We start from the raw sequence: 57,671 nt of genomic DNA, 5'->3' as shown, positions 1-57,671 counted from the left end.
GTTGTTCAGTTTACTGGATAAAATGAATTTACGCAATTCAAAGGAGCAAAACATATGACATTACTTAAAAGCAATCGCGCTTTTCTCATCATGATCACCGCCCAACTATTTAATAATTTAGGCACTAGTCTGTTTAACATTGTTTTTCTCATGATCGCAGCATCGCGCCCTCATGCCACTTTAGCAGTCACTGCTGTCGCGTTCATCACCTTTTTACCTAATCTTTTTGCCATTTTACTAGGCAATTTAGCCGACAAAACGCACGATCATTTGCGCGCTTGGTCAATCACCAGACGTACCCAAGCCACTATTTTTCTGGTGATGTCCGGCTTACTGTTTGCCTATGAAACCCGTGCCATGACCTTCATTGTGTTGTTGTGCTTAATTTTTATCAATGATATTTTAGGGCTTTATAGCAATTTATTGATGAAGCCTATCTCACGCTATATTTTAGCTCAAAAGGACATGCAGACCGCCATGAGTCTCGAACAAGCCGTTAGTATTACCATGGCCATGATTGGTGGTTTTTTCGGTGCTGGCTTGTTTAGCCTCTTAAACAACAACGCGGCCGTATTCAGTTTCATTAATGCTTTACTGTTTATCATTGCATGGCTCGTGATGACCACCCACCAGTCGTATTTTACCGAGGCCCAGCACCAAATTAGCCAAAATCTCGCCCACCGTTCCCGAACCACACTGTTTTCTGATTTCAACATCACCTTTATGTCGGTCTACCGTGATCACCTCTTTTTCCAACTCATTGTACTTGCTGCCGCTGTTAACTTTGTGAGTACATCATTAGCTGGCCTGTTTAATTTAACTTTATTACAAATGCATCAGCTTATGATTGGTAATTTTGGCACTACCGTGGCCATATTTGGCGCTGTGGAAACCGTCAGCATGTTACTGGGTTCCATTGTGGTACATGATATTTTTCAGAATATGACCACTAAGCAATTAATTGGGACAGCTTGCGGCCTATTACTATTACTAGGCTTGGTACCAAGTATTTGGCCAAACCGTCTTGTCTGGTTGCTCCTAATCGCCGGTATCGGCTATGTTTCTGCTAAAATTAATCCACGGATTGGGGCTATTATGATGCAACGTGTCGCACCTGATCGTTTAGCCAGTGTTGGCGGTCTGATCAATACTTTAGTCCTCGCCACCGCACCATTGGGCCAACTCTTATTTCTCAGCTTAGCCAATGTCATCACACCCAGTTTTGCTTGGTTGACCATGTCAACCTTGTTATTCATTATCGTTGGCTATACGATTTACACCCGCCAGCGTGACCTTGAACGAGTTGAAAATTAGTGAAATTCAGCTATACTTATTAATATGAAACCACGTAAATTAAACATTAAAACAATTCCAGCAACTGATACGAACCGCGCCTACCGTTTTTGGCGCGATGTTTTTGATTTGCCCCAATCAGGCCATCAATCTGGTCGCCATTTAACACTAGATGGCGAAGATATTGTTTTCGTAACGGGTGAACCAACCGATCAACTCGAACTATTGGTCCGAGATCACCAAGCAGACTTGCAAAAGCATTTGAAAAATAACTTTGTGACGTTAGTTGGTGAACCTGAAGCGCGGTTTGGCAACAAGATCGCCATTAAAATCAAAGATTCTGAAGGTAATCTGATTACCATTGAAGCCAACCAGTAAAAAAGCCTGACACGATGTGTCAGGCTTTTTTACTGGTCTTAGGTTGTAACACGAGACGCGATACGGCAGTCGCAATCAAAATACCAATCGTTAATGGTAGAATCGCTGAACCATCTAGATGCGTGATTTCAATCAACATAAACATGGCCATCAGTGGTGCTTGTTGTGAAGCGGCCAGCAACGTACCAGCACCCAAAATCGCCCCTTGACCAATGTTAACGCCTGGGACCCAGTAAGACAGTACCCAACCAGCAACTGCGCCTAAAGCGCCACCAATTGAAATCGATGGCGTCAATGTACCACCGGATGCGCCTGACCGAATAGTCAAAACTGTCACAATAGCCTTTAAGCCCGCACCAACCAATAACACAATGATAATTTGCTGATAACGCGCACTACCGCCAATTGCTAACTGCGCTAGTGACCGACCATTACCCATAATTTCTGGGAAGAAATAAGCAATGCCACCCGTTAAGAGTGAGACAACAGGTAATTGCCATAAAATATGACGTGTCTTAGTCTGATTTTTTTCAGCCCACTGGAAGCATTTTCTAAACCAGCTCCCCGCAAAGCCGCACAGCGGTGCCAAAATAATCACAAACAAGACACTGCCAACCGGGAATTTCACATCATCCAGTAAATAGTAAGGGTTAAATCCCTTCACTAATGACCCAATCCCCATGGCGATGGTTGACATCGTCAAGCTCACGCCAATTGTTTTCAAATCATATTTTTTATACATGATTTCAACGGCAAACAACATCCCCGTAATGGGTGCAATATAGATACCGGCAAAACCGGCGCCAGCGGCTGAAGCAATTAATAGTCGGCGATCATCACTGGAAAGTGGTTCGATGTGATGACGGGACAAGAATGCTGTCCACCTTTCAGCCATTACGGCACCGACTTCACGAGGCGCCAATTCACGACCAACTGAACCACCCGTTCCAACATAAAAGATCTGGGTAAAGTCATGCAATATAGTTTGCCAAAAAGGCATCTTTTCCCCAGCAAGCGCTTTGTTGACACTGACCGTTGGGGTCATTTTCGTCCGTAAGAGCCACCAAAAAAAGGCAGCAATCATACCACCTATGACAACCGATAGTAGTCGCACTAAAGGCACTGTCGTTATCGGTGCTGGCATTTTAGCCGTTTCACCATAACCTAAAAATAGCTGCTCAACGCTTTCTAAAAAGAACGACAAAACGAGCGCCCCCACGCCCGACATTATCCCCAAAACAATGGTAGAGAGTACCAGTACACTCGTATTTTTTTTAAACCATGGTGTCTGATGAGGGTTTTTTGATGATAACTGAGTTTCCATAACATATCACCCCTAAGCTGATTGAATTTTTAGCCTTTTTCAAAAAAAGGCACAAGTTTTTATATTTTAACATAAACAAAAACGTATTTTTTCACAAATTCGATCTATTAATGCTAAATTAGACAACAACATCCCCCATTATAGCGCTTCCACTGATTGCGCTGGCTTTTTTTCGGCAAATTCTTAAAAAGTTTATTTTTTTCTATTACTTTTTTGATACTTCTTAAGCAATTGTTAATCGTTTGTAAAAAGATATACGTTTAACATTTACTTCGTTATAATTCTCTCTTGTTCGCTATAACACAAATCGTTAATGGGAGAAAAGAATATTGGAAAACGCAACACAAGTTAGAAAAAAACTTTATAAAGCCGGTAAAAACTGGGTCGTCGGTGGTGTCATCACAGCCGGTGCCGCCCTAGCCTTTGTCGCAGGGGCAACGACTGCTTCAGCTGATAGTAACCAAAACACGACTGGTTCACAGGTGACAGTGACGGTACCAGCACCAGAAGCCGTAGCGTCAGCGACAACGACAACGCCGACTACTGCTGCAGCGACAACAACAGCTGCTCAGGCAGACGCCAGCAGTACAACGACACAACAAACACCTGTCGCGCCTACTACACCTGTAGCACCAACACCGGCACAACCTGCCACAACCGCAACAACGACTGAGCAACCGCAACAACCAGCAACTGACACTACCCCAGCCCCACAAACCGGCTATGTGGAAAAAGCTGGTGCTTGGTACTATGTTAATGCTGATCAATCCTATGCTAAAGGCTTAACGACCATCGCGGGTCACTTGCAATACTTTGATACCACTGGCCGTCAAACCAAGGGCGCCTACGTCACAGAAAACGGCAAGACTTACTATTTTGACGCTAACACGGGTAACGCCTTGACTGGATTGCAACACGTTGCCGGCCAAACAGTGGCTTTCAACACCCAAGGTGAACAAATCTTCAGCGACTTCTACACGGCCGCTGACGGCCAAACTTATTACTTTGGCGCTAACGGTCAAGCTGCAATCGGCGTGACGAGTATCGCTGGTCACAATTATTATTTCGACGCTGCGGGTCAACTGAAGAAAGGCTATGCTGGCGAAATTGACGGCCAAATGCGGACATTTGATGCCACAACTGGTCAAGAAGTGTCAGCAACTACATCACAAATCACGGAAGGTTTGACTGCCCAAAATGACGACTACACGGCCCACAACGCCGTGCACAGCACTGCCAGTTCGGACTTTGATAATCTTGATGGTTATTTGACGGCATCATCTTGGTATCGTCCAACCGACATTTTGCGCGATGGTAACAAGTGGGAAGCTTCAACAGCCACGGACATGCGACCAATTTTGTCGGTTTGGTGGCCTGATAAGCAAACCCAAGTCAACTACTTGAACTACATGTCACAACTTGGGCTTGTCGAAAACCCAACCCCTTATACCCTTCAAGATGATCAAGTCGCCTTGAACAAGGCCAGTGAAACTTTGCAACAAGCCATCGAAACAAAGATTGGTTTGACAAATAGCACAGACTGGTTGAAAACGGCGATGGCAAACTTCATCACAACACAACCACAATGGAACCAAACCAGTGAAGATCCAAACAGCGATCATTTGCAAAAGGGTGCCTTGACGTTTGTGAACAGCCCCCTCACACCAGATACAAATTCTGATTTCCGCTTACTCAACCGCACCCCAACGAACCAAACCAATACACAAAATTATACGGTTGACAATTCAAAGGGTGGCTACGAATTGTTGTTAGCTAACGACGTAGACAACTCAAATCCCGTCGTGCAAGCCGAACAATTGAACTGGTTGCACTACTTGATGAACTTTGGCTCAATTACCGCCAACGATGCTGACGCGAACTTTGACGGTATTCGTGTCGACGCTGTCGATAACGTCGATGCTGACTTGCTACAAATTGCGGCTGATTACTTCAAAGCGGTTTATGGTGTGGACAAAAACGATGCGACAGCGAACCAACATTTATCAATCTTGGAAGATTGGAGTCACAATGATCCCCTTTACGTCAATGACTTTGGGGACAACCAGTTGACGATGGATGACTATGCCCATACGCAACTCATTTGGTCACTAACCAAGAACTCAGACATTCGTGGTACGATGCAACGTTTCATGGACTTTTACTTGGTTAACCGTAGCCACGATAGCACGGAAAACACCGCCACACCGAACTATAGTTTCGTGCGTGCCCATGATAGTGAAGTGCAAACGGTCATTGCCCAAATCGTTTCTGATTTGCATCCTGATGTTGAAAATAGCTTAGCCCCAACAACAGAACAGTTGCTTGAAGCCTTCAAAGTGTATAACGCCGACCAAAAGTTGGCCGACAAGAAGTATACCCAATACAACATGCCAAGTGCTTACGCCATGCTGTTGACTAATAAAGACACAGTCCCACGTGTTTACTATGGTGATCTTTACACGGATGACGGTCAATATATGGCCACGAAGTCCCCTTATTTCAATGCGATTGATACTTTGCTCAAGGCCCGTATTCAATATGTCGCCGGTGGGCAAGCCATGGCTGTGGATAACCACGACATTTTGACTTCTGTCCGTTACGGTAATGGTGCCATGACTGCCACTGATAAGGGCGACGCCGATACACGGACACAAGGTATCGGGGTTATCATCAGCAACAACAAAGATTTGGCTTTGCAAGCTGGAGAAACGGTCACGTTGCACATGGGTGCTGCCCACAAGAAGCAAGCCTTCCGTCTGTTGTTAGGCACAACGCAAGATGGCTTGGACTATTACAACACCGATGATGCACCAATTCGTTACACAGACAACAACGGCGATTTAATTTTTAACAGCCAAGATGTCTACGGTGTCCAAAATCCACAAGTGTCTGGCTTTTTAGCTGTTTGGGTACCCGTTGGGGCCACAGCTACCCAAGATGCACGCACAGCGTCAGATACAACTAGCCACACTGATGGTAAGACTTTCCATTCAAATGCCGCTTTGGATTCACAATTAATCTATGAAGGTTTCTCAAACTTCCAAGCCTTTGCGACAACCCCTGACGAATACACCAACGCTGTCATTGCCAAGAACGGGTCATTGTTTAAGGACTGGGGTGTCACAAGCTTCCAATTGGCCCCACAATACCGTTCAAGTACCGACACGAGTTTCTTAGATTCAATCATTCAAAACGGCTACGCCTTTACCGATCGTTATGATCTTGGTTTCGGTACACCAACTAAGTACGGCACAGTAGACCAATTACGCGATGCGATTAAAGCCTTGCATGCCAGTGGTATTCAAGCGATTGCCGACTGGGTCCCTGACCAAATTTACAACTTGCCTGGTCAAGAACTTGCCACAGTAACACGGACGAACTCATATGGTGACAAAGATCCTAATTCAGACATCGAAAATTCACTTTATGTGATTCAAAGTCGTGGTGGTGGGCAATACCAAGCCCAATATGGTGGCGCATTCTTGAGTGACTTGCAAGCGATGTACCCCTCATTGTTTGAAACTAAGCAAATTTCAACGAACTTACCAATGGATCCGTCAACACGTATCACAGAATGGTCTGGTAAGTATTTCAACGGCTCTAACATTCAAGGTAAGGGTGCTGGCTATGTCTTGAAAGATGCTGGCTCAAGCACTTACTATCACGTAGTCTCAAACAACAACGATGCCACCTACTTACCCAAGCAATTGACCAATGACTTATCAGAAACTGGCTTTACACACGATAACCAAGGTATTATTTACTACACGTTGAGCGGTACGCGTGCGCAAAACAGCTTTGTTCAAGACAATTCAGGGAACTATTACTACTTTGACAACACCGGTCATTTGGTCACTGGTGCCCAAACCATCAACACGCATCACTACTTCTTCTTGCCAAACGGCATTGAATTGATGCAAGCCTTCTTCCAAAATGCTGACGGCTCAACCATTTACTTCGATAAGCGCGGACAACAAGTCTGCAACCAATACATCGTTGACCAAACAGGCGCAGCCTACTACTTTGGGACTGATGGTCGGATGGCTATCAACGGCTTCACGGATGTTGATGGTCACCGCCAATACCTTGATCAAAGTGGTCATCAACTTAAGGATCAGTTCATGACTGATGCCAATGGTCACGTGTACTACTTTGAAGCGGGTAACGGTAACATGGCAACTTATCGCTACGCACAAAACGCCCAAGGTCAATGGTTCTACCTTGGTGGTGATGGGATGGCCGTGACTGGTTTGCAAAACATTAATGGCGCTAACCAATACTTCTATACCGATGGCCATCAAAGTAAGGGTGAATTCGTCGTCCTAACTGACAAGACAATTTACACCGATGCTGCAACTGGTAACCTAGTCGTTGGCGTGCAACAGCTTGATGGCAAGACTTACGTCTTTACCACTGCTGGTGCCATGCTCACAAACCAATACTACGAACTTGCTGCTGACCAATGGTTACACCTAAGTGCGCAAGGCCAAGCTGATACTGGTTTGACAACCGTTGGCGACCAATTGCAATACTTTGGGACTGACGGTGTCCAAGTGAAGGGTGCCTTTGTGACTGATCCAGCCACTCAAGCTACTTACTACTTTAACGCCACAACTGGGGATGCCGTTGCCAACCAATACTTCCACATCAAAGGCGATTGGTATTTGACAGACGCTAACGCACGTCTTGTGAAGGGCTTTAAAGTCGTGAACAACAAGGTGCAACATTTTGATGAAACAACTGGTGTGCAAACCAACTCAACCCATTTGACAAAAGCACAAAAACAATATATTTTCGATCACAACGGTGATCTCGTCAACATGTAATGAAAAAACCTACTCAATTGAGTAGGTTTTTTTACGTTATTTTAAAAGTAATGCCAATAATGCAATCGCTGCTGGCAAGCCTTGTACCAAAATAATCTTGCGGGCAGCTGTCAAGCTACCATAAATCGCCGCAATTAGAATGAAGCCCATTTCCAGTGCCAACATCAAAACTTGTTGCTGACCTGACAATAAAAACATCGTGGCAAAGATTAACACACCAAGCAAACCATTATACACCCCTTGGTTACCAAGCAATGTCTTGACTTCAGGAATATCGACAATTTCAGGCTTTAATTCAAACGCCTTTGCTTGTTGTGGTGTTGACCCAAAAACTTCAACAACCATAATGCCAATTGCTTCAATGGCGACTAGCGCCGTGATGACCAATGCTATCATTTATTCTCCCCCATTTTCTTCTGGTTTAATTTGTACCACAATTTTACCACGCGCGTGGTGCGTTTCACTACGTTCATGCGCTGCTCGAATGCCTGCCGTCGTCAATGGGTAAACAGAGTCCACGACAATTTTTAAGTCACCTGCGGCGATGTCGGCAGCTAAAACGGCCAAATCCCGGCCGTTTGGTTGCAGCCAACCTTCACGAACCGTCTTATCTGCTGTGGCCTTTTGCGCATCAGTTAATGATGCAGAAATTGTCACAAAGTGACCCCCTGGCTTTAAAATCGCTAATCCATTATCGACATCGCCAACCATATCAAAGACCGCATCATAATCTGATAGCACATCTTGAATGTTAGTGGTATGATAGTCAATCACTTCATCGGCACCTAGCTCCACCACAAAATCATGATTGGCTTGACTAGCCGTTGTGGCAACATAGGCCCCCATCTTTTTAGCCAGTTGAATGGCATAAATACCCACACCACCAGCACCGGCTTGAATGAGCACTTTTTTACCCGCACTCACTTGCAGTTGTTGCAACATTTGTAACGCCGTTAAGCCAGCCAAAGGCACCGCGGCTGCTTCAGCAAAACTTACGTTAACTGGCTTCAATGCCAATTTATCTGCTTTTACTGCCGTGTATTCAGCGTATGACCCATTACGTCCAATCGGGTCAATATCTGGCCGGGCAAAAACGGCGTCCCCAACTTTAGAGCCGGTCACTGCATCGCCAACGGCAACAATTTTCCCAGCGACATCCCAACCAAGCACCACGGGAAACTGCCATTGGAACATTCGCTGTAACAAGCCTTCACGAGCCTTATAGTCAATCGGATTAATGCTAGTCGCAATGTTTTCGACCAACACTTCATCCGCTTGAATAGTTGGCACAGCTGTGTCAACCACTGTTAATTCATTTCGATCACCATATTGGTTAATCACTGCTGCTTTCATATCATTATCTCCTATTAAGCTAAATAGTTCGCAATCATCGGCAAAATAATCCCCGTGTGGGTTGGAAAGGCAAAAATTTGGCCTTTAAGATCGTCACTCGTATAGTGTTTGTTAATCACTGGCACCAAAGCGTTAATGACTTCCGGTGCAAAATCACCAATTAAGGCAGCGCCGACCAATTGTTGCTTTTGGTTCAGCACAATTTTAATGGCGGCGTGGGTATCATTTAACGTTTGGAAACGCATCACTTGTCCATAAGGAATCTCGATAACTTGTAAGTCGTCACATTGAGCTGCTTCATCAGGCGTCACACCTACTTGGGCCACACGTGGCAACGTAAAGGCCACCGTTGGTACAACCGGATAAGTGATTGGTGTAGGATCTCCCAAGAGTACGCGGGCAATGTAGTGGGATTCAAAGGTTGCCGTTGGTGTCAATCGCGCAATTGGCTTTGAAATCACATCACCACTGGCGTAAATGTTAGGGACATTCGTTTGCAAATGATCATTCACCAAGACGCCTTGGCGGTCGTAGGCCACCCCAATAGTGTCTAAGCCAAGGCCATCAATATTAGCCACGCGCCCCGTGGTATCCATGACATATTCAGCTTCAAAGTGTTGCCCTTGTGCTGTTTCTACGGCATATTGCCCGTTGTCTAATACGGTCACGCTGGCGACAGCTTGACCAAAATTAAACTGAATCCCCTTGGCTGACATATCAGCCACAACTTTTTGCGCATAGTCCGCGTCAAAGCCATTCAACGCGCGGTCACCATATTCAATCAAAGTCACTTGGCTACCCGCTGCATGGGCGATTGACGCAAATTCCATCGCAATGTAACCCGCCCCAATAAAAATCATTGACTTTGGCATTTCTGGCAAATCCAAGAAATCGGTACTGTCATGCGTGAATTCAGCACCCGTAATTGGTAGCTTTGCGGGGCGTTGACCAGTCGCAATTACAAATTGATCAGCCTGATATTGGACCTCTCCCACCATAATCGTTTGTGCGTCGATAAATTGCGCATGACCAGCAATAATATCAATGCCGTCAACAGATAGCATTTTTGCCAAACCATCGGATAACGGATCAATCACTTGGTGCTTGTAAGCCATCAATTCTGGCCAAATAATATCAGGCGTGTCGTTAATGCCAATACCGTGATAGTGGTGCAAATGATGCATCATTTCTGCAGGGCCATCTAACAAAATCTTGGCATTGCAGCCAAAGTTCGTGCAAGTTCCCGCGACTTTATTGGCCTCAACTAAGGCAACCTTCTTGCCAGCACGCGCGAGTGTTTGCGCACCGTGCCATGCTGCATGGCCACTACCAATAAAAATAATATCGTACATGATTATCCTTCTTCCTTTTCGGTTAGCATCGTTTGTAAAATGTGATTTAACGCTTGGTTTTCACGCAAAACTTCTTCAAGTGGTCGGCCACTGCGCGCCAATAACTGGTCGCGAATAGCATCGACCTCGGCCAGTATTTGTGCAAATAAAGGTTGTTTGTCAGCTGGCATCGCTAAGACCTTGGCCCGCTTATCAGTTGGACTGGGTGCCTTGTGCAACCATGACTTTTTGACCAGTTTATCAATGACTGGTGTGAGCGTGTTACTCGATAAATCCAGCGCTGCACCAATATCCATTAACTTCAACGGGCCTTGTTGATGAATGATTAAAAGACTCATGTATTGTAAGTATGACAAATCATAAGGTTCTAATACGCGACTATAAAGTCGATGAAAATAACGGTTCGTGTTATAAACGGATAAACAAAGTTCATCATAAAGATAATCAGCTGGTATCATATCTGTTAACGCCCCTTTCTGTCATGTAATTATATCGCATACGATATAAATTGCAAGTAAAACAAAAAAAGGTTTGTCCTATTTATTAGGAAAACCCTTGTGTATTTGACTTATAAATTTTCACCGCGGCTGGCAATCACTTGTTGATACCAGTGGAAACTATCCTTCTTATACCGCTTGGCACTACCTTCACCAAAATCATCTAAATCAACATAAATGTAGCCGTAACGCTTCTTCATTTCGCCTGTACCGGCCGACACAATATCAATTGGTCCCCAAGACAAGTAGCCGATAACGGGAATGCCATCATTCACCACTGCTTTTTCAACTTCGGCAATGTGCGCCCCTAAATAAGCTATGCGGTAATCATCATGCACAGTTGGCTCATCGGTGGTCGTGTCAAGTTGATCATACGCCCCAAACCCATTTTCAACAATCATAATTGGCAACCCTGGATAAAGGTCGTTAATTTCATTGAGCGCATAGCGTAACCCTTGCGGATCAATTGCCCACCCCCAATCACTAGCTTTGATTTCAGTATTGGGGACAGTCTCCCATTGCGTGGCCGCATCTAATTCCGCATCCGCATCCGTTTTTGCCCGAATGACCGATGACGCATAGTAAGAAATGCTCAAATAATCCACCGTACCAGCAGCTAAATCTTCAAAATCTTGCGCCGTCACATCAGAACGCCAGCCTGTACGGGCAAATAATTGTTCCAATTCATGCGGATAAGCGCCGCGAATATGCACATCGCTAAACCAGTCACGTTGCTGTCTGGCTTTTTGCACCGCCAATTGATCAGCTGGTTTTGTCGATGCAGGATAAAGCGTCCCCACATTAAGCATTGCCCCAATTTTAAAGTTCGGATTGATGTCATGACCAATGCGCACGGCACGAGCACTTGCAACCAACTCGTTATGGGCCGCTTGATACATCGCGGCTTGCCGTTCATCAACCGTCATCTCTGGCGTGAATTTCAAACCAGAATTCGTCCACACAAGAAATTCTGATAGACTACTTTTTTCCGCTTGATTGGCCTGATTGGAGATTTCGTTATGCGTGATCCAGTACGTCACCTTGTCTTTGTAACGCTCAAACACGACCCGCACATATTTTTCAAAGTAATAAATCACTTGCCGATTTTCCCAACCACCATAGGCCGTCACCAGATGATAAGGCATCTCAAAGTGTTGTAACGTGATAACTGGCTCAATGCCAAGGGCATGCATTGTGTCAAACAAGTCATCGTAGAAGGCTAACCCTGCTTCATTGGGTTCAGCATCATCGCCATTAGGGAAAATCCGTGTCCAGGCAATCGATGTCCGAAAGGCTTTAAAGCCCATTTCGGCCATTAAGGCTAAATCTTCCTTGTATGTCTTATAAAAATAAATCCCGTGATAATTGGGATAATTTTTCCCTGGCACCACGCCGTCAGTAATTTCACGGGGTTGCTCATGCGAACCGGCCGTTAACACATCCGCAATCGAAACGCCCTTGCCATCTGCGTCCCAATACCCTTCGGCTTGATGCGCAGCAATCGCACCACCCCATAGAAAATCTTCTGGTAATTGTAATCCTTTTTTTGACATGTCATTGGCTCCTTTTGTCCTAATACTTTACTTGTAACCGCTTTCTTTTTTAGAAAATCCGCTTTTTGGTCAAAATTTCGGACATTTTGTGAACCTAAACTTCTTGATTAATCGTCATCAACAAATGATAAATTGCCCCATACAAATTAGCATCATTGCCAAACCGGCTCGATAAAATTGGGATCGGCGTGAGCACGTTGGCAATCACCGCATTCTGCGCTAATAACGCCCGATAAGCGGTTTGAATCTGGTCAGCAACAATGGGTTGCGCGCTGATGCCACCACCAATCACCACCCGTTCGACGTCAATCACCGTTTGCAAATTATAAATCAGGTGCGCGATGGTTTGTGTATAGGCCAAAAATTGTGGTAATGCGCGCCGATCACCTTGGTTAATCGCCTCAAAAACGGCGTAACCATCATGTGAGTCCGCTAAATCCAGGGCGGTGGCAACACGTTCAATCATCCGGACGGCACTCCCCTGACTCCCCATCCAATGGTTGGGATCTGACAAGTCAGTATCTAATGCCATAAAACTTAATTCCCCTGCTTGGAAATGACTCCCAGCATATAATTGGCCATTTAAAATTAACCCGCCACCAACACCGGTGCCTAATACCACGGCGGCACCATTTTGAACATTTTTAAGATTTCCCAGCCATAATTCTGCCAATGCTGCCGCTTTCCCATCGTTTTCAACACTGACTGGCACGGCTAACTGTAAGGCTGCTGGTAAATTTACTTGGTCTAAAAACTGTAAAGCCCCACCACCATAAATCGTTTCATCATGATGGTCAACCTTGCCTGGTACCGCAATGCCAACGCCTTTAATTTGGTCTTGATACGGCGCTACAATAGCCGTCAATTGCGCCATAAATGCCGGTAAATCCATCGTGACGGTCGGCGTGCTATGTTTTTCAATTAATTCACCCGCACGATTAACGATGCCATACTTTAAATTCGTCCCACCAATATCAATGGCCAAATAATTACGATCCATTTTATCACTCCTTTTTAACAGCAAACGCGACTGCTTCGCGTAACGCATCCTCGGCTTGTGCGAAATCTCCAACTTTATCCATAAACGCATGCTCATACCGTTGTAGCGTAGATATGCTGCTTGCCCGCCACTTGCTCGCACTTTTTGGATAAACGCCTCACCTTGAAAACGTAATGGATCATACTCCCCAATCACAGTCAGCGATGGCGGTAATTGCGCTAGCGCCACGGTATCCGCTAACAAAGGTGACAGGTAAACGCTCGTAGCATCACTTTGTCGAATATAAATTTTATCAATTAAGCCCTCGCCAGCAAAAAAGCCTTGTAAGTAGGGCAATAACAATGCCTCATCAGCCACAGCAATGGGATAGCGCCGCACATCACTCAGCCAAGCTGTCAATCTCGGATCATGCGCTTGATACGTCACCGGATAAAACGCAATCATTTTGCTAATAGCATTGACACCTAAAGCCCGATCCAACAAACCCAAACTATAAACAAAACCGCCACCAGCAGAGTCCCCTAACACGGAGACCCTTGTGGTATCAATCGGCCAACCACTTTGATTGAGTGTCCAAGTAATTGTTTGATAGGCTTCCAAAAAACCTTCTGGGTAAGGATGCTCTGGTGCTAGGGCCCAAGCCACCGAAACCACCCGTACATCGCCCAAATCAGCTAAGGCTCGTGCTGGCTTATCGACATTATCCAAAGATCCGCCAAAGAAGCCCCCACCATGATAGAAGAAAATAACAGGTAATGTTTGGTCGATCAAACGTGTCTTAACATACGTTCGCAGCGGTACGCCATAGGCCGTAGTCGTATCCACGACGGTTAACTCATGCGTGGCAATATCTTGGGCCGCTGGCCACCCCATCGCTGCACGCATCGTAGCAATATCTGGTGGTGTCATGTTTTGCTGATCTGCTGCTTGCGTTTGGGCCGCCATTAATTCAGCCCGTGCCTTTGGATCTAAGACCCCACCTGTTTGCGTATCTGGCACTAATTTAATGACGACGCCATTCGTCTGATCGATTTGTGTGTCAAATTGTGTCAAAGTCCCATCCTCCTATGATGCCTTATGGTTGGCCGCTTGTAGATTACCAACGCTAACTGAATCGCAGCCAACAAGAACATCATCAACGTGGCTACTAACAAGGTTGCTTTATTTGTTGTCTGGCCCGTTAATGGTGTGACCAAGGCTAAAATTTGTGGTGACAAGAAAACAGCCACATTAATACCGACCAACATCAGCGCCGACGATAAATTAGACGTTCCCACGGGTTGTACTTCTGCTACCCGTCCAAAGACGGCCGGCATGAAAATAGGTAATCCCAAACCCACAAAGCTCACACCAATCCAGACCATCCCCACCGTATTGGCTGAGACAATCGCCCACAGTCCCAGACCAGCAAAGATTAAACCAGTCGGAATCGTGAGTCGCCGTAAATGCTTATAGATTTTTCCATACAAGAGACTGGGCACCAAACCAAGCAAAGACATCACACTAAGTTGGGCAGCCGCCGTAGCAGCAGTCCCTAGTCCCTGTTCAACCAAGAAACCAGCTAATTTGAGCATTAAGCCAAAGTAAAAGGCGAAAAAAGTCGCAATTAGAACAACATAACCAAGAACCGCAACATTCGTTGTTGCTTTCTTTTTGACAGATGCTTGTGTATTGTCAGCCACTACCGCAACCTTAGTCAGTTGATCAATTTTCCCGGCAAATAAACCAAATAAGATTAGCGGTACAACAAACAGCCAGTTGACATTAAAGGCCATTTGCCAGCCACTCGTGACTAACAAACCAACAACAAATGCCGCTGCGGCATTGCCGACTGTACCGACAGCGGATTGAAAACCTAGCATCGTCTGCCGTTCTTCACCGTCATAAACTGCCATAATTAAACTATAGGCCAAATTATTAAACAGCCCTACGCCAACACCCAGCAAGAGACGGGAGATGAAAATCACCGAATATTGTGTCACAAAGACTGGTACCAAGCCCGCCAGCAGTGCCAATACTAGACCAATCAAGGTTGCGTGGCGCGCACCAATGTGTTTGACAATCCACGAACTGGCCAACACGGTAATAAGTAGTGAAATGGTTGGTAGCGTTGTGAGCATTTCCACTTGTGTCGGTGGATATTGTTTAAACGCCGCAATCATTGCCGGCAAGGCAGTTGAGACAGCAGTCGTCACCGTTAACACCAATGAAATTGAGAGAATCGCCAGTTTGAATAACCTAGCATTTTGAACCGATGAATCCATATCCGATAACCTCATTTCTATCATTTAAAAAGCGCTTCAATATCTTATATTGTAAGCGCTTTCTTTTTAGAAACGACGCAATTATCGTCTTTTTTTAAGTCAGTTTGTGAACTGTTGACGATATTTTTTGGGTGACATACCATACGTGTTTTTAAATAATCGTTCAAAGGATTTGACGTCACCAAAACCTGTCATGTCAGAAATCCAGCTAATTGATTTATTGGTATTCATGAGGTATTGATAGGCTTTATGCAACCGAATCGCCTGTAAATACTCAAGCGGTGTCATCTGTAACTTCATTTTAAAATATCGGGACAAATAACTTGTGGAGACGCCAAAATGCGCCGCCAGCGCTGAAACCGTCAGACCGTGTTGGACATTTGCTTTGATATACCACAAAATTTGATATAGTTTATCGTCCTTCGCCTGAATCAAATGCGGATTCACACCAAAATCATGGTTGGAAAAATGTAACACTAATTCATCTAAAATATCATAAGCTAAACGCGTAATCCGTAGATAGTTTGTTGGATCATTTTTCACCGTATGATGCATCGCATAAAAATAGTCAACCAACCCCGTACTTGTCACACTATCAATCCCATTAGGATGGGTGACAAAAACAAGTTCAGAAATGTTTGGTAAGGCCGTCCGCAAAAAGTCATTATTAAAAAATAAGGTCATCGCTTCACTACCAACTTTTTGCAACGGAATCGTATGGATACTGCCTGAATTAATCACTAACACATCCCCGGTCTGCGTATCAAAAGTCTGACCATCAATCGAAAATTGGTCAATATGCCCGCTCACCGTTAAATTCAATTCTAATTCTTTATGCCAATGCCGTGGTACTGCATGTTGCTGTTCTTTTGCATTATGAATAATCCAATACACTGGCAAGTTCAGCGCTACCGGTTTGACAATTTCATGTGTAAACGGTTCGCCCATATCACGATTAGCTTGCGACCTCATTTGCTGTCCTCTTTCGCACAATTTTACCTATCATATCATAATTTGAAAACGGTTACATAAAAACCGAGGTATCACCCTCGGTTCATTTTTTAATCAAATGCGGCCGCACCCCGCGTCGCAATCACGTGTTGATACCAATAAAAACTATCTTTGCGTAAGCGGTCAAATGTCCCCTGCCCTTGGTCATCCATGTCAACATAAACAAAACCATAGCGTTTAGAAAACTCCGATGTCCCAGCTGACACCAAATCTGTAATCCCCCAAGTTGTGTAACCCAAAAGTTCAACACCATCTTGAATGGCTTCATACATTTGTTGAATATGTTGCTTCACATAATCAATGCGATAATCATCATGAATCTGACCATCCGCTGTCACCGTATCAAGCGCTCCTAAACCATTTTCGACAACAAACAACGGTACTTGATAACGATCATACAAATAATTTAACGTGATGCGCAAGCCAACCGGATCAATCTGCCAGCCCCAATCTGAACTCTCTAAATACGGATTGGCCTCACCGTTAACAAAATTACCCGATGTTTTTTCAATATTTGCACCTGGTTCATGCCGTGCCACCGTGCTCATATAGTATGAAAACGACATAAAATCAACTGGATTAGCCGCCAATATCGCCTCATCGGAAGGTGCCATCTGCAAATTAATCCCATTTTCAGCAAAGAAACGCTTAGCATAGGCAGGATATTTACCACGTACCTGCACATCTGAATAAAATAGATTTTCGTGATCCAACTTTAAGGCTTGCAAAACATCTAACGGATTAGGTGTCGCCGGATAAGCTTGCATTCGCGCCAGCATCATCCCAATTTTTAAATCAGGGTTTAGCTCATGTGCAAATTGTGTCACTAAGCTAGAGGCGACAAACTGATGATGCGCTGCTTGAAAGCAGTCTTGTAGCGTATACGCGTCATCATCTGACAGTAAAGCACCGCCCACGTAACCAGACACGCCGATAACATTGATTTCATTAAAAGTTAACCAGTACTTCACTTTATCTTGATAACGCGTGATTACCGTTTTGGCATACTTAACAAATAAATCAATTACCGCCCGATTCTGCCAACCACCATAATTTAACGCAATCCCAATCGGCGTTTCATAGTGCGATAACGTCACCAGTGGTTCAATGTTATATTTGCGTAATTCATCAAACACTGCATCATAGAATTGTAGGCCAGCTTCATTTGGTTCCGCATCATCCCCGTTAGGAAAAATACGTGACCAAGCAATTGACAGTCGAAACGTCTTGAGTCCCATTTCTGCATATAACGCAATATCTTCTTTGTAGCGATGATAGAAGTCTGAACCCCAGCGCTTGGGATAACGTCCTTCTTCATCATTTAAAGCTGCCAAGACCTTTTCTTTGCTCATTGGTGCGGTAAAATCAAGTGCGGTCTTACGATCCTTGGGATCAATAGCTACCGCTGTATCCGACGTGGCCGGCCCACGCCCACCGTCTTGCCAACCACCTTCAAATTGATTTGCCGCAGTGGCCCCACCCCAGAGAAAGTCTGCCGGAAATTGTTTCGCTTGCATATTAATGCCTCCTTATTTTTTCAGGAAAATCAAGTCACTTGCTGTCGTGACAGTTGGTTCATTGGTCGTTTCAATCGCGACATATTGCGGCGAATTTGTCACAATCACTGGGGTTACCACCGGATAGCCCGCAGCTTGAATGGCCGCAACGTCAAATGATACTAACTTTTGACCTGCTTTCACGTGATCGCCCTGAGCAACGTGTGCGGTGAAATGTTGGCCATTTAATTCCACGGTATTCATGCCAATATGGATTAACAATTCAGCACCATTTTCCGTGACAAAGCCAATCGCATGCTTGGTTGGGAACAAAATCTTTACTTCACCTGCTGTTGGTGCCACAATTTCGCCTTGACTCGGATCAATAGCAATCCCTTGTCCCATTGCCCCCGAAGCAAAGACTTCATCGGCTACGTCTGCCAAAGCAACTGTCTTACCAGCCAACGGGCTCTTGATTGTTTCACTCTGTAGTTCGACCTGAGCTGATGTTCCTTGAGTACTTGACGTCGTACCAGCAGTGGCTGGGACTGACTTATCGTAAAGCTTTGGCACTTTGACAAACATCATTCCCACAAAGCTAAGGACAATCGCCAAAATCGTGCCAATAATCATGTGCATCACACCCGTCAAGCTACCATTTGGTCCGATATAAGATGGATACATAAAGATACCCAAACCACCGTTGATATAAGTTAAGACCTTAAAGTAACCTAGATAGGCGCCGACAATACCGGAAGAAATAATCGAGACAATAAACGGCGTTTTCATAGGTAATGAATAACCGTAAATCGCTGGTTCTGTTACACCAAAGATTGATGAAATAATGGCTGGGATAACCCCTGTCTTCACCTTTTTTTCCTTTGTCTTAACCCAAACACCAGTCAACGCACCCGTTTGAGTGAAGTTTGGCAAAGCGGCGGCTGCCATCAATGGTGAATAACCCATTGTGGCAATTTGTGTGATTATCAATGGGACAATTCCCCAATGTAGGCCAAACATGACCAGAATCTGCCAACCCGCACCCATGGCAAAGCCATACAAGATTGGGCTCATGTTATAAACGGCGATAAAGAAAGCGCCGACGGCGTTAGAAGCCGTATTGGCAATCGGTCCAACAACTAAGAACGTCAACCACAACGTGACAAAAATCGTCACCATTGGGACAAAGAACATCTTCACGTTATCATGCGTATGGCGCTTCATAAATCGTTCAATCTTTGAAGCCACATAGATTGCCAAAATAATCGGTAAAACCGTACTGTAATAACCACCCGCTGGTATTTGAATCGTCAAGCTCATAAATGGTTTAGCAGTGGCTAATAACTGGGGTAACCCTGGATAAACCAGCGCACCAGCAATAGCCAACGCTGTGTAAACATTCATTTTAAATTTATTAGCAGCAGTGACGGCTAATAGCATGGGGAGATACTGGAACAAACCATCCCCAATCGCGTTCATCACCACATAGACACTATCAGTTTTTGGCATGCCAGCAGCGGCTAAAATTGCCGTGATGCCTTTTAAAATACCGGCAGCGGCCAATGCGCCCAAAATAGGTTGAAACAAGTTTGACACGACATCAATAAAACGATCAAACCAATTCCCTTTTGATCCCGACGTATCTTCAGTGTCAGCTGCCGCCTCACCACCAACGGGGAGATGCCCCACTTTCACCACTTCATCATAAACATCCGGCACCTGATTACCAATCACAACTTGATATTGACCACCAGCTTTCACCACGGTCACAACGCCATCACGTTGTTGCAAATATTCGGTATCAGCCAAACTCTCGTCTTTGAGATTGAACCGTAAGCGCGTCACACAGTGTCGCAGACCGTTCACGTTTTCGCTACCGCCAACATGCGCTAAAATATCTTCAGCTAACTCTGTATATTTAGCCATCTTTCTTCCTCTTATTCCTAAAGCTTTTACTACCTACAATTGTAAGCGCTTTCAACAAAGAGAAACGTAACTTTTTGCGGCTAAAATCGTCAATTTGTGAACTAAATGCGTACTAACCCAACCACCAAGCCATATTTTTGACAAAAAAAATAACGACAAACGTCGTTATGTGAGATGAATCTGTCGCCAGTCAATTTTTTCAAAATTATCTGCGTTCACGTGGCGCAATAATTTAGCAATTGTATAATTCTGTAAGCGGTTTTTGAAATCTTGTTCTGCGTCGTTGAAGACACTCAACACGTCGTCAACCGCAACATCCAATGCTTGTTGCACAGCTACTGTCGGTTGCTCGGAAGCTTGACTCAAGAAAATACGATCCGCTAGTTGCGTTGAATGAATGAAACTACCATCGCCCTCAATCGCCTCATAAACATCAAGTAATGTAATATCAGCAATCGATCGCGCTAATTTAAAGCCACCCTCTTTACTCGCAATCGCTTCAACAATGCCTGCCACTACAAGCTTACGCATCGTCTTCTTCAAATAAGATTCCGACACTTCTAGGCGATTACTCAATAAGTAACTTTTCACCGGTAAGGCGTCCTTTTGCAAAGCTAACATGACTAATACCACTAAGCTTTGCTCCACTGCATATGACATTTTCATAATTCTCTCCGTCTCCCCCCAAAAATTCCGGCTCTCCACAACCGGTAACTATTAGTTTGTTGTTTCCGTTTGGTTTGGCCAAATCAGCGCATTGTGCTGTAACTTCCAATGGTAAACACCCCATGTGAGGACCATTGACACCACGCCAATAGTTAATAGCACGGCTAAGTCGCCACCAACATGACCGCCAATTGAAATGACTTCACGGAAGGCGTGCACTGAATAGGTCATTGGCATCCATGGATGAATAGCTTGAAAGAAGCCATTTGATAATTCAATTGGATATGAACCAGCACTCGCACTTAATTGCAGTACCAGCGCCACAATCATGAGGCCCGAACCTAATTTACCAAACATGATACTAAAGAGCAAGACAAATTGATTAAAGGCAAATGCAACGACTAATGCCACAATGTACAGCATGACCACATTTTCTGGATGTAAGCCATCTACTAACAACAATAACGTGGTAATAATGAGGGCTTGGGCAATCCAAACAGGTATATTCACTGTTTGCTTATCGGCCCACCAAGCAAAGCCACTACGTGGCTTTTTAGCGACTGTTACAAAGTCATAAATCGCACTAAACGTAATCATACCAACAAAGAGGCCAACTGACATCATATAAGGTGTCATCCCTGTCCCGTTATTGTCCACATTCGAGTAGTTCTTTTGGGTTTGCTTAACAGGTTGCGTCAAGGCCTTCACGTTACTTGGTTGACTATGAATCTGATCAAGTTGAATAGCACCATCCGCAAGCTTGGCTGCTAAGGTCATCGTGCCATCTTGCGCTTGTCCCAAAGCAGAAACCGCTTGGGCAGTACCCGTCGTCAGCTGTTGCGTACCTTGGTTCAATTGACCGGCCCCCGTCGTCAATTGCCCGTTTTTAGCTGTCAGTTGCCCAAGACCACGATTTAATTGTGCGGCCCCAGCTGAAAGTTGGCCATTTCCTTGTGCCAATTGACCAGCACCTGCTTGCAACTGTGCAGCTGCTGTCGTGACTTGTTGTTGACCAGCATTAACTTGACCAGCACCAGTTGCTAATTTTTGCGCTGCTGGCACAAATTGTTGTGATAATAATTGGCTCAATTGCGTTAAGCTACCGTTTAAGCCATCAATAGCAGCTTTATTACCGGCTTGTGCCTGCGCAACCCCAGCTTGTAATTGCGCTAATTTCGTTTTGAAACCATCAAGTTTTGGCAGCAACCCCTTTAATTGCGCCAAACTGTTTGCTAGACTTGCTGCAGCTTGGCCACTTTGCGTTAAATGACCTTTCAGGTCATTGGTTGTGGCACTAAATTGTTGGGCAATATCTGGATTAGCGGCTAGAAAAGCTTGAAACTTTGGATCGTTTGCTAACTTGCCTAGTTGCGCAGCATCTGTGCTTGCCCCCGTCAAGCCAGCCTGTAAGTCCTGTCCCGCTTGTGTCATTGCTTGGGTATCAGGTGTTTCAGGTAATTTAATGGCATTCACAGACTGAGTCAATGTTGTCAAACCATCTTCTAAGGCCTTTAATTGAGATGCCTTTGCCGATTGCCCTTGGACAATCCCATCGCTCAATTCTTGTAACTTAGTAGCTAATTGTTGTGCACCATCCGCAACTTGTTGACTTCCAACTGCTAACTTTGGGGCATTTTGGGCTAATTGCGACGTCCCTACTGCTAACTGATTAGCGCCATTAGCAGCTGTTGCCGCACCACTAGCGAGCTGCCCAGCACCACCATTAGCTTGGGCGACACCTTGTGTGTACTGTGCTAAACCTGTTGCCAAAGTTGAAGTGCCTTGTGATAAGGCTTGCGCCCCATTGTTGAGTTGGCGACTACCATCAGCTAATTGACCCAAGCCATTATTGAGCTGACGAGCGCCATCCGAACCAGCTAGAAAACCTTTTTGAGAAGCTGCTGTTGCTGACAAAATTGTCTTATTATAGACACTTTGCAGTGAGCGGTTGACACTATCTTGAATCTTAACCGCTGCTGAACTTGTCATTTTTTCTGCAATAAAACTCTGTCCGGCATTTTGGGCAATGGCAATTTTAGCATACTTTGGTTGATCACTCAGCAATGTTCCTGCATTACGTGTAAAGTTCTTAGGAATGGTAATAGTCATATAATAATGACCAGATGCTAAGCCATCCCGAGCCTGTTGCGAGGAAACTTCTCGTAATTTTAACGGTTGTTCTCGCAATAATTTATCGGTTAAGTCTTGTCCTAAATGTTGTGTCTTACCGTTAATCTTGGCCGGCTGATCATTGTTCACAATGGCCACCGGCAAATGGTCTAATCTACCGTAGGTATCCCACAATGATGACAAGAAAATTACAGCATAAATACTTGGAATCATGGCAATTCCAACTAATAATAATTTCAATCCACGCAGCTTACCAATTCGCTGCCATTCTTCACTTTGCCAAAACTTCATGCGCTGCCTCTTTTTTTCGTGTACTTTTTTTATCTATGGATATATTATATACACGGATAGGACGAATTGCAAACAAAAAAAGCAAAATTTCTTTTGCTTTTCTGTCATTGCTATTAAGTTTAAATCATGTCAATCAAAAGTTGCTTGATTTCAGCTAAGCTTGGTTGGCGTGGGTTACCAGGCGTGCACTGATCATTGTAGACAAGATCTGTCAATTGATCAACACTCTTCATCAAAGTAGCTTCAGTAACGCCGTTTTCTGACAATGTCAAGTCAACGTCGATTGACTTAGCCAAGTCCTTCACTGCGGCAATCAATGATTCTACCAATTCAGCATCTGTGTTACCCTTCAAGCCAAGGTAGCGGGCGATATCAGCGTAATCCTTTTGTGCTGTGTATGTTTCATAGCGAGGATATGGTGTGCGCTTAACGTTACCTGTCACAGCATTGAACTTAATCACATGTGGCATAGCAATCGCGATTGACAAACCGTGAGCCAAACCGAATTCACCACCAATCTTGTGTGCAAGTGAGTGGTTGATACCAAGGAAGGCGTTGGCAAATGACATACCAGCAAGTGTTGAAGCATAGTGCATCTTCGTACGTGCGTTTTGACCTTCCTTTGTTGGGTTCTTTGGATCGTAGTTGTATGATGTTGTCAAGTTTTCAAAAATCAACTTGATAGCTTCCAAAGCCCATGGGCGTGTGAATTCTGATGCCATCACTGAAACATATGATTCAAAGGCATGTGACAAAGCATCCAATCCTGAGAAGGCAACTGTACGCTTTGGCACAGTCATTACGAATTCTGGGTCGACAATAGCGACTTCTGGTGTCAATTCGTAATCGGCCAATGGATACTTCACGTGTGTTTCATCGTCTGTAATAACGGCGAATGGTGTCACTTCAGAACCAGTACCTGATGTTGTTGGAATGGCAACCATTTGTGTCAAACGTGCGTGGTAGAACTTCACGATACGCTTACGGATGTCCATGAACTTTTGTTGCAATTCCATGAACAATTCCTTGATACCTTCTTCGTCTGACAAAATACCTTCGTGACGTGTTGAGTATTCGTACAAGAAGCGACCAATCTTACCGGCATCAAGCGCTGAACCACCACCAAGCAAGATAACAGTATCAGGCTTGAAGTCAGCCATTTGACGTGCAATTTCAACCGCTTGTGACAATGTTGGGTCTGGTTGTACTGAGCCATAGATTGATGTTTCAACTTGTTCTTGACGCAATTCTAATTGGCTCAAAACCTTACCAACGAAGCCGAATTGTACCATACCTGGATCGGCCACGATGAAGGCACGCTTAACTGATGGCAAATCTTGCAAATAAGTGATTGCGTTAGCTTCGTAGTAAACTTCCTTTGGCAAACGAATCCACTGTGGACGGTTACGACGACGCGCCACTGTTTTAATATTAAGCAAATCGTATGTTGACAAGTTGTGAGACAATGAATTCTTCCCCCATGATCCGGTACCAAGCGTCAATGATGGGCGCATAGCATCTGTATAGATATCACCGACACCACCGATTGAATCTGGTTGGTTAACCAAGATACGTGATGCACCGATAGCATCAGCATATTCCTTAATAAATGGATCATCTTGTGATCCGATTTGAATAGCCGCGTTGTGTCCGGCACCTTGATAGTCTAAGAGTGCTTGTACAGTGTCGATAGCTTCTTCACGTGTGTCGACCTTATAAAGTGACAACAATGGTGATAGCTTTTCTGATGACAAGGCTTCACCGATGTTCTTGCGGTCTAATTCAAACAACAAGACATCCTTACCTTCAGGAATCTTAACACCAGCTTGTTCAGCAATCCAACGACCTGACATACCAGCAACTGGACCAGCAACACCAAAGCCTTCTGCATTTGGCTTGAAGACGAAGTCAGCAATCTTCTTGTAGTCCTTCTTAGGTACCAAGTAAGCACCTTGTTCTTGCAACTTTTGCAAAATTTCATCATAAACAGGAGCTTGGATAACCGCTGAGTTTTCAGTGGCACAGATCATACCGTTATCAAAACGCTTTGACAACAACAAGTCAGATACCGCACGGTCTGTGTCAACAGTTGCATCGATATAAACCGCACCGTTACCGGCACCAACACCCATTGAAGGGTTACCTGACTTCAAGGCTGCGTTAACCATTGATGGGCCACCAGTAGCCAAGATTGAGGCAATACCTGGGTTTTGGATCAAAGCTGTTGTTGCATAAATTGATGGTGTTTCAATCCATTGGATGAAGTTCTTAGGTGCGCCAGCCTTCACCGCTGCTTCATAAACAATTTGTGCAGCGTGGGCTGAAGCCTTTTGTGCTTGTGGATGGAAAGCAAAGATAATTGTGTTACGTGTCTTTGCTGTCAACATTGCCTTAAAGATTGTTGTTGACGTTGGATTAGTTGTTGGTACGATACCAGCCAATACACCAAGTGGTGCAGCTACTTCAACCTTTCCTTGGATTTTATCTTCACTAATGACACCAACTGTCTTATCAAACTTGATGGCGTTATAAACAGATTCTGAAGCAAAACGGTTCTTTGTATCCTTATCTTCAACAACTCCACGACCAGTTTCGTCGTGTGCTTCGTGCGCCAATAGCAATGAGTTTTCTGATCCAGCCAATGCCATTGCTGCAACAATCTTATCAACTTGTTCTTGTGTATATGTTGAGAATTCAGCCAAAGCCTTTTGAGACTTTTCAACCAATTCTGCTGTCATTTTTTCAGCTTGTGCTTGTAATTCCGCCTTTTCTTCTGGCGTCAAAGCCTTCTTTGCGGGCTTCTTTTCATTTGAGTCTACCATAATGACTACTCCTTTTATCGTTTGCTCATTTATTAACAATATAAGTATATAACAGCCTGGTTTAAAATGCAAGTTTTTCAGAAACATTTTTTAAAACGTTGATTAATCAGCATTTTAAAACAATTTTATCACTATTATATTTTTGTGCATTTATATACAATGTCAATTAAAAAGGCGAATTGATCACAAAAATCACTGTTAACAACCCGAATAAAACAACATATAAAGAGCGTAGCGCTAAATAGCGCTACGCTCTTTATATAGATATGCTTAATGGAATACCATGCCACCGTCAACAACAATTGTTTGCCCAGTCACATAGTTAGAATCTTCTCCAGCTAGGAAACTCACGACATTAGCAACATCTTCAGGTTCACTCAAACGACCAAGCGCAATCCCATCAGAGAATTGTGCCATCCCCCACTCATCATCTTTGCCAGCATTTTGCCCGACTTCGTGCGCAATGTCCCACATCATTGGTGTTTTAACAATTCCTGGCGCAAAGGCATTCACCGTGATACCAAATTCAGCTAATTCCTTAGCTGTGGTTTGAGTAATACCGCGAATCGCAAATTTCGTTGAACCATACGCCGTCAAATTAGGATTTCCTTGTACGCCCGCTTGAGATGTTGCGTTAATAATTTTACCGCCGTGTCCAAGTGACATAAAGGCATCCGCGGCTGCCTGTGTCCCCCAGACTACACCATTCACATTAATCCCCCAAGTCCAGTTCATATCTTCTTCAGTAACCGACATAATTGGCGTTGTTGGTGCCACGCCTGCGTTATTGACGATAACATTGAATTCACCAAATTTTTCTTTTGTTTCAGCAACTGCTGCAAAAACCTCCGCACGTTTTGCTACGTCTGCCTGAATCGCAATGGCTTCGCCACCGTTGTCGTTAATCTTATCCGCTACTTTCTGCACTTTGTCTAAATGACGGCCAACAACTGCTACCTTAAAGCCATCCTTAACCAATCGTTCCGCAATCGCTTGTCCAATACCTTGTCCAGCTCCTGTTACTAATGCTACTTTCGTCATCTTTTAATGCCCTCCTATTGATAACTATTTCACAAACAATATACACCTTATATGTGAATTTGTAAACAATTACGCTTACATGTTGTTACTGCTATAATAAATGCAAGACAATTAATTGGAGAAATGTATGTATTATCTGGATGGTCAATTTTACCAACTTGGGTTGAAGCAAAAAATCAGTTTCTTTGCCATTTCCCTGATGCTTAATTCGTTTGGTAATGGTTTAAGTGTCGCAACAGCCATGGGTTCTGCGCCGTGGACAGCTGGTGCGGCCAACCTTGCGCATCTCACCGGTTGGCAAATCGGGATTTTCCTGGCCCTATTTGCCACATCGATTGCCTTTTTAAATATGTTTCTCGCCATGAACTTTAATTGGATCCGTTTTACAGGAAATGTACTCTTTGGACTATCTTTTAGTTTGTTGGTCGGCATCTTTGCGGCTTTTTTCGTTAAATTAGGGGTTGATGCCATTGCTTGGTATTGGCGTTTATTGCTCGATGTTTTTGCCATTTGGACGATCGGGGTTGCCATTTCCATTTATCAACGCGTGAATTGGGTCTTACACCCCCTAGACGACTTAACGAATATTTTGCGTTTTGACTATTTTCATGGTGATGCTTCAAAAGCTCAGATGAGTAATTTCATCGTCGCGATTGGGATTTCATGCGTGGCCTTTCTCATTAGCCATCAAATTGTCGCGCTTGGCCTGGTCACACTCGTCTCATTCTTTTTTCAAGGTCGCAATATCGCTTGGGCTGACCGCCATATCTTTAAACATCTTGTTCACGGCGATGTCCGTGGTGACTAAAAAAGCAACGGCCATATTGGTCGTTGCTTTTTATATTAACGATAACGCTGACTTGTACTAGTTTTTCCTAGCGACAGCCAAGCTGTCAGTAATAAACTCACTATCACTGGTAACCACCACATTTTCATCAATATTGGTAATTGCAAGTGATCGATTAACAATAGACTGACAAATAAAATATTCAGGCTCAACGGTACAACTTGCCACCACCCTGAATAACCCATATCATGTAACCTTCTCGTGTATAAAGCTACGGTTGGCAAAACAACAATGATTGACATAAAACACGACACCATCACAACAAGCATCACCGTTGCTTCAACCGCACTCGTTTCCGTTTGTGCCGCAGCTTGCCGGCCAAAAAAGGCACCTAGCCGAGCGACTGCCACAATGATGCTGGCCACAATAATAGACACACTCCCCCAAAACCACACAACCCAATTGAACGCACGACGTGAACTTGTCCCACGAAAATTGGTATACTGCTTAAAAAAGTCAGCTAAGGCCCCCCACGCTGTCATTACCTATTTCCCCCTTTGATAGCTTGCTATTCATCTTACCATATCTTAAAAAATTAAAAAAATTTTTCAATATTTTATTCACCTTGTTCACAGGATTTCAACCGTATCCCGCCATGATAAGATGCGGTTAACCGAGATAAAATGTTAAAATATGAAGATAATCCCTATGAATAAAATCACACAACCAAAGGCAGCAACTATGACCACAACGCCAATTGAAAAACCACGCATTACCATCACAAATGTTATCTGGAGTCTCGACCCCGAGACACTAGCGGTGAAACTCCTATTAATCAAACGTGCAGACAGCCCTTTCCAGAATTTTTGGGCATTACCTGAGACTTGGTTACGTGTCGATGAGAGTGCCCACGAGGCCACTTTGCGGCTTGTTAAAGAAAAACTCGGTCTCGACTTGCCCAATGTCCACGCTGAACAGCTGGCAACATTTACCGAGCCTAACCGCTCGCCCGGCGAACGTGCCTTGTCACTCAGCTATATGACCTTCTTACCAAGTTATCCGACACTCCAGCCCGGGCCTGGTGCGCTGGATGCCCAGTGGTTTACGCTGAAAAAACACCCGTCAGGCTTATTTAGCTTCAAGTATCAGGATTTAGCTTTCCAAACACTCGTTGCCGATGACTACATCACCCACCAGGATCCAACCAAGCGTCTCGCTTTTGACCACAATTGGATTCTCACCGTTGCTACCCAGCGCATTATCAATAAATTAGACTATCAACCGACCATTTTGCTGATTTTGGGATCGGACTTTACGCTTAAAATGGCGCGCCATGTTTTTGAAAGTTTTGGTAAAAAAGAGCCTGATAATTCTAACTTTTTACGGAATCATCAACACTTACTGCGACCACTTGGTTCAAGTAGCCAAAATCGCCCCGGCCGCCCAGCTAAAAAATATCAGTTGCTTATTCAATAACGCTAGTGTACAATCGCCTTAATTAATAAAAGTAAAAAAAACTTTTATTAGCAAAGAAGGAGATTTTGTCATGGTCAATTCAAAACGTCTGTTGCTCGTCGTCGGCACTGCCTGGATGATCGATGCGCTAGACGTCGCTTTATTGTCGTTTATGATGCCCCTATTGAAGACAGAATGGACGCTAAACGAGACCCAGCTTGGGTTAGTCGGTGCCATCACGTCTGTGGGTATGATGATTGGTGCGTTGTTGTGTGGTAAATTATCGGATCGTTTTGGGCGCAGACGCGTCCTGATGTGGACGCTCGTCCTGTTTTCTTTGAGTAATTTAGCGCTGGCTTTTGCCCCAAACCTCGCCTGGTTTATGGTGATTCGCTTTATTACCGGGGTTGGTTTAGGTGGTGAATTACCCGTTGCAGCAGCCCTGATTGCGGATCACTATACCGGTACCAAGCGCCATCAAATGTTGGTGTTAGTCGATAGTTTTTGGGCTTATGGTTGGATTATCGCTTCACTAATCGCGTTTTTAATTATCCCCCACTTTGGTTGGCGTACGGCGGCACTCTTGACCGCTAGTTTGTCACTTTATGCCTGGTATCTCAGGCATCATCTCCCAGAAGATACAATCACGCCCAAGCAACAAGCAACACCCGCCTTTCGGACATTATGGTCACCCGAACACCGCTGGCCATTGCTTAATATCAGTCTGGTCTGGTTCATCATCATGTTAACGTACTATGGGATTTTCCTCTGGTTGCCAAGTGTGTTGGTTTTACGCGGCTTTTCCGTTGTGCGCTCACTTGGTTATACCCTAGGTATGAGCATTGCCCAATTACCCGGTTACTATTTAGCCGCCTATCTCTTAACTAAAATCAACTTAAAAAAATTACTCAGTATTTATCTGCTGGGAACAATCGTTGCCAGCCTCGTTTTTGGTCTGGCACACAGCACGCCAGTGATTCTGATTGCTGGTGCTTGGTTATCGTTCTTTGACCTTGGTGCCTGGGGCATTCTGATCGCCTTAACGCCCAGCCTCTTTCCCCAAGCCATTCGTGGCACCGCAATGGGGTCAGCCCAATCCGTTGGCCGTTTAGGGGCAACCATCGGACCATTCTTGGTCGGCTGGTTACTCGATGCCAATTTTGGTATCAGTGGCGTTTTCGGCCTCTTTGTCGGCCTACTATTGATAGCCATGGCACTGATTATTTTTGGGATTAAAAACCAAAACTCCCAGATAAATTAACAATGACACTAAAAAGACGCCAATTTTTTGGTGTCTTTTTTAATTTTGAGACCGTACAGCACCTGCTGGTGAGACAAGCAAATAAAACGTATTTGCTGTGGTATCGCCAAGCTCTTAATCACACTTTTAGGCTTAAAAACTATGGTAAGATAGTAAGCATGATAACGTCGTGCTTCCCCAAAAAGTACGACTACTGCAACGGTCAGTGGTTTCACTAGACACTGTGTCTTGACGTCATGTGCGCATGCGACTTGCCAATACCGTACTTACCTAGCGCCTCTAAAATAATGTAAAGCATGCCAAAATCTATGAACCACGCCAAGAAAAAAAGATTCCCACTCGTACTTGTTCCACTACTCCTCGTGTTTAGTCTGCTGATTACACACCGGTTGTTGGAAAAAAACGCCTTGAATACTGTCGATTCTCCAGTTATTGCGTTATCCGAAAAATTACAGCATCAGCCAGATTCTGCCCTTAAACAACAATGGCAAACCATCTTGCATCACCAAGGTTCAGATGTGAATATTGGTGTCTACAATGCGCTCACAAAACAAACCACCATCTATAATAGCAACACCTCAGCAACTTATCCCACTGCCAGCATTGTCAAAGTGAGTGTCTTGGCCAATTTATTACGTATGAGTCAGTCTGATGATGCGTCGCTTTCACCAACCGAAAAAACACTAGCGGAGAGTATGATCGTTGATTCAGATAACGATGCCACCACCACTCTATTAAATACCTATCAAGATGGTTATACCGGCCCAGACGATTTATTTAGTACCCTACACATGACACAAAGTAAAATGAATCCGGATGCCTGGGGGATGACTACAACAACGGCACAAGACCAACTTAAATTACTTAATGCTTTAGCCTATGGCCAAAAGTCGCCACTGAATCGTTCAGATCGTCATTATGTGCTCCATTTAATGGCTAATGTGAGTCCCGATCAAGATTGGGGCATCAGTAAAGGCATCCCTGATAACGCCACGATACAACTTAAAAATGGTTGGTTGGACTCAGACGACGATGACGGTTGGATTGTGAATTCAATTGGTCATATCCAAACAAAGGACAGCAATTATACGATTGCCGTCCTCACGAACGGTAACGCAACTGAAGCAGATGGTATTGATTTAATTGAAAGTCTATCGTTGGCAACGGCACAGCAATTAAAAGCCAACTAACTCATGATTAAAAATAACGTCTTACTAACAGTGTACGTCTTGTCGCATACGTACGCTTTTTTTGCACAAAAAAACGCTGTATCAAGGTTTTAAACCTGATACAGCGTTTTTAAAACAGTAGTGGAGAAGAAGGGATTCGAACCCTCGCACGCTTTAACACGTCTACACCCTTAGCAAGGGCGCCTCTTCAGCCGCTTGAGTACTTCTCCATAACAGATACTATCATACCAAACATAGCTGATAGTATCAAGCGTTTTCATCGATTTGCGCACGATGATCACGTTACTCAAGTGACAATGACTGACACCGTAGGCTAATTAGCCCGTTCTTAGGCGTTTTTGAGTTGGCGTCGGTAGGCCATTAGGTCATGTGAAATATCCTTTGTTGCCGCATAGACTTGTTGATAAATCGCATACACTTGCTCATAGTTAGCCACTGCTTCGGGATTTGGTTCATAAGTTGCGCCAAATGAAATAATTTCACTCGCCGCGTGCTGAACTGAATCATACCAACCTAATCCTGTTGCCGCAATCATAGCAGCACCTAAACCTGGACCTTGTTCGTTGGCCAGTGTGACAACCTTCTTGTTGAAGATATCAGCTTGAATCTGCAACCACAAAGGACTCTTAGCCCCACCACCAATAGCAACGACTGTATCAAATTCAGCGCCTTCACGATCATAAATCGTCATAATGTCTTTAAAGCTGAAAATAATACCTTCCAACACTGCACGAATAAAGTCAGCACGTTGATGGGTGCGATCAATTCCAGTAAAGCTACCACGAATGTCCGCATCTGGATAAGGCGTCCGTTCACCAGAAATATAAGGTGTAAAGATCAACCCGTTCGCCCCAACTGATGATTCAGCCGCTGCATTCACCCATTCTGCAAACGGGATGTCTTGTCCAAAGACAGACTTGAACCAAGCATTGGCATCCCCGGCTGCTAACGTCACGCCCATTGAATAGAAAGTATTCGGAATCGCGTGATTAAAGAAGTGAATGTCTCCGCGATAATCCACATCCGGTTGTGCTTCAAATTTAGCCACCACGCCTGATGTTCCAATCGATGACATCACCATATTTGGTTGTAATAAGCCAGCACCCACAGCACCCGCTGCATTATCGGCCGCACCACCAAACACTTTTGTATCGGTTGTTAAGCCAGAGAATGAGGCGTATGTGTCTGAAATATATCCAGCTAAATCTGTTGATTCAATTAATTCTGGGAAGAATGAGGCTGGTAGGTCAAATGCTTCTTGCACTTCTTTTGACCACGCCTTACCGGCAACGTCCAGTGCGACCGTCCCCGCCGCATCTGAATAATCCATCGCCAACTTACCGGTCATCCGGTAACGTAGATAATCCTTTGGCAACAAGAATGTTTTCGCTTGCTTGAAAATTTCTGGTTCGTTTTCTTTAACCCAAAGAATCTTAGGTAATGTGAAACCTTCCAAAGCATGGTTACGCGTAATGGCGACAAACTTGTCTGCCATCTTATCCGCAATTTCTTGCGTTTGCTTTGTTGTACGGGTATCATTCCACAAAATTGCTGGGCGTAGCACTTGATGGTGCTCATCTAATAAGACAAGCCCATGCATTTGGCCGGAATAAGAGATGCCCGCAATATCTTCTGGCTTAATGCCGTCCTTTAAAATTAAGTTCACAATGGCAACTGTTGTCCCATTCACCCAATCTTCAGGATTTTGTTCAGACCAGCCGGGATGTGGTTGTGACAGTGGGTAATCAAAACTTTGCTGCGCAACAATTTGACCCTCACGATCCACAGCAGAAACTTTAACAGATGATGTGCCAAGATCGACACCTAATACAACTTGTGTCATACTTTTTTCTCCAATTGACTTTAATGACTAAAATTATTCGCATGCAGTAATACTGACAATCATGGTAAATTTTATCCTGCATGCTATGTACAAGGCATCGCAACTGACGTTGCGATGCCTTTTCCCACACAACCAATTGCATCAGTTGTTGGCTAAATCGGTATATGTTAATTTTGATTGGAAATTTAATTTAAGGAGAGGAAATTATTTTTTAGGGAGGATATATAATCGGATTAATTTAAATGCTTACTTGCCCAACACTGAGAAAATGTAGTTGTTCAATGTGGCCTTAATTTGTTCTTGGCGACCTGACTTCAATGTTGCATTGATTTCGTCATCTGTCTTGTTTTCCGCATAAGCAGCCAGATCCTTCAATGTCACCTTACCAGCTTCAAAGTCTGCGCCAATACCTGAATCAAATGAAGCATAGCGTTCCTTCAAAATGTTTTCGATAACTTGATCTTCGATCAACTTAGCTGCCACCTTCAAACCAGCAGCATACGTATCCATACCAGCAATGTGAGCGTAGAAGAGATCTTCAAATTCGAAGCTCTGACGACGTGGCTTTGAATCGAAGTTCAAACCACCTGTTGGCAAACCACCATTCTTCAAGAATTCATACATGACCAATGTAGCTTCATAAATGTCATTTGGGAATTCATCGATATCCCAACCTGTTAGCTTGTCACCCATGTTGGCATCAAGTGAACCAAGCAAGCCAGCTTCACGCGCAAAGCGAACTTCATGTTCATAAGTATGACCAGCTAAGTAAGTGTGGTTACCTTCCAAGTTTAACTTGAATGTGTCTTCCAAACCATATGTCTTTAAGAACGCAATCGTTGTTTGCACATCAAAGTCATATTGGTGTTGTGTTGGTTCCTTTGGCTTTGGTTCAATCAAGAATTGACCTGTGTAACCAATTTCATCGGCATAGTCCTTAGCCAACTTGAAGAATGCTGCGATGTGGTCCAATTCACGCTTTGTGTCTGTATTCAAGAGGAAGTCATAACCTTCACGACCACCCCAGAAAACATAAGATTCTGAACCCAAACGCTTGGCGATGTCAAGTGAGTGCTTAATTTGACCAGCGGCATAAGCAAAGACTTCGGCAAATGGTGTTGTTGCCCCACCAGCTAAGAAACGCTTGTTAGTGAAGAGTGAGGCTGTGTTCCAAAGCACCTTCTTGCCAGTTTCTTGCATCTTTTGTTCGATCTTGTCGATCACCTTGTCAAGGTTCGCATTTGTTTCGGCTAATGTCTTACCTTCTGGTGCCAAGTCGCGATCGTGGAAAGCAAAGTATTCAATACCTGTCTTGTCCAAAAATTCGAACATGTAGTCGACTTTTGCCAACGCTGCGGCCATTTCATCGCCGTCACCCGCATTATCCCATGGGCGTACTGCTGTGCCTTCACCAAACGGATCTGTCAAACGTTGATCCATTGTGTGCCAGTAGGCAACTGAAAACTTGAGCCATTCGCTCATCTTCTTGCCGGCAACAACTTCATCAGCGTTATAGTAATGGTACCCATCACCAGCTGTTAGTGACTTATTGCCAACATAAGTCACTTTTGGAAATGAAAACAATTCTGACATGTATTACTCCTTCTGGACATTAACGTCCCTATCAATTTAATCTTATGTTGGTTGGTTTACACAACCAACTTACAACTATATTGTATACGCTTTCATTCCTAAGCGCAACCCTTTTTGTATAAAATTATTTCATTAAATTTTTACAGGATAATAAAAAAACCCTGACTGGGTTTTAGTGTGTAAATACTAATGGTAGTTCCTCTAAATCAAGGATTTTTCGAGTCATGGCTGCCGCACCACCAAGTAGTGTTGCTTCATAGACCGAGCGATTTGCAAACAAAATTTCACTCTCATTCGTTGGATTCATATGTTGATAAGCTTCGATCACACGACTAAGTAAATCCGGCATTTCCGCAATAAACCGTGAATGAATAAATAATGCTTGGGGCGCAGTCGTTTGAATGATATTGTAGGCGACTTGGGCAATGCCGATTACCCAATCATCTAACAAACGCGTGCTCACCGCATTGTTCTGGTTGGCAAAAGTGACAAACGCATCACGATTTGCCACTGGATTTTCCGTCAAAGCTGCAAGTCGCGCCAACATCGCATCTTCTGAATATAAATCTTCGACACGGATAGGATCGTTGTGTGCCATGGCCACAATACTGCGCCCGACTTCACCCGCATCCCCTTGCATCCCACGATAAAGTTGACCATCAATAATGATGCCAGCACCAATACCATAATGGATGTTCAAAGCCACTAAATTATCATACTGCGCTGTCCGGTAATAGTCATGGTAGTCACGAATATAAACGGCCGCTGAATTCGCCTCATTTTCTAACATCACCGGCACACCGCCGACTTTTTCAAGTGTTGCCGCGATATCAACGTTACGGTAATCAAAAAACGGCGAATACACGACCTGATTATGATTCACCACACCGTGAATCCCCACAGCAATCCCCATTAAACCTTCTTGGGTGCCATGTTTTTTATTTTTATGAGCTTTCACATGCTGACTCATCAGTGCCAGCACTTCATCAATGGCGCGCCCATCAACTAGTTCTGCGCTTTGAGAAATAACTTCACCACTAAGACGGACCAAAGCCATACGCAAATGATAACGTCCCATATCAAAACTCATCACATAGCCATATCGCCGATTAAAACGAATCATTTTGGCTTTGCGCCCACCCGTTTCAGTCGTTGTCCCTTCACCAAGGTCTTCAATAAACCCTAATTTATCCAAATCACGGTAAATTGAACTAATCGTTGATTTGTGAAGGTTTAAATCGACAGCCAACTGCGCCCGCGATGTTTCCTTCGCGTTAAATAATGCTTGTAACACGAGACGTTGATTATGATCTCTCATTGTGAGTTGATCTGATTTATCCATGTTTACCGACACTCCATTTCAAAGGACTGATGCTACGAATAGCTATTTTTGCGACAATCGTCGCCGGATAACCAAGTCACGATAACTCGTTATCAGCAATCATTACACTTTTTGTTCGATTATATATTTATTGTACGTGAACTCAGCATATCCTTCAAGCCATACCTTAAACATCACCCATTCCCATTTTTAATGCCAATAAAAAATGGATCTTCAAAGAAGATCCATTTAAATCAATTAATCAAAACGTTGTTCTGACTTTTCCCATGAGAACGAGCCGTCAGCCAGCACACGATCCCCGAGTTCTTTGTAATCAAAGTACTCAAATTCTGCTGTTGAACCATAGCCTGAATAATCCACCGCAGCCAAACCAACATAAGCGCCAGTAAAGAAGCCACCATATTCGCGGACAATATAGTCATCTGATAGTACCGCAGCATCTAACACAACACCTGTTGCATGCCATGTTTCCCCGTCAAATGAGTAATAGTACGTATACGTTTCCTTACGGTTTTCAGACTTAAAGTAGACGTATTCTGTCCCGTCAGGAATAACTGGGGCTTGATCACGCAAATATGACGTGTAGCTACCATTGCGGAGACCACCCTTGTTTTCGGCAACTTCGATAACATTTTGGCCAGCATCATTCTTAGTAATGAAAATCCATGACCAATGTGAGTGGTTATAGTAATTCGTTAAACCGGCCATCGCTTGGTAAGAATAAGGCTCAAACTTCACCTTTGTTTCCGCATCAAAGTAGAAGGCTTGCCAACGACGTGCAATCAAAGACAAATCAAACGTATTTGCCAGTGAGCCTTGTCCAATCAATGTTAACTTACCATCACCAGTGTGCCCCATTTTTTCAGTAAATGGTACACGTAGAGTATTCCAGTTAAGGTCTAGCGTTGGTGTGTCAAACTCATCATGTTGTGAATGATCTGCCGGTGCGTCTGTCACAATCGCATCCTTTGGTGCGTCAACGAATGTTTGTCCACCGTGACCACCGACAATCCGTGGCCAACCTTCGTCATCCCATTCAACCTTTTGAATTGCTGTTTCACGACCTAACGTTGACCAACCACGCGGATCCGTGGCACTTTCGTTGGCATGATGCCATGGGCGTGCCGTCAAAGAAGCATAGTACCATTCGTCGCCTGGTGTTGATACCAATGCACCGTGGCCTTGCTTTTGCAAATAAGAATTTGGCGTATCAAAGTTCGTGATAAATGGCCCATCTGGTTCCACCACAAATGACAATTCATCCAATGTCTTTGAACGTGATACCACTTCTTGGTGCGTAAAGATTGTGCCACCTTCTGCAGTGAACAAGTAGTATTCACCGTTAATCTTATACAAGTGTGGCCCTTCGACTAACTTAACATCTGTGCCGGCAAAAATAGTCCGTGCCGTTTCTGGCTTCAACTGCATAGTATCTGTATCAAATTCTGTCAACGTAATACCATCGAACGGATGACGATATTCACGATGATCCCATGTTTGTTGTACCAAATACTTGCGACCATCGTCATCATGGAATAGTGATGCATCAAAGCCAACACCGTTAATCAAAACTGGCTTTGTCCATGGTCCTTGGATTGTTTCAGCTGTTGTCAGATAGTTCTTCATATCCTTGAAGTTACCATCTGTAATTTTCACATCGGTGAAAATCAGCCAGAACTTACCATCCGCATAAGAAAGGTCTGGTGCCCAGATACCGCCAGAAGACGGATTCCCTTTCATATCAAGCATCTCAGTCGTATCAAGTACATTTTTAACTAGGTTCCAGTGAACTAAATCCTTTGATTCATGAATACGAACCCCAGGGAACCATTCAAATGTTGACGTTGCAATGTAATAAGTATCATCCACACGAATAATTGATGGATCCGGATTAAAACCGGGCAATACAGGATTCTGAATCTGCATAATTTTCTCCTATTAACTTAATCTTTCAACAATTAACTATTCTTTTCTTTAAGTTCGCGATTCATTTTATCAACATAAGCGTCAGACAAAGGATAACGGCTAATCACAAACATTGCCAAAAGTGCCAAGATAGCTGGCATCCAAATCATTGACCATTCAATACCTGTCTGGGCAAGTGCTGATTGTGTCAAAGCGCCTGACTTAAAGTCAGTCATTTGAAGCAAATAACCTGGGATAATACCACCCAAAGCTAAACCAATCTTGAAGAAAAGTCCCATGATGGCGTTGATAATGCCGACCACACGCTTACCAGAGATATATTCACCATGCGCCACAACTTCAGGAACCAAGGCCCACATGAAGCCTGTGGCTGATGTCAATCCCCACTGTTGCAAGAAACGACCAGTGAAACCAAGCCAGTCTGCTGATGGTTGCTTTGACCAAGCAAAGAGCAACAATTGACCAACAATGAAGATACTCAAGAATGTATAGAAGAAACCTTTCTTACCTAATGTCGCACGTAGTCGTGGCCACATGACAACCAAGAAAATACCTGGAATTGAGCCAATCAGACCAATTGAGGCCATCAAAGCTGACTTACCACCTTCAGTACCAAAGTTGTATTGCATAAAGTATGGCCATACAGTGTTACCAAAGAACATCAATGTAAAGCCAACAAGGAAGAACATACCTAAGATTTGTAGGGCCTTGTTACGCTTAAATTCCGCAAAGAGATCTGTATACTTAACTTGATCGCCCGCTGTTTCTGCAGGTAACACACGTTCTTTCGTGTTACGGTAAGCCACGAATAGGCTCGCTGCCCCAATCAACATATAGATGCCGTACACTTTAAACCAGGCACCCGCTGCTTCTGGCGCAGCATAATTACCCAAATTCAACTTTAAACCGAACAAGCCAGTGTCTGTTAATTTCGCGTTTGGTGAAGCCAATTGCACAAACAATGGGAAAAGTGTGTACACCAACAAGTTACCAACGTTGGCCAACATCATACGCGTTGATGTCAACTTACCGACTTCTGTTTCATCACGTGTCAATGAGGCGTTCAAGGCACCATAAGGAATATTAACAAATGAGTAAACCAAGGCCGTTGCCATATATGAAACTGTTGCGTAGGCTGTTGTGGCTACTGTACCAGCACCAAGTACCTTAGCGACTGGCAAGAAGAGCAATGCCGCCAAAATAACCAACGGCAAACCAAAGTTTAGCAGGAATGGCCGGTACTTACCGTGTTTTGTGACCCGAGCTTTATCGACAACCGTGCCGACCCAAGGATCCCAAACAACGTTAATCCAACGGACAACCAAAAAGATTGTTGCCCCAACACCAGCAGAAATACCGTTAATGTTCGTCAGATAAAATAGTAAGAAACCACCGACCGTACCGAACACCAAGTTTTGAGCAAAATCGCCCAATCCATAACTCACACGATCCCACGTTGTGAGCTTAGCAAATTCATTATTCTTGTGAACACTTCCGTCCATCTTTCTTCTCCTTCTATTGCTAACAAATTATGCTATACTATGTCACCATATTCTAAAATCTAACTTGCTTAACGCTGCTTGTGATTTTTTGAAAGCGGTAACATTTCTTTTTATAGTGTTACTATATCACGGTTGGTTTGTTCGCGCAACTAACTAACGTAAATTTTTTTGTTATTTTTTTAAATGACCATATAATGCCTGCGTTGCCCATTGTGCCAACAGTTGACACTTTTAGGCCACAAAAAAAGATGGCAACCGCCATCTTTTAAATATTTGATGCAATCTTACGCCTCAGCAAGCACTGCTGCAAAGTCATCATGGTAAATTTCAAATTTCTTCTCACCAACACCAGAAATAGCTAAAAATTCAGCTGCTGTTTTTGGTCGGAGAACGGCCATATTCATCAGTGTTTTATCTGAGAAAATCATAAACGGTGGCAAGCCCGCTTCACGTGCAAGCGCCAAGCGCTTCATCTTTAATTTAGCAAATAATTGGTTATCCTCATCTGATAACTTTAAACCGTCAGTCGCCACGTTGATTTGACGTTGGGCAATGACTTGCTGGTTAACCCGCTTGGTCACTTTTAATTGCCCTTTGAGCACCTGCACACCACGATCTGTCAGCTTTAAGACAGGAAATTCGCCGCCTTCAATCCGCAAATAGCCGTCGGCCGTCAAATAATCAATAAAACGACTAATATCTTTAATCGTCCGCTCTTTCATCAAGCCAAATGTGGGTAATGTCGTTAAATGCGCATACTTTTGCACACTGGCATCCCGTGAGCCTCTGAGGACTTTAGCAACCAAAGTTTTCCCAAAGCTTTGGTTCATCCGCACGACGTTGGCCAAGACGCGCTGCGCATCGGTTGTCACATCCACCCGCTCACGCGCATCCAAACAATTCGAACACTGACCACAATCTTCGGTCACCAGCTCACCAAAGTAACTCAAGAGATACCGCGGCAGACACGTTTCCGTATTGGCAAAAGCATTCATTTCACGAATTTTATTGTATTCATTTTGCTTATGCGCTTCGGTCCCCTCGGACTTCTGCACAAAAAATTCCTGCAAATGAATATCTTGCGGTGCATACAATAAGACCGCCTCTGACGGCAACCCATCACGGCCCGCACGACCAATTTCTTGATAATAGGCCTCAATGTTGCCTGGCACGGCATAATGAATGACAAAACGCACATCCGGCTTGTTAATCCCCATGCCAAAAGCATTAGTGGCAATCATCACTTGGACATCATCATATAAAAAGGCTTCCTGCATCGCTTGACGCTCTTTTTCTGGTAATCCAGCATGATAACGCCCAACTTTGACACCTTTTTTAGCCAAAAAGTCATATAATTCATCAACTTGTTTACGCGTGGCCGCATAAATAATGCCACTTTTTCCAGTATTAGACCGCAAATAATCTTGGACATATTGGCGTTTATCGACTTGATGGACGATTTTAAGGGCCAAATTATCACGGGCAAAGCCGGTTAAAACAGTGTCTTCATCACTAACAGCCAGTAATTGCTGCAAGTTTTGACGGACACGATCCGTGGCCGTCGCCGTCAAACCAAGTACTGCTGGCTGGCCTGGAATTTGTGCGAGTAACGGCAAAATATTCAGGTAGCTGGGTCTGAAATCATGTCCCCATTGTGACATAACATGGGCTTCGTCAATGGCAATTAATTCAATCGGCAGTTGCTGGACAAAATTAAAAAAACTCGGAATTTCCAAGCGTTCAGGTGACACATACAACATTTTATAAAAGCCTGCCCGAATGTCTGACATCCGTTGCGCCTGCTCTTGACCTGTCAAAGTTGAGTTCAAAAAGGTGGCGTCAATCCCCATCGCATTCAGACCATCCACTTGGTCCTTCATCAGCGAAATCAACGGCGAGACGACCAAAGTAATCCCTTCAAACATCACAGCCGGTAGCTGATACGTGATGGATTTCCCACCACCAGTTGGCATAATCGCTAGCGCATGCTTATGTGCTAAAACTTTTTCAATAATATCTAATTGTCCGGTACGAAAATCATCGTAACCAAAGACTTCTTTTAAAATTTCACGCGGTTTTTGCATAATTCTATTATAAGCTATTGCGTCAACCGATGGGCAGTTAAAAGACCGTCGTCAAATCATTAACCGTTTGCACTTGCAAAGCACCGGTGGCACTTAGATCAAAAATAGCCACCGAGCCGTTTTGTGGCCGTTGCGCTGTCATTAGCTGGCCGTAGTGTTGTGCCAAATTACCAATGAGTTGACCGTGCGTCACGAGCAAAATTGTCGCGTCAGCCGGATATTTTGCCAACAAGTTAGCCAAAGCTTGATCAATGCGTTGCCAAAAGGCGGCCGCATTTTCCCCGAGATGTTGCGGATCCAGTTGATAAATCGTATCCATGATCGTCGTCATGTCCGCTTGTTCAGCAATTTCGCTGGGATCATCTGTCACTAGTCCTAACGCGGCCGCTACAGCAGACCACATCTCATGGTTACCCCCACCTTCAAAACTGCCAAAAAAATATTCCCGCCATTCGGGTGTGCTGACTAACGCTGGTGGCGTTTGCAGGTTTTCAGCCAACACAAATTCAGCCGTATGAATCGCCCGCGATGTATCTGATGACAAAGCGGCATCAAAATGCACATTTTTCAAGCGTTGACCGGCCGCACGGCCATCTGCTTCGCCTTTTGGTGTTAAGGGCGTATCGGCCCAACCTTGGACTTTGTCTAACCAATTAAAAATAGTTTGACCATGTCGTACTGCATATATCCTCATGCTAACGCCTCCTCATCGTTGTCACATACCATAAAATCATTGTTTAGATTCTATTTTACGCGTCTCTGTATTTTTTAACAAAAAAAAGACACTGTTTACGCAACGTGTCTTATGAATTAGCAGGATTCAAAACGGATTCAATTGAAATGACCACGGAATATATTGCCGGAAAATGTAATGCAAACTAGCCAGCAGACCAGCTACCACTGCCAAGACCAAAAGATCATCACTTTGAAATGCTTGCGTCTGCTGCAATAACCAAATTACCCCTTGGACGCCAATATAGAGGACACTAAACCACCCAAAATAGGCTGCCAAAATGTTCCCGCCAATGCGGGTCGTTTTGTCAAACCAGTTCTCTGGTTGCCCAGCAAAAAACTTCACATGTAACCAATCCAAAAACAACATGATAAACACAAAACTGATCATATCCATGCTGACTAATTTCAAAATAGTCCAATAATCTTGCGGCGCACTAAATGGTTGTTGGTGCCAAAGGTTAAGCAAATAAGCGGTCAAAATATCTGACCCCAAAATAAATAATAGCCAACTCAACGGTTTTGCACGTACCATATCACGAATCATATCTTGCTCCCTTATCGCCAACGCAACACCCGATCTCAATCACATCGGCCAATGCCCTATTTACTCGATTATACCACGTCCCCTTGACCAAGCATCCCACAATAAAACGCGTGACCCACTCAGTGGTGTCACGCGTTTTTTAAATTAGTTGTCGGCTTGTTTTAAGCCAATTCCCGTCACGGCTGACAAAATCGACATCACCGGTGAGAGTAAGGCAAACAAAGTAAACGGTGCAAAGGCCAGTACGGGAACGCCCAGTGTTTGCGCCGCAAAACCACCGGCAACCCCCCAAGGGACCAAATAATTCATGACCGTCCCAGAGTCTTCAATCGTCCGCCCCAGCGCCAATGGCGAGAGCTTAACAGCTTTAAAGCTGTTCTTAAACAATTGACCGGGCAAAATTGTGGCGAGATACTGTTCGCCCACCAAAAAGTTTGCCCCAATCCCCGTGAACAGGGTGGCCAAAATAATAGCACGTTGGGTCTTAAGATGCGACACGATCGGTTGCATGACCGCATTTAAAATCCCTAAACCACTCAACAGGCCGCCAAGTCCCAAGGCCAACATAATCATCATGATCGTTGACATCATCGCAGCCATGCCACCGCGGTTGAGCAAGGCCATCAATGTTGGATTGGTGCTGGTCGTTTTAAAGCCATTCACGACTAAATCTGCCAACGCTGGCACATTATGTTGCCATAAAAAGGCAGCACTTGTGACTAAAATATTGAGCATCAACGCCGGAATGGCGGGTACTTTATACCAAGCCGTAATGACGAGCAATCCCAAAGGGACAAGCGCCCACCATGTTGGTTGTAGCAAGGGTAATAAGGCGGCAATCTTTTGGGTCGCCTGTGCATCTGCTCGATACCCAGCACTCAAGACCACACTCACGATAAACGTCACGACCCAAGCCGGCAAAGTCGTCCACATCAAATTTTTAATATGGGCAAAAAGATCCGTCCCTGAAATGGCACTGGCCAAGTTCGTTGATTCTGACAAAGGTGAACTCTTATCACCAAAAATTGCACCCGATAAGACAATTCCCGCCACAATCGCTGGATTCATCCCCATCAATGTCCCCACACCCATCAGCGATACGCCGACCGTCGATAAGGTTGTAAAGGCACTCCCAATCAAAGCACCCACCAGCGAGGTCGTCACAAACGCCGTTGGCAAGAAAAACGCCGGCGTTAAAATTTTAAAGCCCGCCCAAATCATCGTGGGAATCACGCCAGTTGCCAACCACAGCGCAATTAATGCCCCAATCAATAAGAAAAGGAATAATGGTGTCAGTCCTGATTCAATCCCTTTCACCAGTTCACGTTGACTCGTTGTCCATGACACGCCACGCAAGCGTGCCACAACCATGATTAACCCAATCACAGCTAAAATTGGGGCAATCGGCATAAGGCCAAAGCCAATCACACCCACTGCCAAAATAATCACCGTTCCTAATAACAAAAAAGCTGACAACTTGGTACTGAGTTGTTTTGCCATATTTTTTCTCCTGTCGCCATCAGTTCCCTGATGTTTTTTTGCAATAAAAAAGTCCCTGCTGTCACTTTGACAGAAGGGACGAATCGACAATTAAAAATCCGTGGTACCACCCAGCTTACGCGTTAAAAAACGCATCACTTTGGCATTTGATAACATGGTGCTGCCACGCTTAAATCGATAGCTGTATTTCGGATAGTAACACCTGTGCAGTTTTCACCAACCACTGCTTCTCTTCACGCCGAATGTTTATCCTACTCAAATAAGTGCTAATTTCAAGTAGTCTTAGTTTACTATGCCTTGCGTAGGCTGTCAACATGGTGATACTTTATCAAACGACACGCTAACGTATGAATTCAGAGATAACTGCCGTTTTTTATCAAAATATGCATATTTATACTATTTTTCACAATTTATACCATGACGGATCTTTTTCTCCTTCATATCCCCAAAATTTTATTTTCATTTTATTTCGGTTATATTTTTATTTAAATTTTTAACTGTAATATTTAAGACATAGCCAACCTAACCAACTGGCTTTATCTCCTCTTCTCTTTATTAATAAGCGTAACGCTAACATAAAAAGGCTTTTGACTTCCTCCCGAGACATTAGCCTTTTTATTTTGTGTATTACCGGTCATGTTTTATCTTCAATCGCCAAAATAAACACTGCTCTGAATAACAAAAGTTGACAAAACTGCGTGATACTACCTAGTTTACCCGTTAAAAATGACATGAATTCGCTATTTGATAAATCAAATTGTGTTACTATTTTCAGTGTGCTATCATTAATCAAATCAAATATTAATTATCTTAACCTTTGTCACTTTTTGCTTGTCACCAGAGGAGACACTTATGTTTAAAAACAATGACCAGAAATTCTTAGTGTCTTTCGTATCAAATCACGCCAATTTAACTGATACTGAAAAAACCATTATTTCTAAAACACTTAATCAATTAAATGATCAGCATGTCTCACAATATCGAGAGATGGGACTTTTAGCCCATTCGCTTCAGATTCTATCGCTTAACGGTAAGTTATCTACGGACGGTCTCCTACTGCTCAAAAAATTACATCAAAAAGATTGGTTCGTGGGTATCCTCTACAATCTGCGATTTTTTAGATAATTATGGAGACTACTACCGTATACCAAAAAAACAGCCACGACTAAATGCGTCGAGGCTGTTTTTTTGGTCATATTATTTCGTCGTCGTCCCGCGATGAAAAGTGACCGGGAACATATATTGTCGCTCTTGCGAGCGTTCTGGTTGGTCAATTTTAGTGAGCAGCACATCAACTAACGTTTTGGCCAAATCGGCAATTGGTTGCACCACCGTTGATAGTTCTGGAAAACTTTGTAAAACAAACGCACTCCCATCATACCCGATGACTTGGACATCTTGTGGCACACGTAAAGTCATCGTGCGCAATACTTCAAGCACTAACAGCGCTGTCGCGTCATCGGTGGCCATAATGCCATCTGGTTGCTGTTCGGTAATGGCTTGATGCATTAACATTTTCCGGAAATTCACCGTGGCATCACTAGGTAGCACTTGGACAACTGGCGTCAGGCCTTGTTTTTGACTTGCGACCATGAACCCATTAGTACGGTCAACCGTTGGGTTAATATCGTGCATTTCACCCGAAAAGACAAGCAACCGCTTAGCGCCACCTGCAATTAGGTTTTGGGCAGCCATTTGACCGCCAGAGAAGTTATCCGAACTGATGGTCGGAATTTGCGGTCCAAAGTACCGGTCAAGTGACACCACTGGCAAATTCAAGTCATGATAAGCATCAATAATCATATTATGCGATGCCGTAATCAAGCCATCCACCTGATTTGATTGGAGCATACTAATATAAGCACGCTCTTTTTCAGGATTATCGGAACTGTTAGCAATAATCACTTTATAAGACCGTTCAAATAACTCAGCCTCGATTTTTTCCAGTAATTCGGCATTAAATGGGTTTTGTGTATTCGTTAAAATGACCCCAATAAGCTTCGTTTTTTTCCCTGACAGTGACCGCGCCACCGAATTTGGCTGATAATTTAATGCCTGCATCGCCGCATAAATGCGCGCTTCTGTTTGTTCGGAAAAATAACCACGCTTGTTAATCACACGTGACACTGTTGTCAGAGAAACGCCAGCGCGTTCTGCCACATCTTTTAACGTATAACCCAATTTATCTACCCTCAGTTCAATTGACTCTTTTCTATTTATATAGTTTATCAAAGAATGCCAAGGTTGCGTTAAATAATGATTCCCGAGTTGGCACATCCCCCCAACTGTGATCTGCTCCTGGTACCACTGTTAAATCAACGGGTTGTTGATAAGTGTCAACGTACTTTTGCGCATAGCTCACTGGGGCAATCGTGTCCGACGCCCCATGGATGATCTTAACCGGACCAAGATATTGTTTGGCAGTTGAGTATATGTCAACCGTCTTCACATCCTCAAAGAATTGTGGGCCTAACTTCATCGAATTAAAATCAAAATAACCATCTTCAGCAACCGTTGCAATAGACTTACCTTGCAAGGTTTGATTTTCCAAAATCTCATCTTGGAAAACAGCAGCCGGTGACCAAAGACACAAGCCCATCACAGCATCACCGACCAGTCCAGCGACCATACTAGCCGCAACACTGCCTAGACTCATCCCCAGCAACGCTACACGTGTCTCATCCACAAAATCCAACGTCTTCACAAACGCCACTAATTGTGTGCCTTCATAGACTTCATTACTAAACGTGAAGTCGATAAATTCGCCATCACTTTCACCATGACCAGAGAAATCAAAGGCAATTGCGGCAATGCCACGCTGTGCGAGTTGGCGACTAATTTGGACAAACGAACAAAAGTATTCATCCCGTACTGCGCCAAATCCGTGAAATAACAGCACTGTGGGCACTGGACCGATAACGTCCTCTGGCACATAGGCCGTCCCCCGCAAAGTTAACCCATTAATGGTGGTGTTGACATACTTAATCATGAATTCATGACTCCTTCGTTCATTTCATCTTGGCGTTTCGCCTGCAAATCGGCGTGCATCTTGGCACTGAGTTTATCCAAACCATAGAACATAATACTGATGATACAAATGGCATCAATCAAAGCTGGGCCATAAACAAAGCAAACATTAATGCCCATGATACCTGAAGCTGTCTGGGTCATATTGGGGACAAAATGGAAATGTGCCAAAATGTCACTATTGATCACACCAGCAAGTCCGGCCCCAATACTGGCCCCAATGGCTGAAACGGACGTCAGCAAACCTTGGGCGCGAACACCAAAGCGCCATTCGCCATAGTCAACCGTTTCGGCAGTCATCACAAACATCAAGCTCTGCGCCGCACCGAGACCAAAGGCCGAAACGGCAACACCTAATAGTGCCACCCCCATGGTCGCTTGTTGGGCCGCAACATATAAGACACCCTGCCCAATAATGGCAACACCCAAATTCCCAACCACAACGGTGCGCATTTGGAAATGTTTAATCAAAAACGGAATCGTAATAGCGCCAATAATCATTGCCAGCGCACTCAGTAAATTAGCAATCGCTGACATCCCCTCATTGTGCAACACATACTTAAAGAAGTAAACCGTTGAAGAATTTTTGACCACCACACCAATGAAGATAATGATATTGGTGATAATAATGGTCCACCACGGACCGTTAGGGAGTAGCGCCTTAATACTATCATGCAATGGGACCGGCTTTTCTTGTGCGGGCGTCACGTTCTCACGCACATTGGTAAACGTGAACACTTCAGCCATGACAAGAATCACCGCAAAGATCCCCATCGCAATGGTAAACCCTTTCGGGCTATTGAGACCACCAAACAACGATACTAGCGGTAAAATCGCTAACCCCGAAATCAAGCCACCAAATTGCCCCAGTACGTTACGGAACATATTGGCTGAGGCACGCTCATTGGCATCCCCTGACAGACTGGGCAAAATGGCGTTAATTGCCGTGCCTAAACCGGCAAAGCAGATGGTGAAAATAGCATACGTGGCATAAGCTAACGGCAACCGCGCATTTGCTGGGAAAAACGCAATGGAGAACAGTAACACGGCTGATACGGCGTACGGCACTGCCATCCATAAGAACCACGGCCGAACTTTACCAAAACGTGTTTGCGTCTTATCCACTAAGATACCAAATATAGGACCGGCAAAGGCGTCAAAAATCCGAACCACCAAAAATAAAATGCCGGTTGCCGCTAAGCTAATACTGGCGACATCCGTATAGTAAAACATCAGGTAGTTTGTCGCTGCGACAAACACCAAGTTATTACCAAAGTCACTCATACCATAAGCAACTTTGTTTGCGACGGTTAATTTCTGTTCCATTTGAGTATCCTCCTCAATCAAGGCCAGCGAAAACGCTTACATTTTTAACCGCCCTTATTATAATCGCGATATTTTGTTATGTCAAGCGTACGCCATAAATATGACATCAGTCAGTTATTGTTTCCATTACAACAGCTGAAAACAACTTATGAACAATGTGGTTTGCGCTTGACATATCAGCACAACGCGTTTACTATGAAGTCGTATTATAATTGCGATAAACTTAACGATGATTTGGAGGTCAGTCAATTGTCTACCCAACCACAGTATCTTGCGCCATTTTCAGTGCGTGATTTTCCTGAAGATCAGACGCTTATCCCCGGGGCCACACGCTTAATCGGTGATGACACACCTAAAATGCCCATGTGTTTCACGAATATCGTCTATGATGATCGGCAACCTGGTTTGGTGCTGGATTTGCTTATCCCACCTGTCTATATCCCAGAAACCGGTGTTAATGATCAGCGGCAATTTCCCTTAATTATCTGGATTCAAGGCTCAGCCTTTGCTACCCAAGAAATCGGCCTGCACTTACCCCACTTGGTCGACATTGCCCAACAAGGCTATGTTGTGGCCGCTGTGGCATATCAAGGCAGTGACAAAGGCGGGACTTTTCCGTCCACGATTCAAGATGTGAATGCCGCCATTGATTTTCTTGTGGCTCACGCCAAAGACTACCATATTGATCCTGACCAACTGGTACTTTGGGGTGAATCCTCTGGAGCTTACACAGCCATTATGACGGCAGCGACTCAAAGCGAAGCGGCCTTTTTTAAAACAACGCCCAAAAATCGCACCTTTAATGCCGTAATTGACTTTTACGGCCCAACGACCTTACAAGATCTGGATTTGGCACCATCTATTCAGGAACATCGTTCCGCTGACAGCTGGGTGGGCGCCTATTTTGGCCATCAAGCCATCGACCCGACCGCTGATATCATGCAACAAGCTGATCCGGTCACACATCTGCACGCTGGCCTGCCACCATTTTTAATTTTCCATGGCACGTTAGATATGATTGTCCCCTTTCAACAGAGTGTCCTCCTCAAAAAGGCACTTGATGCCGTGAACGTGCCGAATCAATTTGTCACCATGAAGGGCAGCAACCACGGGACCGATGCCTTTTGGTCGCCGGCAGCCAAAGCGATTGTCTTGGCATTTTTAGCTGATCACACCAAAAAAGCACCTACATTACCCGTCATCGTTTAAGTTTAATCACACACAATTTGGAGAAAATTATGGCTTTTATGACCCTGCATTACTTCTCAAATACGCTCAATAAAATGACCGAAGTCAACATCATCGTACCGGAAAAACGCGAGGCTGATGGCACGGTCGCTTATGACCAACTGCATGCTCAACCGCTAAAAACCGTCTGGTTACTGCACGGTCTATCTGGCGATGCAACCGATTGGTACCGCATGACCGGCTTAGAGCGTTATGCCACGGCCAGTGGCTATGCGGTGGTCATGCCGAATGCCGATCGCAGTTTTTACAACAATATGGCCCACGGCCAGCGCTACTGGGACTTTATCACACAGGAATTACCCCAACGATTACGCGCCCTACTCCCACTGAGTAGCGCTCGTGAAGACAATGTTGTCATGGGGAATTCGATGGGCGGTTATGGCGCATTAAAATGGGGGCTGAACCAACCACAGCATTTTAGCCGGATTGTGGCCTTATCTGCGGTGGTCGATTTAGCAGATTTCTACGAAAAACGCGCTATCTTTGCCATGCCTGATTTTAATCTGGTTTTTGACGGGCAAGATATCCATGCCAAACCGTTATCTTTGAGCGCAACATTGGCACAATATGATGTCACTAAATGGCCCTTAGATATCTACACGGCTTGCGGTGAACAAGATCCCCTTTATGCGCCTAATCTTACTTTCAGTCACCAACTACAAGCGACATTCGGCGCTCACTACACTTGGACAAGTTTACCTGGTGATCATGATTGGGATTTCTGGGATCAACAACTCGCAACCGCATTTACCTGGCTCACCATGACGGAAGGATAATGATACGATGACACAAGATGATTTGCTCGCCCAAGCCCAAGTTTTACGCAAACGCAGTGAGGCTTATGATGTGCCTTTGCCCGAATCACGCCAGACCGGCCTGCATCAATCAACGCTCACCATTGACGTTGCTGACCAAGCGCCTGTTAAATTGTATATTTATGCACCGAGTTACTTACCCAGTCAAGGGGTCATTTTAAACTTCCGTGGCTCTGGCTTTATGTATCCTTGGACACAAGGTGATTTTGCCTTTGCCAAATCGTTGGTCTTTGCCACCAATTACACCGTGGTTGATGTCGACTATCCCGTCGCACCTGAACATCCCTTTCCAGCAGCGGTTAACGCGGCATTTGGTGCCTACATTTATGTATTAGAGCACTTCAGTAGTTTTGCTCCGCTTGGTCATCCTTTGATTGTGATGGGACATAGCGCAGGCGGTAATTTAGCTGTTACGACCCAACTACAAGCCAAAGCTCACGGTTTAAAATTAGCCGATAAGCTGATGCTTGACTTTCCGGTACTTGATTTAGATACAGATCCTGAAGATAAAAATTATCCCGACGGCCAAGGGATTGCTATTGACGAATCCCGTCTGATGAATCAGTTTTATCTCCAAGATGATACCGGAAAAACGCGACACAATCCGCTCGTGTCGCCCATTGTTGCGACCAAAGCGGAACTCATGGGCTTTCCACCAACCATTATCCACACGGCCGAATTTGATAGCCTACGCGATGAAGCGGAAAACTTTGCCCAACATCTCGTGGCTGCTTATGTGCGCGTCACCGTCGCGCGTTATCCAGCGTCCTACCACGGATTTACCGTGGTAAAAACGCCGATTGGTGAACAATCCTTTGCCGATTTTGTACATGACTTACTCGCCTAATACACGACAAAAAACGCTTCTGGCAATGCCAGAAGCGTTTTTAATGATGCCTACTGATTGCTAGCCAACTTGGTATAGCATGTTGTATCGATTAACCTTTTCCGTACCACATATCAACGAGTTGCAACGTCTGAAATGATGCATCACGCAATGAATCTGTTTGTGAAATAGGTACTTTTCACCCCGTTTTGCGTTATAATGGTAGATGAATTTAATTATAATATTAAGGGGAACATCATGGTTTCAGAACTCAAGACGTTAGTCACATTTTTCGGTGCTACTGGTGATTTGGCAAAGCGTAAGCTTTACCCATCAGTTTTTAACCTCTTCAAGAAAGGTTATTTGCAAGAACATTTCGCCATTGTTGGAACAGCCCGTCAAGACTTGACTGAAGATGAATTCAAGCAACTTGTGCGCGACTCAATCGCTGACGCGGCAGACGACAAGGCACAAGCCGAAGCATTCATTGAACACTTCTCATATCGTGCCCATGACGTTACGGATGCGGCGTCATACAGCGTTTTGAAGTCAGCAATCGAAGAAGCTTCTGACAAGTTTGGCATTGATGGTAACCGTATTTTCTATATGTCTGTTGCTCCACGTTTCTTTGGGACGATTGCAAAGTATTTGAAGTCAGAAGGTTTGTTGGCCACAACTGGTTATAACCGTTTGATGATCGAAAAGCCATTTGGGACATCATATGAAACAGCTGAAAAGTTGCAAAATGAATTGGAAAACGCCTTTGATGATGACCAATTGTTCCGTATTGACCACTACCTTGGTAAGGAAATGGTCCAAAATATTGCGGCTTTGCGTTTTGGTAACCCAATCTTTGATGCAGCCTGGAATAAGGACTACATCAAGAACGTGCAAGTGACATTGTCAGAAGTCTTGGGTGTTGAAGAACGTGCCGGTTACTATGACACAGCCGGTGCTTTGCTCGACATGATTCAAAACCACACGATGCAAATCGTCGGTTGGTTGGCCATGGAAAAGCCTGACTCATTCACTGACAAGGATATCCGTGCCGCTAAGAACGCTGCCTTCAACGCTTTGAAGATTTACAACGAAGAAGAAGTTAACAAGTACTTCGTGCGTGGACAATATACAGGTGGTGATTCTGCCGAATTCAAGCCATATCTTGAAGAAATGGACGTGCCAGCTGACTCAAAGAACAACACGTACATCGCAGGTGAATTACAATTTGATTTGCCACGTTGGGAAGGTGTGCCATTCTACGTGCGTTCAGGTAAGCGCCTAGCTGCTAAGCAAACACGTATTGATATCGTCTTCAAGGCCGGTACTTTCCAATTTGGTGCTGCGCAAGAAGCCCAAGAAGCTATCTTGTCAATTTTGGTTGATCCAACAGGTGGTATCGAATTCAAGATCAACTCAAAGTCAGTTGAAGATGACTTTAACACACGTCTCATCGGTCTTGATTGGCAAGTGTCAGCAGAAGACAAGCTTAACACACCTGAACCATACGAACGTATGATTCATGACACCATGAACGGTGATGGTTCAAACTTCGCCGATTGGAACGGTGTTGCCATTGCTTGGAAGTTCGTTGATGCGATTTCAGCTGTTTACGCTGCTGATAAGGCACCACTTGAAACTTACAAGTCTGGTTCAATGGGACCAGCAGCCGCTGACAAGTTGTTGGCAAATAACGGTGATGCTTGGGTTTTTAAGGGCTAAAAGTTAATTCACATCTAAAAAGGTTGACGCAGTTGCGTCAACCTTTTTTGTTTATCATGATACTGTGGCCTAAAATCAAAACCCGATGTAATCAGTGGTCAGCTGATCGCATCGGGTTTTATAGTGCAACGAACTATTGAGACATGGTATTGGGAGGATACTGCTACTCAGACTTCCGTTGCACGAGCACGAACTTACTTTCTTGGATTACCAGATGTCACTGGCTTATCTTGAGAAACACCAAGTTGTGCATACAAATCATTCGTTGGTGCTGTTGTCCAACCCGTCACACGGCCATTCACAAATTGTGCAGCGATACTAACAGTTGTTGGAATAGTATAAGCTTGATCTTCAACCACCAACTTTTGGAAAGCTTTAATGTTCTTAGCCAATTCCGCTGCTGACTTTGAATCTTGCGTCTCCGTCAAGTTCTTAGTCAAAGCATCTGACACAACGTGACCGAAGTTATATTGTGCTGACTTAGCCCAAAGTTGGTCAAATGTTGGTATCGTACCTTCTGACCAGCCACCGTCTGTCAAATCCCAATCATTATTGGTACCAGATAAGATAATTGATTGCCAAGTAGCAGAATCAACTAGCTTATCCTGATACAACTTCACATCAATACCGGCAGCCTTCCAAGCAGCAATGTAGGCCTTTGCTTCTGCTTCAGCATTCGTGCTACCAGAACGGGCCAAGTAAGTTAGCGTCAAATGCTTGCCATCCTTAGCGTAGTAACCGTCAGCACCCTTCTTATAACCAGCCTTTTCAAGATACTCACCAGCCTTCTTCGGATCACCACCAGATTTATCGTGATAACTCTTGATTGAATTGTTGTAGAATTCTTCCTTCGCTGGATCTTTAGACACCAACGTTTTAGCTGGTTGATCAAAGCCATTGCTATACTTGTCCGCAACATCCCCGACGTTCATCGCATAACCAACTGCTTTACGCACATTGACATCTTGCAGAGGTGTTTGTCGGTCTTGGACGTTAGTACTGTCTTTCTTGTCAAAATGGCCTAAGTTAAAGTAAAGTTCCCAATAACCTGAAGCATATGCCCCAGTTGCAGCATACCCCTTCGCATTATTGTACTTAGCCAATTGATCTTTGTCTCCATCTTTCCATAGTGACGTTGGGACAGTTGTGACAATATCAAATTTCTGTTTAGACAAATCATTTTCCAACTTGGACTTATCTTGGTTAATGTAATAAGTCACAGTGTCAAGGCGCGCTGGCTTACCCCAATAGTCATTATTTCGAACATATTTGACTGTTGAATCAGATGATACAGACTGTACTTTAAATGGTCCAAAAGATAATGGATGTTTCGTTACCTTAGTTGATGTTGAAAGATCCTTTGAACTGACATCCTTCAAATCATGATATGGTAGGGCATAAGCTGGCACACCGTCTCCCCATTCAGCCGCAGCTGGCAAATCAGTATAGCTTACTGTCACTTTCTTCCCATCTGCGCCATCATTTAACTTCACACCAGAGATAGTTTTAGCTTTACCATTTTGGTAATCTGACATCCCCTTAATTTTTAGGTAAGATTCAGTAAATTGCCCTGCAGAAGCAACTTCGTTTGTCGCAATAGTTTCCAATGAGAATAACACATCTTGTGCCGTTACAGGCTTGCCATCCGACCATTTTAGGTTGTCACGCAGTGTGATTGTTACCGTTTTATTCTGCTTATCAAACTTATAGTTAGCTGGTCCACCATCGATAAATTTGCCATGTTTATCAGAATAATTCAGCATATTTTGGCCTGCTGGCTGTAACTGCTGTGATGTTTGCGCCCATTGTGAAAATTCTATATATCCTGCAAAGCTAGCCGGTGATGCCGCATTTCCTGGTACCGTTACTGAGATATTGCCACCCTTAATGGGTGACTTCGGGTTCTTATAATCCCCTTTAAACGACCCAACACTGACGGCTTTACTCGTCGTAGCGCTTTGATTTGACTGGCTGGCTAGAATAGCAAAGCCGGCTCCCGCAACAACAACAAGACCACCGACACCAAAGGCGACTTTTTTTCCTGTACTTACCATATCTCTCTCCTCATTCATTTTTAGACCGTTAACAAGATGTTTCGTGTCACAATTATTATAAATATATCACTGTTTTTCATATTGTCAACACTTTATTTTAATTATATTTTAATTCAACGCTTGTCTTTGATCCATTGCGCGACGCGCAACTTGTCCCAAAACCACAAAACAAAGTGTGAGTATGATGAGGATAAGTGTTACCGGCACCCATAACCACCAACGCACATAAATCGTTGAAGCAGACCCATTCAATACCATCAACATCGACCCTAGCGAACTGGTCCCTTGCTTCAAACCAAAGCCCAAGAATGTCAATCCAGTTTCAATCCCGATTGACCCCGCCAGCGTCAAAGCATAATCCGAAATAATGGTTGATGAAATATTGGGCAAAATACCCGAAAATAAAATTTTATACCAAGGTGTTCCTGAAATTTTGGCCGCTTCAACGTAATCACGATTCACTTCCGACAACGTTAACGTCCGTACCAAGCGGACGTTAGCTGGCCAACTAATAACCGACAAAATCATAATCAGGCTCCAAATGGAAACCCCTTTAGCCGTGGCAAAGATAATCGCCAACACCATGATGATTGGCATAATCAACCAAAAATCAATCACACGCATTGCAATCCAGTCGACCCAACCGCCAAAATAACCAATCATCATCCCAAAAACAATTGAAATCAGGGAAATCAACGTGGCTACCCCGAACCCAATAATGATGGAATTCTTCGCTGAGGCAATTAACGTCAAAATAAAATCAGCCCCAGAATCCGTGGTCCCAAGAATATGCCCATTGGTTAACGGTGGTAAGTTCGCATTTAAAATGCTACTCATTGTCCCAATATCACTTGGTACAAAAAACTGCCCGATAAAAATAAATAAGAATAACGCAATGAGTAAAATTAGAGCAGTCAAGCCCAATCCATCACGTTCTAATTCACGCCAAAAATTTTTCAAAAATTTTTCGCCAAAACGACTTTTTTTCGTTGCCATAGCGCCTCCTTATTTCACACGAATACGCGGATCAACCCACGCAGAAATGATGTCAGATAGCAACCCGCCTAAGAGTGCTAAGAAGCCTTGTAACAGCATCAATGCGGTGATCACCGTATAGTCACGACCACTCAACGCTTGCACGAATAAGGCCCCAATCCCAGGATAACCAAAGACGGTTTCCGCAAACATCGCCCCAGCTAACACACCCGTAATGGCATAACCAATACCGGAAGCAATTGGCAAAAAGGCATTTCTTAAAATGTGCTTGCGGAAAACATCTTTAATTTGGACCCCTTTGGCACGTGCTGTCCGCACATAGTCCTGGGCTTGCTGATCTAACAAATTAGACCGTAGATATTGAAATACCCCGTTCGTACTAAAGAGGGCAATCGTAAAGCCAGGCAAAAAGGCATAACGTAAGTTACTGAAAAAATTCACCGCAAAATTCTTAGTGTCATCAATTCCTGTCCCTGAACTTGGGAAAATCGGAATAATATACACAAATAAAATCATCATGATGAAGTAGAACACAAAGGACGGCACCGCTGACGTCAATGTATTCCAAACAATTAACGCCCGATCAATCAATTTGTTTTCGTGACGGGCAGCGAGCAGCGCTTGCGTAATCGCTAATAAATACGTGAGAATTGTCGCTAAAATCCCCATCGATAA

Annotated in this window: 43 protein-coding genes, 1 tRNA gene and 1 pseudogene (1 of these 45 running past the window's edge); 12 read left to right on the top strand and 33 right to left on the bottom strand. The window is 44.1% G+C overall.

Annotated features, from left to right (window positions below; all coding sequences use genetic code 11):
- The first annotated feature begins 54 nt into the window (after positions 1 to 54).
- Entirely contained in the window at positions 55 to 1,314 is a 1,260-nt protein-coding gene (locus tag FGL80_RS03300; protein ID WP_055308470.1) for an MFS transporter, read from the top strand.
- A 24-nt stretch (positions 1,315 to 1,338) separates the two neighbouring features.
- Positions 1,339 to 1,671 carry a VOC family protein gene (locus FGL80_RS03295; protein ID WP_055308471.1) on the top strand — a complete coding sequence of 111 codons (333 nt, stop codon included), beginning with the start codon at positions 1,339 to 1,341 and terminating at the stop codon, positions 1,669 to 1,671.
- A gap of 19 nt (positions 1,672 to 1,690) precedes the next feature.
- On the opposite strand, the gene FGL80_RS03290 is transcribed toward FGL80_RS03295, so the two are convergent.
- The gene (locus FGL80_RS03290; RefSeq protein WP_055308472.1) at positions 1,691 to 2,995 is read right to left on the bottom strand and encodes a chloride channel protein; all 1,305 of its coding nucleotides are present in this window, start codon (positions 2,993 to 2,995) and stop codon (positions 1,691 to 1,693) included.
- Positions 2,996 to 3,324: 329 nt separating this feature from the next.
- On the opposite strand from FGL80_RS03290, the gene dsrLL reads away from it, so the two are divergent.
- On the top strand, positions 3,325 to 7,821 hold the full coding sequence (gene dsrLL, locus FGL80_RS03285) for a dextransucrase DsrLL (RefSeq protein ID WP_186737168.1): 4,497 nt from the start codon (positions 3,325 to 3,327) through the stop codon (positions 7,819 to 7,821).
- Between the two features lie 36 nt (positions 7,822 to 7,857).
- Here dsrLL and FGL80_RS03280 read toward each other — a convergent pair whose 3' ends face one another.
- From FGL80_RS03280 to FGL80_RS03210, 15 genes and pseudogenes are all read right to left on the bottom strand, one after another.
- On the bottom strand, positions 7,858 to 8,217 hold the full coding sequence (locus tag FGL80_RS03280; protein WP_010000758.1) for a DUF1304 domain-containing protein: 360 nt from the start codon (positions 8,215 to 8,217) through the stop codon (positions 7,858 to 7,860).
- On the bottom strand, positions 8,218 to 9,174 hold the full coding sequence (locus FGL80_RS03275) for an NADP-dependent oxidoreductase (RefSeq protein WP_055308474.1): 957 nt from the start codon (positions 9,172 to 9,174) through the stop codon (positions 8,218 to 8,220).
- 14 nt (positions 9,175 to 9,188) lie between these two features.
- Positions 9,189 to 10,529, bottom strand: a complete 1,341-nt coding sequence (locus tag FGL80_RS03270; RefSeq protein ID WP_082424348.1) for a dihydrolipoyl dehydrogenase family protein — start codon at positions 10,527 to 10,529, stop codon at positions 9,189 to 9,191.
- The gene (locus FGL80_RS03265) at positions 10,529 to 10,984 is read right to left on the bottom strand and encodes a MarR family transcriptional regulator (protein WP_055308476.1); all 456 of its coding nucleotides are present in this window, start codon (positions 10,982 to 10,984) and stop codon (positions 10,529 to 10,531) included. The genes FGL80_RS03270 and FGL80_RS03265 overlap by 1 nt, the downstream gene beginning before the upstream one ends.
- Positions 10,985 to 11,094: 110 nt before the next feature.
- The gene (locus FGL80_RS03260; RefSeq protein WP_055308477.1) at positions 11,095 to 12,576 is read right to left on the bottom strand and encodes a 6-phospho-beta-glucosidase; all 1,482 of its coding nucleotides are present in this window, start codon (positions 12,574 to 12,576) and stop codon (positions 11,095 to 11,097) included.
- 94 nt (positions 12,577 to 12,670) lie between these two features.
- Complete coding sequence (locus tag FGL80_RS03255; protein ID WP_055308478.1) at positions 12,671 to 13,576, bottom strand: ROK family protein; 906 nt, start codon at positions 13,574 to 13,576, stop codon at positions 12,671 to 12,673.
- A 153-nt stretch (positions 13,577 to 13,729) separates the two neighbouring features.
- A pseudogene (locus FGL80_RS03250) lies at positions 13,730 to 14,449 on the bottom strand (alpha/beta hydrolase fold domain-containing protein); the annotation flags it as partial.
- Positions 14,450 to 14,625: 176 nt separating this feature from the next.
- A complete protein-coding gene (locus FGL80_RS03245; protein WP_055308479.1) occupies positions 14,626 to 15,840 on the bottom strand; it encodes an MFS transporter in 1,215 nt (404 codons plus the stop codon).
- Between the two features lie 99 nt (positions 15,841 to 15,939).
- Positions 15,940 to 16,812 (bottom strand): AraC family transcriptional regulator, encoded by an 873-nt coding sequence (locus FGL80_RS03240; protein WP_147001803.1) that lies wholly within the window; start codon positions 16,810 to 16,812, stop codon positions 15,940 to 15,942.
- 89 nt (positions 16,813 to 16,901) lie between these two features.
- Entirely contained in the window at positions 16,902 to 18,368 is a 1,467-nt protein-coding gene (locus tag FGL80_RS03235) for a glycoside hydrolase family 1 protein (RefSeq protein ID WP_147001802.1), read from the bottom strand.
- Positions 18,369 to 18,380: 12 nt separating this feature from the next.
- Entirely contained in the window at positions 18,381 to 20,273 is a 1,893-nt protein-coding gene (locus FGL80_RS03230) for a beta-glucoside-specific PTS transporter subunit IIABC (RefSeq protein ID WP_055308482.1), read from the bottom strand.
- Between the two features lie 165 nt (positions 20,274 to 20,438).
- Positions 20,439 to 20,939 (bottom strand): RrF2 family transcriptional regulator, encoded by a 501-nt coding sequence (locus FGL80_RS03225; RefSeq protein ID WP_055308483.1) that lies wholly within the window; start codon positions 20,937 to 20,939, stop codon positions 20,439 to 20,441.
- Between the two features lie 51 nt (positions 20,940 to 20,990).
- Complete coding sequence (locus FGL80_RS03220) at positions 20,991 to 23,360, bottom strand: YhgE/Pip family protein (protein ID WP_055308484.1); 2,370 nt, start codon at positions 23,358 to 23,360, stop codon at positions 20,991 to 20,993.
- Between the two features lie 119 nt (positions 23,361 to 23,479).
- The gene (gene adhE, locus FGL80_RS03215; protein WP_147001801.1) at positions 23,480 to 26,182 is read right to left on the bottom strand and encodes a bifunctional acetaldehyde-CoA/alcohol dehydrogenase; all 2,703 of its coding nucleotides are present in this window, start codon (positions 26,180 to 26,182) and stop codon (positions 23,480 to 23,482) included.
- A gap of 270 nt (positions 26,183 to 26,452) precedes the next feature.
- Complete coding sequence (locus FGL80_RS03210) at positions 26,453 to 27,223, bottom strand: (S)-acetoin forming diacetyl reductase (RefSeq protein WP_055308486.1); 771 nt, start codon at positions 27,221 to 27,223, stop codon at positions 26,453 to 26,455.
- A 127-nt stretch (positions 27,224 to 27,350) separates the two neighbouring features.
- Between FGL80_RS03210 and FGL80_RS03205 the strand changes: the two genes are divergently transcribed.
- Entirely contained in the window at positions 27,351 to 28,031 is a 681-nt protein-coding gene (locus FGL80_RS03205) for a DUF6198 family protein (protein ID WP_010000748.1), read from the top strand.
- 35 nt (positions 28,032 to 28,066) lie between these two features.
- Here the strand turns inward: FGL80_RS03205 and FGL80_RS03200 are convergent, their stop codons facing one another.
- Positions 28,067 to 28,552: a DUF805 domain-containing protein gene (locus FGL80_RS03200; RefSeq protein WP_055308487.1), complete on the bottom strand. Its 486-nt coding sequence runs from the start codon at positions 28,550 to 28,552 to the stop codon at positions 28,067 to 28,069.
- A gap of 199 nt (positions 28,553 to 28,751) precedes the next feature.
- On the opposite strand from FGL80_RS03200, the gene FGL80_RS03195 reads away from it, so the two are divergent.
- The 3 genes from FGL80_RS03195 (at position 28,752) to FGL80_RS03185 (ending at position 31,916) form a co-directional block, all read left to right on the top strand.
- Positions 28,752 to 29,486 (top strand): NrtR DNA-binding winged helix domain-containing protein, encoded by a 735-nt coding sequence (locus FGL80_RS03195; protein ID WP_055308551.1) that lies wholly within the window; start codon positions 28,752 to 28,754, stop codon positions 29,484 to 29,486.
- A gap of 70 nt (positions 29,487 to 29,556) precedes the next feature.
- The gene (locus tag FGL80_RS03190) at positions 29,557 to 30,726 is read left to right on the top strand and encodes an MFS transporter (RefSeq protein WP_055308488.1); all 1,170 of its coding nucleotides are present in this window, start codon (positions 29,557 to 29,559) and stop codon (positions 30,724 to 30,726) included.
- A 296-nt stretch (positions 30,727 to 31,022) separates the two neighbouring features.
- Positions 31,023 to 31,916, top strand: a complete 894-nt coding sequence (locus FGL80_RS03185) for a serine hydrolase (RefSeq protein WP_082424349.1) — start codon at positions 31,023 to 31,025, stop codon at positions 31,914 to 31,916.
- 121 nt (positions 31,917 to 32,037) lie between these two features.
- Here the strand turns inward: FGL80_RS03185 and FGL80_RS03180 are convergent.
- The 10 genes from FGL80_RS03180 to FGL80_RS03135 all read right to left on the bottom strand — a co-directional run bounded on the left by FGL80_RS03180 (position 32,038) and on the right by FGL80_RS03135 (position 44,985).
- A tRNA-Ser gene (locus FGL80_RS03180) sits at positions 32,038 to 32,125 on the bottom strand.
- Positions 32,126 to 32,244: 119 nt separating this feature from the next.
- Complete coding sequence (gene xylB, locus FGL80_RS03175; protein ID WP_055308490.1) at positions 32,245 to 33,759, bottom strand: xylulokinase; 1,515 nt, start codon at positions 33,757 to 33,759, stop codon at positions 32,245 to 32,247.
- 246 nt (positions 33,760 to 34,005) lie between these two features.
- A complete protein-coding gene (gene xylA, locus FGL80_RS03170; protein ID WP_055308491.1) occupies positions 34,006 to 35,352 on the bottom strand; it encodes a xylose isomerase in 1,347 nt (448 codons plus the stop codon).
- A 172-nt stretch (positions 35,353 to 35,524) separates the two neighbouring features.
- Positions 35,525 to 36,694 (bottom strand): ROK family protein, encoded by a 1,170-nt coding sequence (locus FGL80_RS03165; RefSeq protein WP_055308492.1) that lies wholly within the window; start codon positions 36,692 to 36,694, stop codon positions 35,525 to 35,527.
- Positions 36,695 to 36,931: 237 nt separating this feature from the next.
- The gene (locus FGL80_RS03160) at positions 36,932 to 38,620 is read right to left on the bottom strand and encodes a glycoside hydrolase family 43 protein (protein WP_055308493.1); all 1,689 of its coding nucleotides are present in this window, start codon (positions 38,618 to 38,620) and stop codon (positions 36,932 to 36,934) included.
- A 32-nt stretch (positions 38,621 to 38,652) separates the two neighbouring features.
- A complete protein-coding gene (locus FGL80_RS03155; RefSeq protein WP_055308494.1) occupies positions 38,653 to 40,122 on the bottom strand; it encodes an MFS transporter in 1,470 nt (489 codons plus the stop codon).
- Positions 40,123 to 40,406: 284 nt separating this feature from the next.
- Positions 40,407 to 42,206 (bottom strand): DNA helicase RecQ, encoded by a 1,800-nt coding sequence (recQ, locus tag FGL80_RS03150; RefSeq protein ID WP_055308495.1) that lies wholly within the window; start codon positions 42,204 to 42,206, stop codon positions 40,407 to 40,409.
- A gap of 37 nt (positions 42,207 to 42,243) precedes the next feature.
- Entirely contained in the window at positions 42,244 to 42,900 is a 657-nt protein-coding gene (locus tag FGL80_RS03145) for a histidine phosphatase family protein (protein ID WP_055308496.1), read from the bottom strand.
- 126 nt (positions 42,901 to 43,026) lie between these two features.
- Complete coding sequence (locus tag FGL80_RS03140) at positions 43,027 to 43,485, bottom strand: hypothetical protein (RefSeq protein WP_055308497.1); 459 nt, start codon at positions 43,483 to 43,485, stop codon at positions 43,027 to 43,029.
- A gap of 144 nt (positions 43,486 to 43,629) precedes the next feature.
- Positions 43,630 to 44,985, bottom strand: a complete 1,356-nt coding sequence (locus FGL80_RS03135; protein ID WP_055308498.1) for a Na+/H+ antiporter NhaC family protein — start codon at positions 44,983 to 44,985, stop codon at positions 43,630 to 43,632.
- Between the two features lie 852 nt (positions 44,986 to 45,837).
- Here FGL80_RS03135 and FGL80_RS03130 point away from each other — a divergent pair.
- Entirely contained in the window at positions 45,838 to 46,110 is a 273-nt protein-coding gene (locus FGL80_RS03130) for a hypothetical protein (RefSeq protein WP_055308499.1), read from the top strand.
- A gap of 72 nt (positions 46,111 to 46,182) precedes the next feature.
- Here the strand turns inward: FGL80_RS03130 and FGL80_RS03125 are convergent, their stop codons facing one another.
- From FGL80_RS03125 to FGL80_RS03115, 3 genes are read right to left on the bottom strand one after another with little or no spacing between them, the layout of a single operon-like run.
- Positions 46,183 to 47,166, bottom strand: coding sequence for a LacI family DNA-binding transcriptional regulator (locus tag FGL80_RS03125; RefSeq protein ID WP_244297948.1), 984 nt, complete (start codon positions 47,164 to 47,166; stop codon positions 46,183 to 46,185).
- Between the two features lie 31 nt (positions 47,167 to 47,197).
- Positions 47,198 to 47,974: an alpha/beta hydrolase gene (locus tag FGL80_RS03120; RefSeq protein WP_055308500.1), complete on the bottom strand. Its 777-nt coding sequence runs from the start codon at positions 47,972 to 47,974 to the stop codon at positions 47,198 to 47,200.
- Positions 47,971 to 49,338, bottom strand: coding sequence for a glycoside-pentoside-hexuronide (GPH):cation symporter (locus tag FGL80_RS03115; protein WP_055308501.1), 1,368 nt, complete (start codon positions 49,336 to 49,338; stop codon positions 47,971 to 47,973). The genes FGL80_RS03120 and FGL80_RS03115 overlap by 4 nt, the downstream gene beginning before the upstream one ends.
- A gap of 249 nt (positions 49,339 to 49,587) precedes the next feature.
- Between FGL80_RS03115 and FGL80_RS03110 the strand changes: the two genes are divergently transcribed.
- From FGL80_RS03110 to zwf, 4 genes are all read left to right on the top strand, one after another.
- A complete protein-coding gene (locus FGL80_RS03110; RefSeq protein WP_055308553.1) occupies positions 49,588 to 50,547 on the top strand; it encodes an alpha/beta hydrolase in 960 nt (319 codons plus the stop codon).
- A 38-nt stretch (positions 50,548 to 50,585) separates the two neighbouring features.
- Positions 50,586 to 51,362 (top strand): alpha/beta hydrolase, encoded by a 777-nt coding sequence (locus FGL80_RS03105; protein WP_244297945.1) that lies wholly within the window; start codon positions 50,586 to 50,588, stop codon positions 51,360 to 51,362.
- 7 nt (positions 51,363 to 51,369) lie between these two features.
- Positions 51,370 to 52,248 (top strand): alpha/beta hydrolase, encoded by an 879-nt coding sequence (locus FGL80_RS03100; RefSeq protein WP_055308503.1) that lies wholly within the window; start codon positions 51,370 to 51,372, stop codon positions 52,246 to 52,248.
- A gap of 237 nt (positions 52,249 to 52,485) precedes the next feature.
- Positions 52,486 to 53,946, top strand: coding sequence for a glucose-6-phosphate dehydrogenase (gene zwf / locus FGL80_RS03095; protein WP_055308504.1), 1,461 nt, complete (start codon positions 52,486 to 52,488; stop codon positions 53,944 to 53,946).
- Between the two features lie 194 nt (positions 53,947 to 54,140).
- Here the strand turns inward: zwf and FGL80_RS03090 are convergent, their stop codons facing one another.
- From FGL80_RS03090 to FGL80_RS03080, 3 genes are all read right to left on the bottom strand, one after another.
- Entirely contained in the window at positions 54,141 to 56,000 is a 1,860-nt protein-coding gene (locus tag FGL80_RS03090) for an ABC transporter substrate-binding protein (protein WP_055308505.1), read from the bottom strand.
- Positions 56,001 to 56,108: 108 nt separating this feature from the next.
- Entirely contained in the window at positions 56,109 to 56,996 is an 888-nt protein-coding gene (locus FGL80_RS03085; RefSeq protein WP_055308506.1) for an ABC transporter permease, read from the bottom strand.
- A 9-nt stretch (positions 56,997 to 57,005) separates the two neighbouring features.
- Positions 57,006 to 57,671, bottom strand: the 3' portion of a protein-coding gene (locus FGL80_RS03080; protein ID WP_009999951.1) for an ABC transporter permease. 300 nt of this gene lie beyond the right edge of the window; the window shows 666 of its 966 coding nt (coding positions 301–966); its start codon lies off the right edge, out of view; the stop codon is at positions 57,006 to 57,008.

Source organism: Leuconostoc lactis (assembly GCF_007954625.1).
Lineage (GTDB): Bacteria > Bacillota > Bacilli > Lactobacillales > Lactobacillaceae > Leuconostoc > Leuconostoc lactis_A.
This window is presented reverse-complemented; position numbering and strand designations above follow the sequence as displayed.

Excerpts from the sequence above, each read along its gene's own strand:
- FGL80_RS03120 (WP_055308500.1), bottom strand. The coding sequence starts at position 47,974 with ATGATTAAGTATGTCAACACCACCATTAATGGGTTAACTTTGCGGGGG.
- FGL80_RS03185 (WP_082424349.1), top strand. The coding sequence starts at position 31,023 with ATGCCAAAATCTATGAACCACGCCAAGAAAAAAAGATTCCCACTCGTA.
- FGL80_RS03130 (WP_055308499.1), top strand. The coding sequence starts at position 45,838 with ATGTTTAAAAACAATGACCAGAAATTCTTAGTGTCTTTCGTATCAAAT.
- FGL80_RS03155 (WP_055308494.1), bottom strand. The coding sequence starts at position 40,122 with ATGGACGGAAGTGTTCACAAGAATAATGAATTTGCTAAGCTCACAACG.
- adhE (WP_147001801.1), bottom strand. The coding sequence starts at position 26,182 with ATGGTAGACTCAAATGAAAAGAAGCCCGCAAAGAAGGCTTTGACGCCA.
- FGL80_RS03245 (WP_055308479.1), bottom strand. The coding sequence starts at position 15,840 with ATGGATTCATCGGTTCAAAATGCTAGGTTATTCAAACTGGCGATTCTC.
- FGL80_RS03260 (WP_055308477.1), bottom strand. The coding sequence starts at position 12,576 with ATGTCAAAAAAAGGATTACAATTACCAGAAGATTTTCTATGGGGTGGT.
- FGL80_RS03230 (WP_055308482.1), bottom strand. The coding sequence starts at position 20,273 with ATGGCTAAATATACAGAGTTAGCTGAAGATATTTTAGCGCATGTTGGC.
- FGL80_RS03235 (WP_147001802.1), bottom strand. The coding sequence starts at position 18,368 with ATGCAAGCGAAACAATTTCCGGCAGACTTTCTCTGGGGTGGGGCCACT.
- FGL80_RS03090 (WP_055308505.1), bottom strand. The coding sequence starts at position 56,000 with ATGGTAAGTACAGGAAAAAAAGTCGCCTTTGGTGTCGGTGGTCTTGTT.
- FGL80_RS03300 (WP_055308470.1), top strand. The coding sequence starts at position 55 with ATGACATTACTTAAAAGCAATCGCGCTTTTCTCATCATGATCACCGCC.
- FGL80_RS03265 (WP_055308476.1), bottom strand. The coding sequence starts at position 10,984 with ATGATACCAGCTGATTATCTTTATGATGAACTTTGTTTATCCGTTTAT.
- FGL80_RS03240 (WP_147001803.1), bottom strand. The coding sequence starts at position 16,812 with ATGAGGTCGCAAGCTAATCGTGATATGGGCGAACCGTTTACACATGAA.
- FGL80_RS03135 (WP_055308498.1), bottom strand. The coding sequence starts at position 44,985 with ATGGCAAAACAACTCAGTACCAAGTTGTCAGCTTTTTTGTTATTAGGA.
- FGL80_RS03160 (WP_055308493.1), bottom strand. The coding sequence starts at position 38,620 with ATGCAGATTCAGAATCCTGTATTGCCCGGTTTTAATCCGGATCCATCA.
- FGL80_RS03145 (WP_055308496.1), bottom strand. The coding sequence starts at position 42,900 with ATGAGGATATATGCAGTACGACATGGTCAAACTATTTTTAATTGGTTA.
- FGL80_RS03220 (WP_055308484.1), bottom strand. The coding sequence starts at position 23,360 with ATGAAGTTTTGGCAAAGTGAAGAATGGCAGCGAATTGGTAAGCTGCGT.
- FGL80_RS03295 (WP_055308471.1), top strand. The coding sequence starts at position 1,339 with ATGAAACCACGTAAATTAAACATTAAAACAATTCCAGCAACTGATACG.
- FGL80_RS03275 (WP_055308474.1), bottom strand. The coding sequence starts at position 9,174 with ATGAAAGCAGCAGTGATTAACCAATATGGTGATCGAAATGAATTAACA.
- recQ (WP_055308495.1), bottom strand. The coding sequence starts at position 42,206 with ATGCAAAAACCGCGTGAAATTTTAAAAGAAGTCTTTGGTTACGATGAT.
- FGL80_RS03190 (WP_055308488.1), top strand. The coding sequence starts at position 29,557 with ATGGTCAATTCAAAACGTCTGTTGCTCGTCGTCGGCACTGCCTGGATG.
- FGL80_RS03165 (WP_055308492.1), bottom strand. The coding sequence starts at position 36,694 with ATGGATAAATCAGATCAACTCACAATGAGAGATCATAATCAACGTCTC.
- FGL80_RS03115 (WP_055308501.1), bottom strand. The coding sequence starts at position 49,338 with ATGGAACAGAAATTAACCGTCGCAAACAAAGTTGCTTATGGTATGAGT.
- FGL80_RS03255 (WP_055308478.1), bottom strand. The coding sequence starts at position 13,576 with ATGGATCGTAATTATTTGGCCATTGATATTGGTGGGACGAATTTAAAG.
- FGL80_RS03225 (WP_055308483.1), bottom strand. The coding sequence starts at position 20,939 with ATGAAAATGTCATATGCAGTGGAGCAAAGCTTAGTGGTATTAGTCATG.
- FGL80_RS03200 (WP_055308487.1), bottom strand. The coding sequence starts at position 28,552 with ATGACAGCGTGGGGGGCCTTAGCTGACTTTTTTAAGCAGTATACCAAT.
- FGL80_RS03100 (WP_055308503.1), top strand. The coding sequence starts at position 51,370 with ATGACACAAGATGATTTGCTCGCCCAAGCCCAAGTTTTACGCAAACGC.
- FGL80_RS03105 (WP_244297945.1), top strand. The coding sequence starts at position 50,586 with ATGACCCTGCATTACTTCTCAAATACGCTCAATAAAATGACCGAAGTC.
- FGL80_RS03280 (WP_010000758.1), bottom strand. The coding sequence starts at position 8,217 with ATGATAGCATTGGTCATCACGGCGCTAGTCGCCATTGAAGCAATTGGC.
- xylA (WP_055308491.1), bottom strand. The coding sequence starts at position 35,352 with ATGTCAGAATTGTTTTCATTTCCAAAAGTGACTTATGTTGGCAATAAG.
- zwf (WP_055308504.1), top strand. The coding sequence starts at position 52,486 with ATGGTTTCAGAACTCAAGACGTTAGTCACATTTTTCGGTGCTACTGGT.
- FGL80_RS03205 (WP_010000748.1), top strand. The coding sequence starts at position 27,351 with ATGTATTATCTGGATGGTCAATTTTACCAACTTGGGTTGAAGCAAAAA.
- FGL80_RS03085 (WP_055308506.1), bottom strand. The coding sequence starts at position 56,996 with ATGGCAACGAAAAAAAGTCGTTTTGGCGAAAAATTTTTGAAAAATTTT.
- FGL80_RS03210 (WP_055308486.1), bottom strand. The coding sequence starts at position 27,223 with ATGACGAAAGTAGCATTAGTAACAGGAGCTGGACAAGGTATTGGACAA.
- FGL80_RS03140 (WP_055308497.1), bottom strand. The coding sequence starts at position 43,485 with ATGATTCGTGATATGGTACGTGCAAAACCGTTGAGTTGGCTATTATTT.
- FGL80_RS03195 (WP_055308551.1), top strand. The coding sequence starts at position 28,752 with ATGACCACAACGCCAATTGAAAAACCACGCATTACCATCACAAATGTT.
- FGL80_RS03290 (WP_055308472.1), bottom strand. The coding sequence starts at position 2,995 with ATGGAAACTCAGTTATCATCAAAAAACCCTCATCAGACACCATGGTTT.
- xylB (WP_055308490.1), bottom strand. The coding sequence starts at position 33,759 with ATGACACAAGTTGTATTAGGTGTCGATCTTGGCACATCATCTGTTAAA.